This window comes from uncultured Veillonella sp. (genome assembly GCF_963543145.1).
GTDB lineage: Bacteria > Bacillota > Negativicutes > Veillonellales > Veillonellaceae > Veillonella.
The window spans coordinates 1-57,671 of the sequence record NZ_CAUTZP010000004.1 but is presented as its reverse complement, the minus strand read 5'-3'; the positions used below and the strand labels follow the sequence as shown (position 1 = coordinate 57,671).

At 39.3% G+C, this 57,671-nt stretch carries 52 protein-coding genes (1 of these 52 running past the window's edge); 1 reads left to right on the top strand and 51 read right to left on the bottom strand.

Annotation, left to right across the window (positions count from 1 at the left end; all coding sequences use genetic code 11):
* Positions 1 to 132, bottom strand: partial view of an acetate kinase gene (locus RWZ05_RS03130; RefSeq protein WP_314642020.1) — the start only. Its footprint begins 1,074 nt before the window's first position; only the first 132 of its 1,206 coding nucleotides appear in the window; it begins with the start codon at positions 130 to 132; the stop codon falls past the left edge of the window.
* 3 nt (positions 133 to 135) lie between these two features.
* The gene (locus RWZ05_RS03125) at positions 136 to 699 is read right to left on the bottom strand and encodes a hypothetical protein (RefSeq protein WP_314642136.1); all 564 of its coding nucleotides are present in this window, start codon (positions 697 to 699) and stop codon (positions 136 to 138) included.
* Between the two features lie 186 nt (positions 700 to 885).
* On the opposite strand from RWZ05_RS03125, the gene RWZ05_RS03120 reads away from it, so the two are divergent.
* Entirely contained in the window at positions 886 to 2,073 is a 1,188-nt protein-coding gene (locus tag RWZ05_RS03120) for a nucleotidyltransferase family protein (protein WP_314642017.1), read from the top strand.
* A 155-nt stretch (positions 2,074 to 2,228) separates the two neighbouring features.
* On the opposite strand, the gene pyrR is transcribed toward RWZ05_RS03120, so the two are convergent.
* The 49 genes from pyrR to RWZ05_RS02875 all read right to left on the bottom strand — a co-directional run bounded on the left by pyrR (position 2,229) and on the right by RWZ05_RS02875 (position 57,377).
* Entirely contained in the window at positions 2,229 to 2,750 is a 522-nt protein-coding gene (gene pyrR, locus RWZ05_RS03115) for a bifunctional pyr operon transcriptional regulator/uracil phosphoribosyltransferase PyrR (protein WP_314642015.1), read from the bottom strand.
* 83 nt (positions 2,751 to 2,833) lie between these two features.
* On the bottom strand, positions 2,834 to 3,757 hold the full coding sequence (locus RWZ05_RS03110; RefSeq protein ID WP_314642014.1) for an RluA family pseudouridine synthase: 924 nt from the start codon (positions 3,755 to 3,757) through the stop codon (positions 2,834 to 2,836).
* A gap of 101 nt (positions 3,758 to 3,858) precedes the next feature.
* The gene (gene lspA, locus RWZ05_RS03105) at positions 3,859 to 4,299 is read right to left on the bottom strand and encodes a signal peptidase II (RefSeq protein WP_314642012.1); all 441 of its coding nucleotides are present in this window, start codon (positions 4,297 to 4,299) and stop codon (positions 3,859 to 3,861) included.
* A gap of 108 nt (positions 4,300 to 4,407) precedes the next feature.
* Positions 4,408 to 4,572, bottom strand: a complete 165-nt coding sequence (locus tag RWZ05_RS03100; RefSeq protein WP_004696472.1) for a DUF362 domain-containing protein — start codon at positions 4,570 to 4,572, stop codon at positions 4,408 to 4,410.
* Between the two features lie 380 nt (positions 4,573 to 4,952).
* Positions 4,953 to 6,254, bottom strand: a complete 1,302-nt coding sequence (locus tag RWZ05_RS03095) for an SLC13 family permease (RefSeq protein ID WP_314642010.1) — start codon at positions 6,252 to 6,254, stop codon at positions 4,953 to 4,955.
* A gap of 38 nt (positions 6,255 to 6,292) precedes the next feature.
* On the bottom strand, positions 6,293 to 6,550 hold the full coding sequence (locus RWZ05_RS03090) for a hypothetical protein (RefSeq protein ID WP_314642009.1): 258 nt from the start codon (positions 6,548 to 6,550) through the stop codon (positions 6,293 to 6,295).
* Positions 6,551 to 6,743: 193 nt separating this feature from the next.
* Positions 6,744 to 7,865, bottom strand: a complete 1,122-nt coding sequence (locus RWZ05_RS03085) for a sodium ion-translocating decarboxylase subunit beta (RefSeq protein WP_314642007.1) — start codon at positions 7,863 to 7,865, stop codon at positions 6,744 to 6,746.
* Between the two features lie 70 nt (positions 7,866 to 7,935).
* Positions 7,936 to 8,319: a biotin/lipoyl-containing protein gene (locus RWZ05_RS03080; protein WP_314642005.1), complete on the bottom strand. Its 384-nt coding sequence runs from the start codon at positions 8,317 to 8,319 to the stop codon at positions 7,936 to 7,938.
* A 100-nt stretch (positions 8,320 to 8,419) separates the two neighbouring features.
* A complete protein-coding gene (locus tag RWZ05_RS03075) occupies positions 8,420 to 8,587 on the bottom strand; it encodes a hypothetical protein (RefSeq protein WP_314642003.1) in 168 nt (55 codons plus the stop codon).
* Between the two features lie 22 nt (positions 8,588 to 8,609).
* Complete coding sequence (locus RWZ05_RS03070; protein WP_314642002.1) at positions 8,610 to 8,954, bottom strand: OadG family protein; 345 nt, start codon at positions 8,952 to 8,954, stop codon at positions 8,610 to 8,612.
* A 73-nt stretch (positions 8,955 to 9,027) separates the two neighbouring features.
* Complete coding sequence (locus RWZ05_RS03065) at positions 9,028 to 10,557, bottom strand: carboxyl transferase domain-containing protein (RefSeq protein ID WP_314641999.1); 1,530 nt, start codon at positions 10,555 to 10,557, stop codon at positions 9,028 to 9,030.
* 151 nt (positions 10,558 to 10,708) lie between these two features.
* On the bottom strand, positions 10,709 to 11,131 hold the full coding sequence (gene mce / locus RWZ05_RS03060; RefSeq protein WP_005386012.1) for a methylmalonyl-CoA epimerase: 423 nt from the start codon (positions 11,129 to 11,131) through the stop codon (positions 10,709 to 10,711).
* Positions 11,132 to 11,182: 51 nt separating this feature from the next.
* A complete protein-coding gene (meaB, locus tag RWZ05_RS03055) occupies positions 11,183 to 12,121 on the bottom strand; it encodes a methylmalonyl Co-A mutase-associated GTPase MeaB (protein WP_060923998.1) in 939 nt (312 codons plus the stop codon).
* 78 nt (positions 12,122 to 12,199) lie between these two features.
* A complete protein-coding gene (locus RWZ05_RS03050) occupies positions 12,200 to 12,595 on the bottom strand; it encodes a cobalamin B12-binding domain-containing protein (RefSeq protein WP_060923999.1) in 396 nt (131 codons plus the stop codon).
* Positions 12,596 to 12,623: 28 nt separating this feature from the next.
* Positions 12,624 to 14,270: a methylmalonyl-CoA mutase gene (locus RWZ05_RS03045; RefSeq protein ID WP_005386006.1), complete on the bottom strand. Its 1,647-nt coding sequence runs from the start codon at positions 14,268 to 14,270 to the stop codon at positions 12,624 to 12,626.
* Between the two features lie 28 nt (positions 14,271 to 14,298).
* Entirely contained in the window at positions 14,299 to 15,804 is a 1,506-nt protein-coding gene (locus tag RWZ05_RS03040; RefSeq protein ID WP_314641996.1) for an acetyl-CoA hydrolase/transferase family protein, read from the bottom strand.
* A 522-nt stretch (positions 15,805 to 16,326) separates the two neighbouring features.
* Positions 16,327 to 17,565, bottom strand: a complete 1,239-nt coding sequence (locus RWZ05_RS03035) for an O-antigen ligase family protein (protein ID WP_314641993.1) — start codon at positions 17,563 to 17,565, stop codon at positions 16,327 to 16,329.
* Between the two features lie 9 nt (positions 17,566 to 17,574).
* Positions 17,575 to 18,882, bottom strand: a complete 1,308-nt coding sequence (locus RWZ05_RS03030) for a folylpolyglutamate synthase/dihydrofolate synthase family protein (RefSeq protein WP_314641990.1) — start codon at positions 18,880 to 18,882, stop codon at positions 17,575 to 17,577.
* A gap of 12 nt (positions 18,883 to 18,894) precedes the next feature.
* Positions 18,895 to 21,552 (bottom strand): valine--tRNA ligase, encoded by a 2,658-nt coding sequence (locus RWZ05_RS03025; RefSeq protein ID WP_314641988.1) that lies wholly within the window; start codon positions 21,550 to 21,552, stop codon positions 18,895 to 18,897.
* A gap of 21 nt (positions 21,553 to 21,573) precedes the next feature.
* Entirely contained in the window at positions 21,574 to 22,464 is an 891-nt protein-coding gene (tatC, locus tag RWZ05_RS03020) for a twin-arginine translocase subunit TatC (RefSeq protein ID WP_314641987.1), read from the bottom strand.
* Between the two features lies 1 nt (position 22,465).
* Positions 22,466 to 23,437: a polyprenyl synthetase family protein gene (locus RWZ05_RS03015; RefSeq protein WP_314641986.1), complete on the bottom strand. Its 972-nt coding sequence runs from the start codon at positions 23,435 to 23,437 to the stop codon at positions 22,466 to 22,468.
* Complete coding sequence (yihA, locus tag RWZ05_RS03010; RefSeq protein WP_314641983.1) at positions 23,434 to 24,132, bottom strand: ribosome biogenesis GTP-binding protein YihA/YsxC; 699 nt, start codon at positions 24,130 to 24,132, stop codon at positions 23,434 to 23,436. Before yihA ends, RWZ05_RS03015 begins: the two co-directional genes overlap by 4 nt.
* Positions 24,132 to 26,441: an endopeptidase La gene (gene lon / locus RWZ05_RS03005; protein WP_314641980.1), complete on the bottom strand. Its 2,310-nt coding sequence runs from the start codon at positions 26,439 to 26,441 to the stop codon at positions 24,132 to 24,134. Before lon ends, yihA begins: the two co-directional genes overlap by 1 nt.
* Positions 26,442 to 26,506: 65 nt before the next feature.
* Positions 26,507 to 27,760: an ATP-dependent protease ATP-binding subunit ClpX gene (clpX, locus tag RWZ05_RS03000; RefSeq protein WP_295814422.1), complete on the bottom strand. Its 1,254-nt coding sequence runs from the start codon at positions 27,758 to 27,760 to the stop codon at positions 26,507 to 26,509.
* Positions 27,761 to 27,772: 12 nt separating this feature from the next.
* Positions 27,773 to 28,366, bottom strand: coding sequence for an ATP-dependent Clp endopeptidase proteolytic subunit ClpP (gene clpP, locus RWZ05_RS02995; protein ID WP_009351033.1), 594 nt, complete (start codon positions 28,364 to 28,366; stop codon positions 27,773 to 27,775).
* A 36-nt stretch (positions 28,367 to 28,402) separates the two neighbouring features.
* Entirely contained in the window at positions 28,403 to 29,707 is a 1,305-nt protein-coding gene (gene tig / locus RWZ05_RS02990) for a trigger factor (protein WP_314641975.1), read from the bottom strand.
* 163 nt (positions 29,708 to 29,870) lie between these two features.
* Positions 29,871 to 30,326 carry a CBS domain-containing protein gene (locus RWZ05_RS02985; protein WP_314641973.1) on the bottom strand — a complete coding sequence of 152 codons (456 nt, stop codon included), beginning with the start codon at positions 30,324 to 30,326 and terminating at the stop codon, positions 29,871 to 29,873.
* Positions 30,327 to 30,502: 176 nt separating this feature from the next.
* A complete protein-coding gene (gene rlmH, locus RWZ05_RS02980) occupies positions 30,503 to 30,982 on the bottom strand; it encodes a 23S rRNA (pseudouridine(1915)-N(3))-methyltransferase RlmH (RefSeq protein ID WP_314641972.1) in 480 nt (159 codons plus the stop codon).
* Between the two features lie 3 nt (positions 30,983 to 30,985).
* Positions 30,986 to 31,792, bottom strand: coding sequence for an MBL fold metallo-hydrolase (locus RWZ05_RS02975; protein ID WP_314641970.1), 807 nt, complete (start codon positions 31,790 to 31,792; stop codon positions 30,986 to 30,988).
* Between the two features lie 106 nt (positions 31,793 to 31,898).
* Positions 31,899 to 33,086: a RuBisCO large subunit C-terminal-like domain-containing protein gene (locus RWZ05_RS02970; protein ID WP_314641968.1), complete on the bottom strand. Its 1,188-nt coding sequence runs from the start codon at positions 33,084 to 33,086 to the stop codon at positions 31,899 to 31,901.
* 206 nt (positions 33,087 to 33,292) lie between these two features.
* A complete protein-coding gene (locus tag RWZ05_RS02965; protein WP_314641966.1) occupies positions 33,293 to 34,678 on the bottom strand; it encodes a nucleobase:cation symporter-2 family protein in 1,386 nt (461 codons plus the stop codon).
* 148 nt (positions 34,679 to 34,826) lie between these two features.
* Positions 34,827 to 37,376, bottom strand: a complete 2,550-nt coding sequence (xdh, locus tag RWZ05_RS02960; protein ID WP_314641965.1) for a selenium-dependent xanthine dehydrogenase — start codon at positions 37,374 to 37,376, stop codon at positions 34,827 to 34,829.
* A 17-nt stretch (positions 37,377 to 37,393) separates the two neighbouring features.
* Positions 37,394 to 38,743: a dihydropyrimidinase gene (hydA, locus tag RWZ05_RS02955; protein WP_314641964.1), complete on the bottom strand. Its 1,350-nt coding sequence runs from the start codon at positions 38,741 to 38,743 to the stop codon at positions 37,394 to 37,396.
* Positions 38,740 to 40,431, bottom strand: coding sequence for a selenate reductase (locus RWZ05_RS02950; protein ID WP_314641962.1), 1,692 nt, complete (start codon positions 40,429 to 40,431; stop codon positions 38,740 to 38,742). The genes hydA and RWZ05_RS02950 overlap by 4 nt, the downstream gene beginning before the upstream one ends.
* A gap of 28 nt (positions 40,432 to 40,459) precedes the next feature.
* Positions 40,460 to 41,788, bottom strand: a complete 1,329-nt coding sequence (gene ssnA / locus RWZ05_RS02945; protein WP_314641960.1) for a putative aminohydrolase SsnA — start codon at positions 41,786 to 41,788, stop codon at positions 40,460 to 40,462.
* 54 nt (positions 41,789 to 41,842) lie between these two features.
* Complete coding sequence (gene arcC / locus RWZ05_RS02940) at positions 41,843 to 42,778, bottom strand: carbamate kinase (protein WP_314641958.1); 936 nt, start codon at positions 42,776 to 42,778, stop codon at positions 41,843 to 41,845.
* A gap of 76 nt (positions 42,779 to 42,854) precedes the next feature.
* Positions 42,855 to 44,048 (bottom strand): knotted carbamoyltransferase YgeW, encoded by a 1,194-nt coding sequence (gene ygeW / locus RWZ05_RS02935; protein WP_314641956.1) that lies wholly within the window; start codon positions 44,046 to 44,048, stop codon positions 42,855 to 42,857.
* 157 nt (positions 44,049 to 44,205) lie between these two features.
* Positions 44,206 to 45,516 (bottom strand): YgeY family selenium metabolism-linked hydrolase, encoded by a 1,311-nt coding sequence (locus RWZ05_RS02930; protein ID WP_314641954.1) that lies wholly within the window; start codon positions 45,514 to 45,516, stop codon positions 44,206 to 44,208.
* Positions 45,517 to 45,528: 12 nt separating this feature from the next.
* A complete protein-coding gene (dpaL, locus tag RWZ05_RS02925; protein ID WP_005385973.1) occupies positions 45,529 to 46,740 on the bottom strand; it encodes a diaminopropionate ammonia-lyase in 1,212 nt (403 codons plus the stop codon).
* Between the two features lie 9 nt (positions 46,741 to 46,749).
* Complete coding sequence (locus RWZ05_RS02920; RefSeq protein WP_314641951.1) at positions 46,750 to 47,382, bottom strand: helix-turn-helix transcriptional regulator; 633 nt, start codon at positions 47,380 to 47,382, stop codon at positions 46,750 to 46,752.
* Between the two features lie 513 nt (positions 47,383 to 47,895).
* The gene (locus RWZ05_RS02915) at positions 47,896 to 48,315 is read right to left on the bottom strand and encodes a flavodoxin (protein WP_024065522.1); all 420 of its coding nucleotides are present in this window, start codon (positions 48,313 to 48,315) and stop codon (positions 47,896 to 47,898) included.
* A 10-nt stretch (positions 48,316 to 48,325) separates the two neighbouring features.
* A complete protein-coding gene (locus RWZ05_RS02910) occupies positions 48,326 to 48,913 on the bottom strand; it encodes a DUF3793 family protein (RefSeq protein ID WP_314641947.1) in 588 nt (195 codons plus the stop codon).
* A 101-nt stretch (positions 48,914 to 49,014) separates the two neighbouring features.
* Positions 49,015 to 49,650, bottom strand: a complete 636-nt coding sequence (locus tag RWZ05_RS02905) for a hypothetical protein (protein ID WP_314641945.1) — start codon at positions 49,648 to 49,650, stop codon at positions 49,015 to 49,017.
* A gap of 214 nt (positions 49,651 to 49,864) precedes the next feature.
* Entirely contained in the window at positions 49,865 to 51,553 is a 1,689-nt protein-coding gene (locus RWZ05_RS02900) for a glutamine--tRNA ligase/YqeY domain fusion protein (protein WP_314641944.1), read from the bottom strand.
* 82 nt (positions 51,554 to 51,635) lie between these two features.
* Positions 51,636 to 52,685, bottom strand: coding sequence for a D-glycerate dehydrogenase (locus RWZ05_RS02895; protein WP_314641942.1), 1,050 nt, complete (start codon positions 52,683 to 52,685; stop codon positions 51,636 to 51,638).
* Positions 52,686 to 52,807: 122 nt separating this feature from the next.
* Complete coding sequence (mscL, locus tag RWZ05_RS02890; protein WP_314641941.1) at positions 52,808 to 53,275, bottom strand: large conductance mechanosensitive channel protein MscL; 468 nt, start codon at positions 53,273 to 53,275, stop codon at positions 52,808 to 52,810.
* Between the two features lie 401 nt (positions 53,276 to 53,676).
* Positions 53,677 to 54,564 (bottom strand): DMT family transporter, encoded by an 888-nt coding sequence (locus RWZ05_RS02885; RefSeq protein WP_314641939.1) that lies wholly within the window; start codon positions 54,562 to 54,564, stop codon positions 53,677 to 53,679.
* 175 nt (positions 54,565 to 54,739) lie between these two features.
* Entirely contained in the window at positions 54,740 to 56,239 is a 1,500-nt protein-coding gene (thrC, locus tag RWZ05_RS02880) for a threonine synthase (RefSeq protein WP_314641937.1), read from the bottom strand.
* Positions 56,240 to 56,435: 196 nt separating this feature from the next.
* The gene (locus RWZ05_RS02875; RefSeq protein ID WP_314641936.1) at positions 56,436 to 57,377 is read right to left on the bottom strand and encodes a Dyp-type peroxidase; all 942 of its coding nucleotides are present in this window, start codon (positions 57,375 to 57,377) and stop codon (positions 56,436 to 56,438) included.
* Positions 57,378 to 57,671 lie beyond the last annotated feature (294 nt).

Below are 57,671 nucleotides of genomic sequence, written 5' to 3'. Positions count from 1 at the left end.
TTTGTGAGTAAAGATAGCGTCTTGATCACCAATCTTTTCAAAAAGACCTTTTGCCAATTCTGTTTCAGTTGTCATATCAAGTAATTGATATTTCAAGGAAGAACTACCGCAGTTAACTACTAATACGTTCATCGATTAACCCTCTTTCTGTTGTGTAACTTGAATCTTGTTTTGAATTTCTTTGCTGATATCAGCGCCTACCTGATCCTTTTCAGGATATTGGTAGATTATATTCCACAATACGCCTTGATCCAAGAATACGTATTGAGAAAATCTAAATGTTTGTCCTTGCGTTGCATACGTTACATCTAACTTCTTAGCAGATGTCCCACCCAATGATACGGACTCTTCCTTGATGGTTGCCCCTAGTTTAGTAAACTCAGCCTTGCTACGATTTAAAAATTCATCTACCGTAGGCAATGGTTTATTTTCACCAGCACGCATAGCTTCAACTTCAATTACCATATGATCTGTAACGGATCCATAGATATCAATAGGATACCCATCATCAGTCATATTTTTTGTACTTTTACCCATTTCATAAGGCAAAGCGATGGTAATCTCAGATTGACCAGCACGGATAACTTGATGGCCAAAACTATATGTATCCATTACATTATTTGAGCCACATCCCGCCATTGCTAGTAGCGCAGCACCGAGCAGAGCCCCTTGTAATGTACGTTTCCAATTTTGTTTCATCATATACCTCACATCAATTCAGCATTTACAGTTAATTATAGCCTATAGAGCCAAGAAAATCTACAAAAAACTTTATATTAACACACAATTTTATGCGTACAATGGCTCTTTTTATCTTCATATCCTTAAAATTTATTTACAGTATCTATAGGCTTTGTTACACTAACACTAACGAAAGGAGTCACTATGAAAACAATCGGTATTATCTGCGAATACAATCCATTTCACAATGGTCACGCTCATCAACTGCATACCTTAGCACAGCTACACCCAGATGCCCTGCTCATTTGTATCATGAGTGGCTCCTTTGTACAACGTGGGGAACCGGCGATTTTCTCCAAATTTGATCGTGCTCGTTGGGCCATTCTCGGTGGTGCAGATATTGTCATCGAGTTACCTACCCTCTATTCCACAGGTAGCGCACAATTATTTGGGACTGGTGCCATTCGCATGGTGAAAGCACTCGCTATTGATGCTCTCTCCTTTGGTTCTGAAACAGCTGATTTAGACGCTCTCATGGACATAGCCAAACGTATGGATTATGAAAGTACGCAAGTGCAGTTGCGGACATATATTAACGAAGGCATGTCCTATGGTGCTGCTTTCCGCAAAGCTTTACATACGGAAATACTCAATACACCGAATGCATTATTAGGACTTGAATATATTCGAGCAGGCTTGGCGTATAATTCAAAACTTGAATACATACCTATATTACGTACTTCTAATCATCACGAAGAAACGATTACTGACGGATTACCATCTGGTACAGCATTGCGTCAACTTATCACTAGCACTGGTAATCTATCCTCTCAACTTCAATCTACAATTCCTTCCTCAATTACATCAGATATGACTCAAGTAATAGGAAACGGTAATTATGTAAAGTATACCCGTTACCATGACATAGTACACTGCTTAAGTCGGCGTACATCCCCAAACGAGCTAGAAAAATTCGGTGATTTCAGCGAAGGAATTGAACATTTATGGTCAAAAGCAGCTCAACAGTCCTCTTGGACTGCGGCCACAGAAGAAATTAAATCAAAGCGCTATACCTATGCCCGCTTACAACGCATGGGCGCTTATCTCACACTAGGTATAACAAAAGATATATTACAAAATGCCATGGAAGCAGGTCCTCAATATGCTCGACTATTAGCCTTTAACAATCGAGGTCGTCAATGGCTCCGTAACGAATACAAAATACCAATTATTCAAAAATGGGCTAAAGCAACTAATAAACTAAGCGCATTAGGACAAACAATGCATCATATCGATACGTTAGCTACCGATATACAAGCTTTATGCTTCCATAATGAAAGTAATCGTATAGGTCATAAAGACTATACCTATACACCGCAATATATTAAGTAACTATTTTACAAGTGCTTACGTACTCTATTATTTAAAACTATACACCGCATATATTAAGTAACTGATTTACAAGTACTTACGTACTCTATTATGTAGATCTATACAAGTAAAGTATCGTAAAACAGAGGAACTCAAAAAAGGGGTTACAATACAGGTTATTCCTGTATTGTAACCCCTTCTTCACCATCTAATTCAGCGACAGTAACGCGTACGCTTTCAAGATGAGACGTAGGAATATTTTTACCTACATAATCTGCTCGAATAGGTAGTTCTCGATGACCACGATCGACAAGTACCGCTAGTTGAATAGATTTAGGTCTACCTGCTGTCATCAATGCATTTAAGGCAGCACGAATGGTACGACCTGTATATAGCACATCATCCACAAGGATAATCGTCTTCTCTGTTGTATCGATCGTACAAGGCTCCCCTTCTTTAGGACAGGCATCACGATCATCACGGTAAATAGCAACATTTAAAGACTCACAATCAATATGTATACCTTCAATGCGCTCGATTTCAGCTTGTAACCGTTTTGCCAGGATAACACCTCGTCGTTCAATACCGACAATAAGTGCATCAGATAAACCTTTATTGCGTTCTAAAATTTCATGACTTATACGACGAACAGCACGCATAATAGCGTCTTGGTCCATCAATAAGCGTTTCTTTTCCATATATACGCCCTTACAGCATAGATATCTCTATGCCCCTATATACAAATAAGTAGTAAACTAAGTACAAAATGTATTCTATCGGATTATTTTCGTTTATCTTCACGATAAGTCTTAGCGAATTCCAAACACGCCTCAAAATCAGCTGGTACTGGTGCCTCAAAATGCATGTCTTCCCCCGTAATTGGATGTTTAACATCTAAAGAACGAGAATGTAACGCTTGCCCTTCAATAGGAAAATCCATGCGACGATAGCCGTAGAATGGATCGTTAACAACAGGATGCCCAATATGAGCAAAATGAACGCGAATTTGATGCGTTCTACCAGTCTCTAGATTACACTCTACCAAGGTTTGATGACCATAACGCTCCAATACCTTGAAATGAGTAACTGCATCTTTACTATTTTCAAAGACTACCGCCATTTTCATACGATCCTTAGGATGTCTACCAATAGGAGCCTTAATGGTGCCCTTTTCTTCTACGATATTACCTTGTACTAGCGCCCAATATGTACGTTTTGCAGAATGCTCCTTTACTTGTTCCGCCAGTCCAAGATGGGCCGCATCATTCTTAGCAGCCATCATAACACCAGACGTATCTTTATCTAAACGATGAACGATGCCAGGTCTAATTTCACCATTGATACCAGATAAATCTTTACAATGGAATAATAAGGCATTTACAAGTGTACCCGAATAGTTACCTACTGCGGGGTGCACCACCATACCACGTGGTTTATTTACAATGATAATATCATGGTCTTCGTACAATACATCTAATGGAATATCTTCAGGCTTTACCTCTACGGATTCAGGTTCAGGAATCTCTACTTGAATGACCATATTAGGGGTAAGACGAAGATTGGCCTTTCCTATTTTGCCACCAACGGTAACGTGCCCACCTTTAATTAAGCTTTGAATATAGCTACGAGAACCTTCCATCTGCTCTGTTAAAAACACGTCTAGTCTCATGCCTTCTTGTTCAGCACTAACAATATATTCGTTCATCCTCTACCTCTCTATAATTACGTATTATATATAATATATGTCCCCGGTTTCCAAGATATGTCTACAGTTTCAAAAATCTTACAGAATATTGAAAGTATCAATTATTTATTGTCTTCTTTCACAGTGAATAAATGATAAACCACAAGAGCTACCCCTACACAAATACCGATATCTGCAATATTAAAAATAGGCCATATGCGGAAATCAAAGAAATCCACAACACCGTGAATCATATATCGGTCAATACCATTGCCAATGGCGCCAGCAACTAATAAAGCAGATCCAATTTGCAATGTCCAGGGCCCTTTAGACAAGCGCTTCCAATAGTAAGCACATGCACCAAGCAGAATGACTGCTACAAGCAAAAAGAACCAACGTTGATTTGCTAGCATCCCAAAAGCAGCACCGCGATTAATAATATAGGTTAAATGGAATACATTAGGAATAACTGGTATTGATTCACCTAACAAAAAATGATTCATTACATAATATTTAGATAATTGGTCTAATAAAAGCCAAATAATTAGTACAGTATAAAACAAGATTAACTCCCTTACTAAAATATATATCTTAATAGTCCTATTATACTAAGTTACACAATTTTAGGCAAAATAAAAAGCCCCTCAATGAGGGGCATGTTTTATTTGTGATTACTCAGCGGAAATTACAGATACTGGGCAAACGGATTCGCAAGAACCGCAATCGATGCAAGCATCGCCAATTTCGTATTTAGTTTCGCCTTCAGTAATGCAGGAAACTGGGCAAACAGATGCGCAAGAACCACATTTAATGCAACCATCAGCAATAACTCTCATAATTAGGACCTCCGTCAAAAATATAGATTAGAACTTTTATTATCATTTAGAAAGGCACTTGCCTCAACTTATGTTCTCATTATCACACAGTTCTAATTGAAAGTCAAATGAAAATGATAAAAAAATGTATATTTTTTTGCATAACAATTGTTCCTTTTTGTCATAAAAAACCTATATTTTTCTTTATTTTGATATTATTTTTCATTTAATTAAATGAGTATTATACTCAATAAATGAGAATGTACTAATTATCATTTTAATTAAAATACTTAGTATTATACTAGGAATTTAATTATCAATATTCATTATCATAAAAAACGAGGTCGAATCTTACGATTCGACCTCGTCAGTGCTCTTATAGTAGAGTAACCTATCCCCTATTATTTACCAGGGAAGAATGGCCATACCATTGGAATAATAATTAAGCTTACTACGAAGCAAACTAAGATCAATGGAACGCCCGCTTTTACATAGTCTGTAAATTTGTATTGACCAGGACCAAGTACTAAAGTATTTGGAGGTGTACCTACAGGTGTACCGAATGCACAAGATGCAGCAACGCCGATAGCCATCAATACAGCATGAGGGTCTGCGCCCATACCTTGAGCAATAGAGATACCGATAGGAGCCAACAATGCACAAGATGCAGTGTTAGACATGAATTGAGTCATGATACAAGACAATGCAAATAATACTGCTGTTGCAAAGTAAGGGCTAGGATCGGAACCCATAATGCCGATTACTGCATTAGCAATCATTTTACCTGCACCAGATTGATCAAGTGCAGTTGCTACAGGCATCATACCAGCGAATAAGAAAATTGTTACCCAGTCAATGGATGTGTAAGCTTGTTTTTCATTCAAGCAACCAGTCAAAACACAAAGCATTGCACCAATAACTGCAACAATGCTCAATGGTAGATTAATACCAAAATGTGTTTTTAAAGGATCCCCTAAAATCATAACAATAATAACACCTAATAGAATAAGACCAGAGTATACTTGTTTCTTTGGATCATTAGAAATATCTTCTGCTGCTACTTCTTGTTCAACATCGCCAGCATCAGTAATTTCATGTTTAGGTAAGAAATGTTTACCAACGAGCATCATGAAAACGATAGTAGCAACAGTTAAAGGAATACCGATCCAAGCAAATTCGAAGAAACCAAATGGTGTAAAACCAAATTTAGATAATGTACCACTTACGATAATGTTTGGAGGTGTACCAACCATTGTAATGATACCACCAATACCTGCAGCAAATGCTAAAGGCATCAATTGGCGAGACGCAGGAATTTTTGCAACAGCACAGATACCAACAACTACTGGAAGTAAAGCAGCAGTTGTACCAGTGTTGGACAAGAATGCAGACATAGTTGCTGTAACAACCATAATAGCAAGCATTAAGCTATTTTCGCTAGTACCTGCATGAGATACTACTGTTTCACCAATTTTTTGGGCTAAACCAGTGTAGAATAATGCAGCACCAACAACGAACATGCCAGCGAACAACACAACTGTACTATCAGATAAACCAGAGAATACAACCTTAGGAGTAATAATCCCCATAAGGCCAAACGTAATAGCACCGCCTAAAGAAGTAATAGCTAAAGGAATAATTTCCGTAACAAATAAAACAGCCATGACTGCGAGGACGATTAAGGTTTGTTCTGCAGTACCCATACATCATCATCTCCCTTCAGAGAAATGCACTGATTGTATTAGATAAGATATAAGACATAGCCTACTATAGCAATAGCAGCAGCCATTAAAAAGGTAATCCCATACCCCTCTTTCGTTTTAGGATAGCCAAAAAGTAACGATTCTCCTAAAAATCCTCGGCGATTAAACCACGTATATTTAGTTCTTCGTTGAAACCATTTGGCTTTTCCTTCATTACCGATAATCAGTGCAGTAATAAAAAATACAATAAATGCCCAAATAAAACAAATCAGTATTTTTAATTCAATTGATAACAAGCGACCACCTCTACTATATTAAAAGCACTAGAAGGTTATTCTGTGAAATCTTGCTAATCACCTAATGACCGATCTGAAAGCATTTATTGCAAATATTCCCTTTTTATGTATGATTACATAATTCATAAGGGCTTTTTTATTCACCAATAGGTGTACCTATTTAGGTACACCTTGGTGAATAATTATTTAATTATTAGCGGCTAGACAACATAGCAAGCATTGTACCTGCTGCTACTGCTGTACCGATAACGCCAGCCACGTTAGGACCCATGGCATGCATGAGCAAGAAGTTAGCTGGGTTAGCTTTCGCACCTACTACTTGAGATACACGAGCTGCCATTGGAACCGCGGATACACCTGCAGAGCCAATAAGTGGATTAGTTTTACCACCATCAACAAAGCTCATCAATTTACCGAATAATACGCCACCAGCAGTACCACCGATAAATGCAACCAAACCTAAACCAATAATAAGAATTGTTTGTAAGCTTAAGAAATGTTCCGCACTCATTGTTAAACCAGTACCAGTTGCTAAGAAGATAGTAACAGTATTGATCAACGCATTTTGAGAAGTATCAGACAAACGCTCAGTTACGCCAGATTCACGGAACAAGTTACCTAACATCAACATACCTAAAAGAGATGTAATGGAAGGAAGCAATAAGGAAATGAAGATCGTTGCAACGATTGGGAACACGATTTTTTCAAAACGTGTAACTTCACGCAATTGTTCCATAACAATTTCACGTTCTTTTTGCGTAGTGAATAATTTCATTACAGGTGGTTGAATCAACGGTACCAAGGACATATAGGAATATGCGGCAACCGCAATAGCACCTAATAAATGAGGAGCTAGCTTAGTAGCTAAGTAAATAGATGTAGGACCGTCAGCACCACCGATGATACCGATTGCAGCTGCTTCTTGAGCTGTAAAGCCAAGCATCATTGCACCGCCAAGAGCAACGAATACACCGATTTGAGCAGCAGCACCTAAAAGCAATGTTTTAGGATTCGCAATGAGTGGACCAAAGTCAGTCATTGCACCTACGCCAAGGAAAATTAAAGGTGGGAAGATTTCTTGAGAGATACCTGCGCTAATAAGTGACATAACGCCTTCTTCGAAGCCATTACGAGGAATATTAGCAAGAATACACCCAAACGCAATCGGACCCAACAATAATGGTTCAAACTCTTTAGCAAATGCCAAGTACAATAGGATCAAACCTACAAGAATCATAATAGCATTGCCTGTTGTAAATGCGAGGAATCCGCTATCGTTAATAACGGATTGAATCGCAACAGCAAAAGCCTCCATATGCGTTCCCCTTTCACAAATATAAAATTGTTATACGACGCGGCACCGCCGCGCCATACAAAACTTGGTATTAGCCAAGTACAACCATGTCATCGCCAGTGGATACAGTTTGGTTAGCAGCTACGCGAACTTCTGCAACTACAGCATCATGTGGAGCTGCGATTTCGTTTTGCATTTTCATAGCTTCAAGAATCAACAAAGTTTCGCCTTTTTTAACTGCTTGGCCAGCAGATACTGCTACAGATAAGATTTTACCAGGCATTGGAGCTTTTACAGTTTCAGCACCTGCTGGAACTGGAGCTGCTGCTGCAGCTGGAGCTGGAGCTGGTGCAGGAGCTGCTTTAGGAGCTGCTGCTGGAGCTGCTGTAGGAGCTGCTGCAGGAGCTGCAGCTTTTACTTCATTAACTTCTACATCATATGCTGTGCCATTTACTGTAACGTTGAATTTTTTCATCTTTAAATTCCTCCAAAATGTGTATGTCTACACAATACTTATAAATTTTTTACACATATAAATTGGATAATCTCAGTGATTATCTAATTAGCCAATAATCTTATCGATTACCGCGCAAACGACCTTCCATTTTCCAGTTATAACTTACGATTGGACGGATATGCGCGATTTGATCTGCGGAATAACCCATTGCCGCTAATGCACCAACGATTACTGCTACTACATCTTTAGATGGAGCATTACCGTTAGTTGCTGTAGCATTACTCATTAAAATGCCTCCTAAATTCTTATTAACCTCTACCGCTTAAACGACCTTCCAAGCGCCATTTAGCACTTGTTGCTGTAGGTCGGATAGATGCAATTTGTTCAGATGAGTACCCCATCGCCACAATGGCACCTACGATAGCTGCTACTACTTCATCCTCATTTTGAGCGGATGCACTTGGTGCAACAGGAGCTACTGCTGGAGCTGCAACAGTTGTTTCAGTTTTAGGTGCTTCTTTTTTCTTCTTAGTTGGATCGATTAAATGTACGATTTGCATAAGAACGCCAAGAAGAATCAACACAACAAACACAACTGTCATATTAATCGCCATAATTAGCCAAGGATTGGTAGTAACTGCTTGTCCTTCCATAATCATTCCCCTTTCTAAAAAAGTAGTAAAGAAAGGTATCTCCCAAATTCGATGATCTGTTTACCGAATCGAATTATAATGGAATATTACCATGTTTCTTTGGAGCACGGTTTTCACGTTTGCTTGCAAGCATTGCCAAAGCGTTGATAACTGCTGGACGAGTTTGTTTTGGTTCGATAACTATATCTACGAAGCCACGTTCAGCAGCTTTGTATGGAGTTGCGAACTCTTCTACGTATTGAGCTGTTTTAGCGTCTTTGTCTTCATCTTTCTTGAAGATAATATTAGCTGCACCAGCAGGACCCATTACAGCGATTTCGGATGTAGGCCAAGCGTATACTTGATCAGCACCCAAATCTTGGGAACACATAGCGAGGTAGGAACCGCCGTATGCTTTACGAGTGATAACAGTAATTTTTGGTACTGTTGCTTCAGAGTAAGCATACAACATTTTAGCACCATGACGAATGATACCGCCCCATTCTTGATTTGTGCCAGGCAAGAAACCAGGAACGTCAACGAAGTTAACGATTGGAATATTGAAAGCATCACAGAAACGGATGAAACGGGAAGATTTGTCAGATGCATTGATGTCCAAACAACCAGCCATTACTTTTGGTTGGTTAGCAATGATACCAACGGATTGACCATCAAAACGTGCGAAGCAAGTGATGATGTTTGTAGCATAGAATGGTTGTACTTCATAGAATTCACCATTATCTACAGTAGCTGCGATAACATCTTTCATGTCGTAAGGCATGTTACTGTTATCAGGCAACAAGCTGTTTAAGCCTTCGTCTTCACGAGTTGGATCATCACCAGTGTCTACTAATGGAGCATCTTCCATGTTGTTGGATGGCAAGAAGCTCAATAAGTAGCGAATTTGAGCGATGCAATCATCTTCATTTTCAGCTGCAAAGTGAGCAACGCCGGAAACGGAGTTATGAGCCATTGCACCACCAAGATCTTCAGCTGTTACTTCTTCACCAGTTACAGATTTGATAACTGCAGGACCAGTGATGAACATTTGAGATGTGTGTTTAACCATGTAGATGAAGTCAGTCAATGCTGGAGAATATACAGCACCGCCTGCACATGGACCCATGATTACGGAAATTTGTGGAATAACGCCAGATGCATTTGTATTTTCAAAGAAAATTTTACCGTAACCTGCAAGCGCATCTACTGCTTCTTGAATACGAGCACCACCGGAATCATTGATACCAATGATAGGTGCACCCATTTTCATTGCTAAATGTTGTACTCTAACGATTTTAGCAGCATGCATTTCACCAAGAGAACCACCTTCTACAGTGAAGTCTTGTGCGAATGCATATACTAAACGACCGTCGATAGTACCATAACCAGTTACTACACCTTCGCCTGGTATTTCTTTCTTTTCTTGACCAAAGTTAACACCACGATGTTTAACAAATTGCTCAAGTTCAACGAAAGAGTTATCATCGAACAACTTAGCCAAACGTTCGCGAGCAGTCATTTTGCCTTGAGCATGTTGTTTCTCAATGCGTTTTTCACCGCCACCAGCTTTAACTTTAGCTAGTTTCTCGTGCAATAACTCGATTTTTTCCTGCACTGTTGCCATTATAGCACCTCCAAATAAAACTTGTTACAGTATCATTTTATTTCATTAATAATTAAAGTTCAAGCATGCATACATATTTAATATATAACCAATAATTATATAAATATGTATATCTATAACTCATACATAATGATGTGAATTGGATACTGTATTATTTCATACGTTGACATAATTCAAGCAATACGCCGCCTGTTGCTTTTGGATGTAAGAAAGCAATGGAAGAACCGCCTGCACCGTAACGAGGTTTTTCGTCAATCATACGAACGCCTTTAGCCATCAAATCAGCAATAGCATTTTCAATATTATCAACGCGCAATGCAACGTGTTGGATACCATCACGGCCACCATTTTTTTCGATAAATTTACCGATAGGGCCATCTGGAGTTGTAGTTTCTAAGAATTCAAGTTCAGCATCGCCACATGGGAAGAAGGATACTTTTACTTTTTGTTCTTCAACCACTTCATCTTCAGGAAGATGTTCAATTCCCAATGCATTTTTATAGAATTCTTTAGTAGCTGCTAAATCATTAACACCAATACCGATGTGATCCACTTGTAATACTTTAAAAGCCATTTCGATTATCTCCTTTTCAAGGCTAAATCTCTAATGCTATGTAGTCGCCGTCTACTTTAGCACGCTTGTCATTACGCCGTTAACAACTGTATATGGATCGCTTTCGCGCTCATTAACAGCTGCCACTTGGCTATTAAATTCGTCGCTAGTAACGATTTTATCAGCTACATAACGACCAATTTGTTCATTAATCATTGCGATGATTTCATCACGAGTACGTTCTGCCCGACGAGATTCCAATTCACCAGAATCTTCAAGATACTCAAAATGTTCATCTAAAGCGTCGATGAGTTCATCTACGCCTTGATCTTTACTAGCAATTGTACGCTTAATCGGTGGGCGCCATTTTACTTCACGAGAATCTAGGTCGAGCATCATTTCAATTTCTACATTCAAACGATCGCAACCATCTCGGTCAGCTTTATTGATAGCAAATACATCGCCAATTTCAAGAATACCCGCCTTAATAGCTTGGATATCATCACCGAGACCTGGAACAAGTACAACCAATGTAGTGTCTGCATTTTTTACAATATCTACTTCAGATTGACCTACACCAACAGTTTCAATGATTACTAAATCCATGCCAAAGGCATCCATAAGTTTTACAACGTCCGCAGTCTTTTTAGACAAACCGCCTAGACTACCACGTGTGCCCATGCTTCGAATAAATACATTCTCATTTAATGTCAAATCATTCATTCGAATACGGTCCCCCAAGATAGCACCACCAGAGAATGGGCTAGTTGGGTCGATGGCAACGATACCGATTTTCTTACCTTGATCTAGATAATGTTTAACAACTTTATCAGTCAAAGTACTTTTACCAGCACCAGGGGCCCCAGTAATACCGAGAATACGTGCATTCCCTGTTTTAGGGTAAATGGCCTTCATAATATCGATAGCATTTTCATACTCGTTTTCTACAGCTGTTATGGACCGTGCTAAGGCTAGTCGAGAACCTTCGAAAAGTTCTTTAACTAAATCCACTCGCCTCACCACCTATCTTAAAATATGGGAATAGAGGGGAGCCAACTATTCAGTTGTGCTCCTCTCTTGCCCAATTAATTATTTAACGTTTTCGTTGATGAATTTAACGATATCGCCAGTTGGTGTACCAGGTGTGAATACTGCTGCTACGCCAGCTTTTTTCAAACCAGGGATATCAGCGTCAGGAATAACGCCACCACCAATTACAAGTACATCGCCCATACCTTTTTCTTTCAAAAGTTCAACAATTTTAGGGAACAATGTGTTATGAGCACCAGAAAGAAGTGATAATGCAACTACATTAACGTCTTCAGAAAGAGCTGCTTCAACGATTTGTTCTGGAGTTTGACGAAGACCTGTGTAGATTACTTCGAAACCAGCATCGCGAAGTGCGCGTGCTACTACTTTTGCGCCACGGTCATGACCATCAAGACCTGGTTTTGCTACAATTACTCTAATACGTTTTTCTGCCATGATTAATTACCTCCGAAATTAGCCGATATTATAATGTGGAATGAGCTTCGTATTCACCGAATACTTCGCGCAATACATTACAAATTTCACCCAAAGTAGCATATGTTTTAACTGCATCAAGAATTAATGGCATCAAGTTAACGTTTTCATCAGCTGCACCAGCTTTAAGAGCTGCTAATGCTTTATCAACTGCTGCTTGATCGCGGTTAGCGCGAACTGCTTGAGTTTTCTTAGATTGGTTAACACCAACGGAAGCATCTACGCGAAGTAAGTCTTTTGGAGCTTCTTCTTCAACTTGGAATTTGTTTACGCCAACGATTGTGCGCAAGCCAGATTCAACTTCCATTTGCCATTTGTAAGCGGATTCTTGAATTTCTTTTTGGATGTAGCCTTTTTCGATTGCTACTACAGCGCCGCCCATTTCATCTATTTTCTTAATGTATGCCATAGCTTCGTCATAGATAGCGTTAGTCATAGCTTCTACATAGTAGGAACCACCCAATGGGTCAACTACGTCAGCCAAACCAGATTCGTAAGCCACGATTTGTTGAGTACGAAGAGCTACTTGTACAGATGCTTCTGTAGGAAGTGCCAAAGCTTCGTCACGAGAGTTTGTATGTAAGGATTGAGTACCGCCCATTACAGCAGCTGCAGTTTGAAGAGCAACACGAACAATGTTGTTATCAACTTGTTGTGCAGTCAACATGGAACCAGCTGTTTGAGTATGTACACGAAGCATCATGGATTTTGGTTTTTTAGCACCAAAACGTTCTTTCATGATTGTTGCCCATAAACGGCGGGATGCACGGAATTTAGCAACTTCTTCAAGTACGTTGTTATGAGCATTCCAGAAGAAGGAAAGACGACCAGCAAATGTATCAACATCAAGACCAGCTTTCAAAGCTGCTTCTACGTATGCGATACCATCAGCAATTGTGAATGCGATTTCTTGTGCTGCTGTGGAACCTGCTTCACGGATGTGGTAACCGGAGATAGAAATTGTGTTCCATTTTGGAACATTTTGAGAACAATATTCGAAGATATTAGTGATCAAACGCATGGATGGTTTTGGTGGGAAAATGTAAGTGCCACGAGCTGCGTATTCTTTCAAAATATCATTTTGAATTGTACCTTTCAATTCTGTGGAAGGTACACCTTGTTTTTCAGCTACTGCAATGTACATTGCCAACAAAACGGATGCTGGAGCGTTGATTGTCATGGAAGTGGATACTTTGCCAAGGTCGATGCCGTCGAACAAGATTTCCATATCTGCCAAGGAGTCAATCGCTACACCTACTTTACCAACTTCGCCTTCTGCAACTGCATCGTCAGAGTCATAACCGATTTGAGTAGGTAAGTCAAATGCACAAGAAAGACCAGTCGCACCAGACTCGATTAGGTAGCGGTAACGTTTGTTGGATTCTTCAGCTGTTGCGAAGCCTGCATACATACGCATTGTCCAGAAACGACCACGGTACATAGTAGGTTGTACACCACGAGTGTAAGGGAATTCGCCAGGCATACCCAAATCACGTTCATAATCAAAACCTTCAATATCAACTGGTGTGTATACACGGTTATATTTTAAATTTTGACGTTCTGGAGTTTTTGCACTTTTTTCGTCACAAAGTTTGTTATACTCAGCAATTTGGGCTTTTAAGTTTTCGTAAGCCATGTTTTCATCATCCTCCTAAAAAAACAGGTTATTTTTTCATGCTTCCAGTTTCTGTGAAGCGTTTATGCCAAGAAAGAGCTTCGTCAAGCAACATAGGTGTATGGGCATTCTTAGTTGCAGCGAGTGCTTTTTCGAGGTATTCAGTTAACATAGGTTTGTAGTCTGGGTGAGCACATTTTTCAATAATCAAACGAGCTCTTTCCACTGGGCTCAAACCACGGCAGTCAGCAACACCTTGTTCTGTACAGAAAATCATAGTGTCATGTTCTGGATGATCCACATGAGATACATATGGAACGATAGAACTGATGTCGCCACCTTTAGCAACGGAGTTAGTACAGAAGATTGTGAGATATGCACTACGTGCAAAGTCACCAGAACCGCCAACGCCGTTCATCATTTTGCTACCCATGATATGAGTAGAGTTTACATTGCCAAAAATATCAAATTCGATAGCGGTATTCATGGCAATGACACCAATACGACGAGCAATACCAGGGTTATTGGAAATTTCTTGCGGACGAAGAATAATTTTTTTGCGGTATTCATCGATATTTGCATAGAAACGTTTCAACCCGTCTGGAGAAGGACTTAATGCAGTACCAGAACATACAGTTACTTTACCTGCATCAATCAAGTCGAACATACCATCTTGGATTACTTCTGTATAGATAGACAAATCTGTGAATGGTCCTTTAGCAAGGCCACTAATTACAGCATTTGCTACGGAACCTACACCAGATTGCAATGGAAGCAAGTTCTTAGGTAAACGACCTTCTGCAATTTCTTGTTCAAAGAACTTGATAAGGTGTTGACTCATTGCTTTTGCATCATCATCGATAGGTGCCAAAGGTCTTGTAGTATCAGGAACATCACAAGGTACTACTGCAACAATTTTACTTGGATCACAAGGAATGGCATCAGTACCGATATGATCACCAGGTGTTTCCAATGGAATTGGTTTACGATGTGGTGGATCAAGAGGTTCATAGATGTCATGCATACCAACCAAAGATAATGGTTGAGAAACGTTAACTTCTACGATAACCTTTTTAGCTTGGCTAACAAATGTTGGGGAGTTACCAACAGATGTAGTAGGTACTAAAGAGCCATCTTCATTAATTTGACAAACTTCTACGATAGCTACGTCTAAATCACCAAAGAAACCATAGCGAACATTTTGTGCCATTGTACTTAAATGCATATCGATGTATTTAACATCGCCGCTATTTAAGGCTTTACGTGTATCCTTATTAGTTTGATAAGGGAAGCGACGATTAATGCCATTTGCACGTGTCAATGCACCATCGGCTTCATCACCTACAGAAGCACCTGTCCACAAATCAATTTTGAATGGTTCTTTTTCCATTCTTTCTGCCAAAGCCAATGGCACTGCTTTTGCATAACCAGATGGAGTAAAGCCGGAAATACCAACTTTATCGTTAGGGTTAATCAAAAGAGCTGCATCATAAGCAGTGACAATTTTACCTTGGAGGGCCGCACATTTAACGCGGTCTTTGATGTCTATCACCATTACCATCTCCTTTAAGAGTAACATTGTATAAACGACAGTTTGATCTCTTGGTCGTTCCTTAAACCGACTTCATCGTAGTCCACATCCAATGTATTGTCAACTTATATGACTAAAATGTATTTTTCGTCACACTTTATGGGTGCATTATGACTAAAACGCATAGATTTTCATATTTTCACATAAGTTTTATTCACATCGTTATAACTCACAGGAATTATCGATTTGATGGTATATATTGATGTTTTTAGGTTAAATCGAACTATCTCTATACAATATATAGAACCTTCTCAATATAAAAACAACATCCTATACACAAGAAATGAACCGTACACCTCCCTATAAAGATACAATGATATGCAAAAAACCGGTTTTCAAATGCAAGCAATAATGTTCAATTATCTCTAACATTAGAAAACCGGTTAATCATACTTAAACTTACCTTACCAAGGTATGTATTAATTATATCATATTATGAAATTATATAGCTACCATAAAACATCCTAATTATACAAGCTATAACTATTAAGTATGGTCATTCGCTGAAAGTTGTACTTTTACAAAGGCCCCCACCCATCCTAGCAATTGCCAAAATACTATAGTCACTTGATGGCTATAGAGCTCAAAGTCAGATAAACCACTAACGAGAACAGCCACCGCTAAGGCGCCTACGCCTATTTGTGCTGCTTGTCGGAATAGATCCCCTTTTAATCGTATAGATGTAATTACATGACCTACGATAACTGCGAGGAATGATAGCAAACCAGGAATACCTATTTCGGCTAAAATGTTCAAATATAAATTGTGAGCATGATACATTAATACATTAGGGCCTTGAATATAATAGTTATACTCAGGATAGACTAAGTAGAATGTATTCCAACCAATACCAAAGATAGGATTTTCTCGTATGATATATGTCGTGCTATCCCACAATGCCCAACGAAGATCTGCCGATGTATCGTGACCTTGGAAGATGGACCAAAGTCGTGACGCTATTTCACCATCATAGAAGTACAGAATTATCGGTACAGCTAACAAGGATAGGAAAAGACGACGTTCTACAAAGATAGCCCAATAGAGAGTCATAGCGGCAAAGCTAATCCAAATACCACGAGAATAGGTTAAGAGCATCGTTAAAAATAAAATAATACCTATGATGAACATCGTCACCACGTCACGGGTACGATTTTCTTTCATATAGACGAGAATATAACTGATGCATACGCTTAATACCATCAACAAATAAGCCCCTAACAAATTAGGATTTTGTAATGTTGATGCCATGCGTCGCATCAATTTTGGAAACTGAGCAGCATCTACCCATTCTTTTATATGTATGTTAGGAATAAATAGATACTGATAGGCACCAATAACACAGACGAGAACTGCGGTACCTAAAAAAGCACGAAGAAAATAGTTCCATTGTTTAGGCGTTTGAATATAGGTACGCACTAAATAGTACATCCCCCCACCTGCTACAATTTGAGAGAACCAACTTTGAATGGACCAATCCCAGTTCTGTGACAGGAGCGATGATATACCAGTCCATATAACAAAGATCATCACCGACCAAGACAAGTATCCTGTAGGTAAACTCAATGATTTAGTAGAAATTAAATCATATAGTGCAAGCCCTATAGCCAGCCAGAGGAGTACATCCCCCACCATCGGTTGTAATGGCATAGCAACCACAACACCATAGATTAATCGTTCAATATAAAAGGTAAGGCGTTTCTGATTAGGAATAAGCGAGAGTTCCATGATTGCACCTTAGTGACTCATCTCATGGTTAAACCATTGACGAGCATTCCCTAAAATATATAACGAACCACATACGGCGATAATATCACCAGTCTGGGTATGCTTATAAGCCAATGCTAAAGCGCCCTCAACAGAATCAGCAGTTTGAGCCGTCGCCTTTGGAACAGTGCGTCGAATCACTTCAACCAAAGTTTCGGGTACTTCCGTTCTATCTGTTGGCGCCGGTACAACAAGTACTGTATCCCCAGCCTTAACGACTTCACGAATAATCGCCTCTTGGTTCTTATCTTTAAGAATAGCCATAACGATTGTTTTTGGAGCATCTTTAAACAATTCAGCATACGCCATAGCAAAAGACTCAGCCCCTGCCGCATTATGAGCACCATCAAAGATAAAGGTACGATTTAGACCGCGTTTAACTTCAAAACGACCAGCCCACGTAGTGCAAGCAAAACCTTCGCGCATCGTTTCTTCACTGATACTCTTATCGTCTTTCATCAATAAACGTACAACCACTAAGGCACAAGCGAGATTTACAGATTGGTGAATGCCAACCATCGTCGTAAAGAGCATAGCAGGCGCTGCATCATTGGTACTGACCGTAATCATTTGACCACCTGTTACAGCACTGCGACTATCGATGCCAAAATCTTTATTGAAAGCATATAACTTAGCATTCTTTTCTTTAGCTACGTCCGCAATAATACTGAGAGGCGTACCTTGCGCAGCTGTCACTACAGGTACTTTAGATTTAATGATGCCCGCTTTATGACGTGCAATCTCCTCAACAGTATCACCACAGTAAGCTTGATGATCCACAGTTACATTAGTAATAACAGACACTTTAGGAGTAACGATATTAGTAGAGTCTAGCAGTCCACCTAAACCAACTTCTACTACAGCATAGTCTACACCTTGTTCTTTAAAGAACAAGAATGCGGCTGCCGTCAACATTTCAAATTGCGTCGGCGCCTCTACCCCATTACTAATGATAGTATCTACTGCCGCTTTTACACGATTGATTAATTCACCGAAGGCTTCCTCCGTAATATTTCCATCATTGATTTGAATTCGCTCCGTATAGGATTGAAGGTGAGGCGATGTAAATCGCCCCACCCGTAATCCACTTGTAAACAGTGCGTAGGAAATATATGAGGTAACCGAGCCCTTACCATTCGTACCTGTGACATGAACAATTCTGTAATCCTCTTGCGGATTCCCAAGGGCCTCCATAAGAGCTGTAATTCGTTCAAGGCCAGGCTTAATACCGAATGAGGATGCCTGTTCTAAATAGGCTAAGGCCTCTTGATATGTCATATAAACCTCCTATTATAAGGTTTCAAGGAACGCTTCACGTTCCAATAACGCTTGTTGTTTTTGTTTATATTCTTCTAACTTTTCTTTTTCTTTCGCTACTACAGCTTCAGGAGCTTTTGCAAGGAAGCCTTGGTTGGACAATTTGCCTTCCAAACGGGAAATTTCTTTTTCCAATTGAATTTTTTCCTTCCCGATACGCTCTTTTTCTTTTTCGCCATCAATCAAGTCTTTAAGCAAGAGGTATACTTCCATACCATTTACAACTGTTACAGTCGCATTTTCTGGTTTAGCATCGTTGGCGCCGAGGATTGTTACCTTTTCAGCCCAAGCCAATGTTACGAAGTAGTCGCTGTGGTCTGCTACAGTTTGAGCTAATGTTGGATCTGTAGGTGCCACGATAACCTCTGCTTTTTTACCTAATGGCACATTCATTTCAGCACGCATGTTACGAATGCCTTTAATGGCATCCATCATCACTTCCATTTGACGTGCTGCGCTGTCAAGATTGTCGAAGCTCAATGCTTCTGGCCATTTAGTAACTACGATGCTGTCCCCTTCATGAGGCAAGTGTTGCCAAATATGTTCCGTTACGAACGGCATGAACGGATGTAACAATTCAAGCATGTGACGCAAGATTGTTACGAGCAAGTATTGAACTGTACGACGATCGCGTTCGTTGCTTTCACTATACAAACGAGGTTTCGCCAATTCAATATACCAGTCACAGTACGTATTCCAAATGAAGTCATATACGGAACTTGCTGCTTCACCTAATTCGAATTTATCGAGGTTAGATGTTACGCTTTGTACTGTTTCATTGTATTTTTGAATAATCCATTGGTCAGCTAATGTTAAATCATCGTCAGTTGGAACGAAGCTTTCATCATAATTGGTAAGATTCATCAATACAAATTTAGAGGCATTCCAAATTTTGTTAGCAAAGTTGCGGTTCGCTTCCACACGCTCCATGTAGAAACGCATGTCGTTACCAGGTGTATTGCCTGTTACAAGAGTGAAACGCAATGCATCGGCACCAAATTGATCGATAACATCGAGTGGATTAATACCATTGCCTAAGGATTTACTCATCTTACGACCTTGGCTATCGCGAACAAGACCATGGATGAATACGTGTTTGAACGGAATTTCATGTTTGAACTCAAGAGCCATGAAGATCATACGCGCTACCCAGAAGAAGATGATATCGTAACCAGTTACAAGAACACTTGTTGGGTACCATTGTTTAAGCTCTGGTGTTTGCTTAGGCCAGCCCATGGTAGCAAATGGCCATAAACCAGAGCTAAACCACGTATCAAGAACATCTGGGTCTTGTGTAACATGACCATGGCAATGAGGACATTCTGTAATGTCTTCACGACTTACAATAGTTTCGCCGCAGTCATCACAGTACCATGCAGGAATACGATGGCCCCACCATAATTGACGAGAAATCGTCCAGTCCCGGATGTTTTCAAGCCAGTTTACATATGTTTTAGTAAAGCGTTCAGGAACAAATTCTACTTCATGTTCTTTAACGACTTTAAGAGCTGGCTCTGCCAATGGTTTCATATCTACGAACCATTGTTTAGATACCATTGGCTCGATAATTGTATTACAACGGGAGCAATGACCTACCGCATGATCATGGTCATCGATTTTTTCAAGCAAGCCTAACTCTTGAAGTTCAGCTACTACTTGTTTACGCGCTTCTTCACGAGGCAAACCATTGAACTTACCAGCGCCTTCATTCATTGTGGCATCATTGTTCATAACAACGATAGACTCTAAATCGTGGCGTTGGCCCATTTCAAAGTCGTTAGGGTCATGAGCAGGCGTAATTTTTACACAACCTGTACCGAAGCTAGCATCTACATAGTCATCGGCAATTACAGGAATCTCACGGTTAACGAATGGTAATATCAAAGTTTTACCGATTAGATCTTTATAACGATCGTCTTCAGGGTTTACCGCTACTGCCACGTCACCGAACATTGTTTCTGGACGTGTCGTCGCTACCACTACGAAGCGATTATCTTCACCTTTTACAGGATATTTAATATGCCATAAATGGCCATGTTCATCTTCATGTTCAACTTCTACATCAGATAAAGCCGTCGCGCAACGAGGGCACCAGTTGATGATGCGCTCACCACGATAGATCAACCCTTTTTCATAAAGGCTTACGAATACTTCACGCACTGCATGGTAGTACCCATCATCCAATGTAAAGCGTTCGCGAGTCCAGTCACAAGATGCGCCAAGGCTACGAATTTGTTTTACGATAGTATCACCGTATTCTTTTTTCCATTCCCATACGCGTTCTACGAATTTCTCACGACCTAAATCATAGCGAGATTTGCCTTCTTCTTTAGCAAGCATCTCTTCTACTTTGATTTGAGTAGCAATACCAGCATGGTCAGTACCAGGCATCCACAATACATTATAGCCTTGCATTCGTTTAAAACGGATGAGGATATCTTGCAACGTATTATCTAGTGCATGCCCCATGTGAAGCATACCAGTTACATTAGGAGGCGGTAATACGATACTGAAAGGCTCTTTATTAGTGTCTACTTCTTCGTGAAAGTATCCTTGATTTTCCCAATAAGAATACCATTTCCCTTCTATTTCACCGGGGTTATATGTGGTTAAATTTTCGTAGGTTTTCATCGTTCCTCCTAAAAATACTCCTTAGCGCTTCATAATCTTAGCCAATACAAACAGGCTCGTTTCATATAGCAATATCATAGGTAATGCAATCATCGTTTGAGAGAACATATCCGGTGTGGGTGAAATGACAGCACCTATGATAAAGGATATAAGAATAAATATCTTTCGTTTCGTTTTTAAAAAACGTGATGTAATTAAGTTGAAATATCCCAAGATGATTAAAATCAATGGCAATTCAAAGATAAATCCAAAAGGTAGTACAAAGGACAACACAAAGTCCATATACTGACCAATGGAAAACATCGGTTGTAATTCGTCAGTAGCAAAGCCCATAAAGAACTTCACGGCAGCAGGCAATACAAGAGAATAAGAAAATACAATGCCAACACCAAATAAACCAATCGCTACTGGTAAGATCCAGTTAGACAACTGTTTTTCTCGCACCGTCAATGCAGGCTTAACAAATAACCAAATCTGATGCAATATAATGGGCGCCGCTATAATAAGACCACCTACTACAGACACCTTCATATAGGTAAAGAAAGCCTCCGTAGGTTTCATATAATAAAGCTTACCAGCTGGCTTTAAGAGTATTTCCAATAATAAGTCTATATAATAATATGAAATACAAGTTCCTATGACAATTGCAACAGCCATTATAATAAGACGTTTTCGCAATTCAGATAAATGGCCCACAAGAGAAATTTCTCGTGCTTCATCCATCATTTTCTGTTCCATCTCAGTATAAATAGGTTCATCGTCCGGTTCTTCAGGAACTCGTTGATTTGCCACCTTATACTGTTCTTGCTCAGCCTTTAATTCTGCTTCGCGACGCTTTTGACGAACAACACTATCAAAAGAAGGTTTTTTTATGGGATATTCGAAATCCGGTTTTGGTTCGAACGGTTCCATATTATACCTTTCTATTAGCTAGATTTTCTACAGTCATTACAAGGAATTCCTTCCCTGGGAAATCACGTATTGCAGTAAGCGCGACTAACGCATCTTTGCAATATTTGTCAGCTACAGCTAATGTATTGTCAATACCACCTTGAGCGATAACGTAATCAATGATATCTTGCTCGTTACCACCATTGCTTAAAGCCTTAATATTTGCAAGCAGTGTATCTTTATTATCATCATTAACAATACTTAATAAAGGATAGGTCAATAACCCCTCTCGAAGGTCATTGCCTACAGGTTTCCCTGTAGTTTCTGTTGTTTCACAATAGTCCATAATATCATCAGTAATTTGGAATGCCATTCCTAATGCATGACCATATTTCTTCAACTCGACGATTTCAGACTCCTGCCAGCCCCCCAATAGTCCGCCAAGTCCCATACAGCCTTCCATGAAGTCCGCTGTTTTCTTTTGAGTCTTAGTCAAATAGCGCTCAATCCCTTGATCGATACGATATACGTCTTCCATTTGCATGAACTCGCCTTCTACGAGACATGTAATGATATGGGAAAAGATTTGTAAGTACTTTATATTAGGCATTTCAGATACGATTTGGAAAGCCTTTGCAAATAAGTAATCACCACTAAGAATAGCGACTTTATTGCCTTTGTGCATATGAATCGTATCTTCACCACGACGAATCTCAGCTTGATCTAATACATCATCGTGAATCAGTGTTGCTAAATGAAGCATTTCTACAGCTTCTGCAATTCTAATACGCTCACGTTCTACAGATGTACCTGCGTTAGCAATCAACAAACATAATTGAGCGCGTAAACGCTTACCACCAGCCGCTGATAATGGTCGAATCAGTGCATTAAAGTCTTCTGCACCTGTATTAAAAGATGATGCAAGAGACTCTTCAACGCCCTCTAAATCTAGAGCAATACGTTCCATAATCTCTAACTCATTGGTTTGACTCATGCTTCATCTCCTACTAGAACTTTATTAATCCGTTGTTGTAAAAGCTCACGACCTGTATGTTTCAAGGAGCTATATAAAATAGGCGGTGTATCCGTTGGATACATGTCCTTAATTTTAGCCAAGTTCGCGGACTTTTCTTTAGCTGTTAGCTTATCAGCTTTAGTGACTACAATTTGTAGTGGCACACCAGCCTCAACAAGCCAGTCGTAGGCCACCTTATCAATAGGCATCTCTGGATGACGACCATCGATAAGCAAGCACAACAACATCAATCGTTCAGAATGTAAAATATAATCAGCAATAAAGGAAGACCACAAATTGCGGTTTCCTTTATTTGTCTTTGCAAAACCATACCCAGGAAGGTCTACGAGGAACCAATGATAACGGCGTTCCTCTGTTTCAGAAATATCCTCTTTTGACTCAATATCAAAATAGTTTATCGTCTTAGTCTTACCTGGTTGACCACTAACGAGTGCTAACCCACGATAATTACACAACGAGTTAATCAGCGAAGATTTGCCCACATTAGAGCGTCCTAGGAAAGCGATTTCCACAGTATCCCCTTCAGGATATTGGTCCGCCTTCACACAGGAGGTATTATATTTTGCTGCTATAATACGAGGCCCCTTCGGTTCTTTTCGTGTATATTGTGGTTTTGGCCCCATTTGTTTAGTGGATTTTTTCTTTTTTTGCATTACACAAGTGCCTTTGCTAATACTTCATCCATTGTCTTAACTGGCGTAATAATGAGTCCTTCTTTTACAATATCAGGTAATTCTGCAATATCCTTTTCATTGCCTTTTGGAATCAATACCTCTTTAATGCCATTTGACAAGGCTGCTAATAATTTTTCTTTTAAACCGCCTATTGGCAATACGCGGCCACGCAATGTAATTTCACCAGTCATGGCAATATCAGAACGAACCTTGCGGTTTGTCAAAATAGATACCATAGCCAATGTCATTGTAATACCTGCAGAAGGACCATCTTTAGGCGTTGCCCCTTCTGGCAAGTGAACGTGAATATCGAGTTTCTTATAGAAATCTTCTTCAATTTTTAATGCTTTTGCATTGTGGCGAATATAACTCATAGCCGCTTGGCCAGACTCTTGCATAACCTTGCCTAAGCTACCAGTTAATGCCAATTTACCTGTACCATTCATAGTCGTAGCTTCACAAGGTAATACTACGCCACCAACAGAAGTCCAAGCCAAGCCATTTACATAGCCAACTTGCGGTTTCTTTTCCCGTTCTTGGTCAATAAAAATCGGAGCACCTAAGAACTCATGAAGATTCTTAGTAGTTACTTTTGGTGCATCGCCACCTTCTTCAACTACTTTGAATGCGATCTTACGGCAAATCTTAGCTATTGTTTTTTCTAAGGTACGAACACCAGCTTCGCGAGTATATTCGGAGATTACTTTTCTCAACACAGCATCAGATAATTTAACCTTATAGTCTTCAAGGCCATTTTTCTTAATTTGCTTAGGAGTTAAGTACCGCTTAGCGATTTCTAGTTTCTCTTCCTCCATATAACTGGATAATTCAATAATTTCCATACGGTCTAACAACGGACCAGGAATATTAGATGCTACGTTAGCCGTAGTAATCCAGAATACTTCGGAGAAATCGAACGGTACCTCGATGAAGTGATCGCTAAATGTACTATTTTGTTCAGGGTCCAACACCTCTAACAAGGCAGAGGATGGATCACCTTTATAATCAGATGCGAGTTTATCAATTTCATCCAATAAGAATACAGGGTTCTTGGTCCCTACATTCTTAAGACCTTGAATCATACGACCAGGTAATGCACCAATATACGTACGACGATGACCACGGATTTCAGCTTCATCCCGAACACCGCCTAAAGATGCACGGATAAACTTACGGTTCATCGCTTTAGCAATAGATGTGGCCAAGGATGTTTTACCAACCCCTGGTGGACCAACTAAACAGAGGATAGAACCACTATTTTTACCAGTTAACTTACGAACAGCTAAAAATTCAAGGATGCGTTTTTTTACCTTTTCAAGGCCATAATGGTCAGCCTCAAGCATTGCATGAGCTTCCTTAATGTCTAAGCGGTCCTCAGTCAATTCATTCCACGGTAAAGCCAATACCCAGTCTAGGTAGTTGCGCAGAATTGTTGCTTCAGGCATCAATTGCGGCATGCGGCTATAACGAGAAATTTCTTTATCAATACGCGTATGTACATCTTCACTTAAGTTCAGTGCTTTCAATTTGACGCGTAATTCTTCTGCCTCTTCCTCTGGATCACCTTTGTCACCTAACTCATCGTGGATAACGCGGATTTTTTCGCGCAAGAAGTATTCTTTTTGCGCTTTTTCCATGGATTGACGCACTTGATTATTAATGGAATTTTCCAGATCAGAGATTTGTAACTCCATATTTAAAATGCCTACAATCATGTTGAGACGACGAGCTACGGATAATTCCTCTAATAACTCTTGGCGTTTCAAATTATTGATTGGCAACAAGAATGCAACTTGGTCAGCTAATTCACATGGGTCACGCAATTCCATAACGCGCGTTACACCTTCATCTGTAACAGATTTAGCTTCCTCTGCCCATTCACCGAATTTAGACTGCACGAGACGACGGTAAGCCTCTAACTCCACATCATCTTCAAACTCAGAGGCTACGCGTTCGTAGTCCCCTACATAGTACGGATCCATACTTGTAATATTCATTACGCGAATACGTGTAATGCCCTCTACAAGAACACGTACAATACCACCTGGTAAGCGTAACATTTGCTTGATTTTTACTAATGTACCCATTTGGGCTAAATCATGAACGGTCGGAGCATCAACAGCGTCATCCTTTTGGGTCACAACTGCTAAAATGCGATCCTCGTTCATCGCGGCCTCTACCGCTTTAATGGATTTGTCTCGACCGATATCGAGGTGAATCACGATATTTGGGTATACAACCATGCCTCTAAGAGGTACGGTAGGGATCCCAATTTCGAGTAAATTCATACTTCCTCCAGGTATTTATATTATGAAAAGAAACTCATTCCTACACAGAAATGAGTTTCTTCGAATTACGATTTCAACTGGATGTCTTGGTCTGCCTCATTTTTGAGTATAGGTTCACCTGTGCTCAGCACGGATTCACGATTCACGATGCACTTAGTTACTTCCGGCATGGAAGGAACTTCGAACATAACGCGTTTCATCACCTTTTCAATGATAGCACGTAAACCACGAGCACCTGTTTTTCGCTGTAATGCTTCATCAGCGATTTCTTCTAATGCATCTTCAGTGAAAGTTAACTCTACACCATCAAGGGATAGAATTTTTTCATATTGTTTTGTTAATGCATTTTTAGGCTTTGTCAAAATTTGGATTAATGCATCTCTGTCCAATTGATCTAATGTTACCATAACAGGCAAACGACCAATGAACTCAGGAATCAAACCAAACTTCAATAAATCTTCAGGTACAACATCTTTTAAGATAGCAGATACATTACGTTCTTCTTTACGTTGCACGTCTGCACCAAAACCAAGGGTCTTCTTAGCGGTACGTTTAGTAATAACCTTATCCATACCATCAAATGCACCACCACAAATAAAGAGAATATTTGTCGTATCGATTTGAAGCATTTCTTGATTTGGATGCTTTCTACCACCTTGAGGTGGAACAGAAGCAACAGTACCTTCTAAGATTTTAAGCAATGCTTGTTGTACACCTTCACCAGACACGTCACGTGTAATGGAAGGATTCTCAGACTTACGCGCAATCTTATCGATTTCATCGATATAGATAATGCCGCGCTCTGCCCGAGCTATATCATAATCTGCAGCTTGGATAATTTTGAGCAAGATATTTTCTACATCTTCCCCTACATAACCAGCTTCAGTTAAGCTTGTAGCATCTGCAATAGCAAATGGCACTTCTAGCATTTTCGCTAAGGTTTGAGCCAATAGTGTTTTACCACTACCAGTAGGACCAATGAACAATACATTAGCCTTTTGTAATTCTACATCATCTACTACATTATCTGTTTGTAAGCGTTTGTAGTGATTATATACAGCCACAGCTAAAGAGATTTTAGCATCATCTTGACCAATAACATATTCGTCAAGATGAGCTTTAATATCTCTCGGCGTTGGCAATTCTTTTAAGTTGAAGTCGTCCGTTTCAACAGCACCTAACTCATCAGCGATGATACGTTCACATACTTCAACGCATTCATCACAAATGTAAACATTAGGACCCGCCACTAATTTGCGGACTTCTTCGCTTGTGCGTCCACAAAAACTGCAGCGCATAGTGTCTTTATCTTTTGCCAAGGGGCGCCTCCATTACTTGCTTTCTACAGGTTCTCTAGTGAGCACCTCATCGATTAAACCGTATTCAACGGCATCCTGAGCACTCATGAAGTTATCGCGATCTGTATCGCGAGCGACTACTTCAATATCTTGTCCACTGCGAGAAGCTAAGATACCATTTAACTCTTCACGCATGCGAAGAATCTCACGGGCATGGATTTCAATTTCAGATGCTTGCCCTTGTACACCACCTAATGGTTGGTGAATCATAACGCGTGCATGAGGTAACGCATAGCGTTTGCCTTTTGTACCTGCTGTTAAAAGCACAGCACCCATGCTCGCTGCAGAGCCTACACAAATGGTAGACACATCTGGTTTGATATATTGCATCGTATCATAAATAGCCATACCGGCAGTTACAACACCACCGGGGCTATTAATGTACAAATGGATATCCTTATCAGGATCCTCTGCTTCTAGGAATAGCATTTGCGCAATAACTGCATTTGCCACATTATCATCGATGGGACCACCGAGGAAGATAATGCGATCCTTTAATAAGCGAGAGTAAATATCATAGGAACGCTCGCCGCGTTCACTTTGTTCAACTACGATTGGTACATACATGTAATCACCTTTTCATGTACCTAGTTGAGCAAACTATTATTCAGCCGCTTCAGCGCCTTTTGCATTATCAATAATGAATCGAGCTGCTTTTTTGCGAGCTACAGAGCCTGCCAACATAGCTACACGACCTTCTTTTGCAATAATATCCCAAACCTCTTTAGGATCTGCCCCAAAGTTTTGAGCCATAATGAAGATTTCACGGTTCATGTCGTCTGGAGTTACTTCGATACCTTCAGCAGTTGCGATAGCGTCTAATACTAAATCAGCGCGTACGTTTTCAGCTGCGGAATCTTTGTATTCAGAGCGTAAATCTTCGATAGTTTTGTTGGAGAATTTCAAGTAGTCATCAAGTTTCAAGCCACGACCTTCCATGTTCATAGCTAATTCTTGAATCATTTGTTCTACACGATCTTCGATCATTACTTCTGGGATTTCAACAGTTGCATTTTTAACAGCTGTTTGAATCAAGTCAGCATTGTAAGTATCGATTGCGCGACGGGAAGCTTCTTCTTCCATTTTAGCGCGAAGATCTTTTTTCAATTCTTCAATAGTTTCGTAAGAGCTTGCTTCTTTTGCGAACTCGTCGTTCAATTCAGGCAATTCTTTACGTTTAATGTCATGGATGTGAGTTTTGAATTCTGCTTCTTTACCAGCAAGTTCTGCTACAAAGTAGTCTTCAGGGAATGTTACTTTTACAGTTACATCATCACCCGCTTTAGCACCGATCAATTGTTCTTCGAAGCCAGGAATGAAGCTACCAGAACCGATTTGTAATGGGTAGGATTTACCTTCACCACCATCGAATGGTTTACCGTCAACGGAACCTGCGAAGTCGATTACTGCAAAGTCGTCTTTTTGAATTGTAGCGCCTTCTTCAGCAACAACCATTTTCGCTTGTTGTTCACGAATGTTGTTCAATTGTTCTTCGATTTGCTCATCAGATACTGTAGCATCTTGTTTTTCAGCTTCTAAGCCTTTGTAATCGCCAAGTTTAACTTCAGGGCGTTTAGTTACAGTAGCTTTGAAGATCAAATCTTTACCTTCTTCGAACTGTTCGCGTTCGATTTCTGGTTCAGATACAGGAACAATGTCATTTTCACGAAGAGCAGCAGTGTAGTTTTGGCTAGCCAATACTTCAAATGCTTCTTCTAAGATAGCTTCTTTACCGAAATTCATTTCCAAAATACGGCGAGGCGCATGGCCTTTACGGAAACCAGGGATGTTTACTTGACCTGCAATGCGTTTTACAGCTTGTTTAATGCCTTTGTCTACTTCAGCTGCAGGTACTTCGATAGTTAACGTTACTACGTGTTGATCAACAGGATTTACAGTTGCTTTCATTTAAAATATGTCCTCCTCGAAGGGCAATACGCCCAAATTTCTGTAGTATATTATGCACTCCTAATAATAACATAAATGCAAGGTCAATGCAATTCTTCTCAATTTACACTAAAAGACCACCCCAAAACGGGTGGTCTTTATACGTTTTACATAATTATGCCAATTAGTTATCTTTAGCGATCAATTTGATGATGTCGCGGCGAGACAAGATACCGATTAAATGGTAATCCTTATCTACCACTGGTACATTTTTCAAATGTTGGTCTAACATAACAGATACAATTTCTTCTACATCTTTATCTGGTGTAGTCGTAATTACTTCATCAGTCATCAACTCATGAACATGAGATGCCAACAATTTTTTGAACTTTGCATTGTATTCGCCAATGCCATTGTAATAGATGCTAGCGCCTAAAACATTTACATAGTGAGGTACATGAGGGCGCACTTTTTTATAAAGCAAATCACCTTCAGAAATAATGCCTACCAATTTATTATTGTCATCCACTACGGATATAGCAGTTAAATTGTATTTAACTAATAAATCAGCTACATCAGAAATTGGTGCATCTTTACCAACAGTAACAGGGTATTTATTCATTACTTCTTGAATTTTCATAGCGAATTCCTCCTTACAAATACATCTGGGTTTATTATACTATTCGACACGGTATAATAAAACTCCTTTTTTTATAAAAGCCTTATATAAATTATTTATAAGTATATTCCTAGGGTATAAGTTATATTAACTACACCTACTTAAAGGACTAGAATAAAATTTATAAACTATGGAACTCACCAATGATATGGTTCATTCCGATTAATTTTTGAAGCCCGATATATTTGTTCCACCAATAGTAATCGCACCATTTGGTGAGTAAAGGTCATGGGGCTAAAGGATAATTTATAATTTACAGACTCACGTAGAGTTTGACTAACACCAAAGGCTCCGCCAATAATAAAAGCCATATCGCTAACCCCATCTACCTCTAGCTTTGCTATGGTTTTCGCTAGATCTTCGGAAGACATCGTTTTACCGTACACATCAAGTAAAACAGTATAGGAATTCTTTGGAACAGCTTTTAATAATCGTTCCCCTTCTTCATCTACTACTTGCTTACGATCTGCATCACTTGGTTTATCTCCAATTTTACTTTCATTCAGTTCTGTTATCGCAATTCCCCCGTATGATCGCATCCGTTTTACAAACTCCGCAACGCCATCACGTAAGTAAGCATCTTTTAGCTTACCAATACAAACTACATAAAATCTCATATTTTACCTCTTTACAGATTTCATAGACACAATTTCATTAGGTTGCCCATGTTGTAGTTTCATTTCTTGTCCAATGCGAACACCCCCATCAACGAGCATTTTGCCAATCGTTTGTGTTACAAGGACCGCGTTATTATTATTTTCAGACCGGTGAGCCAAAATAACTTGCATAAAGTCAGGTCGTTTCATCATAAGCAACGCTTGCGCGGCCATTTCATTACTTAGATGACCTTCATCACTAGCCACCCGTTGTTTCAAAAACGGTTGATATGGACCAAAACGCAACATATGTGGGTCATAGTTAGCTTCTAACACTAACAAGGTCGTGTCATCCATACGGTGTAAGATACTATCGGAAATCACACCTGTATCGGTAACGACAGTAGCCTTATCTTTGCCTGTAAAGACATTAATACCGATTGGATCAGCCGCATCATGGCTCACACTAAAAGGTTCCACCACAAGATTACCGAGTGTTAGACTTCCCTTAGTCAGTTCTATCAACTGATTCTTTGGCACGATGAGCTTGTCCTGTATCTCACGCCATGTCCCTTGTTTCGTATACACAGGAATATCAAAACGTTTCAACAGTTGCTGTAGCCCTGCAATATGGTCGCTATGTTCATGACTGATAAAAATCCCCTCTACCTGTGCCATATCGATATGTAATTCTTTCAATCCATTGACGATGCGACGACAACTAATGCCTACATCGTGCAATATGACGGAGTTCCCTTTTTTTATTACTGTACAATTGCCCTTGCTACCACTAGCAATGACATGGACCTCTAACGGTGAGGATTCACTCATCAAAACACTCCATATACTTAATCATAAACCTATTATTTCTATGAAAGTTGATAACTTAGTCATTTACTTTAACTATTAAATTAAGCTATGTAAATACAAACTATCATTATCTTCTTTCACTTAAGCAAGTCAAACGCTCTACAAAGTATGCCATATTTAATTCGATGTCTGGACCTCGACGGAACATATCACCGCCAACAAGGAACATTGTATCGTTCCCATACAAATCTACTAGTTCATTAAGGCGTGCATCTGTAACTCCACCGCCCGGTGCAGGACATGCTGCTTTCATCAAACCCATCGGCTGTTTAATATACGATGAGATTCTTTTACATTGTTCTTCTGTAAAAGTAAAACGTCCACCGTAAGAAACAAAGATTGGCATATCGGCCCCAAAGATACGAGGCAACAAGCCTAGTTGTAAATAGTCTGCCACACCAGATGTACCAGGGCTTATAAAACCACCGGAGTAAGCTGGATGATGAATAATAGGCAATCGTAATTTCTCATCAGTAGCTAATTTATGGAGCCACCCAAAACCTACAAGACCTGACGCCACCATGAGAGCCGTGGCACCAGCCTCTTTAGCAAAATAAGCACGTTCAATTACGTCTGTACCATCGCCAGACACATTAGCTGCATATAAGGTATGTGCACTATGTTTAGCATTCATTTCCTGCACTATAGCAGCACATCGTTTTACTCGATCTTTATATTGAGAAAAAGACTGATTGGAGATGCCGTGGTCATCCTTAATCACATCTGCCCCACCGCGTGTATACGCACCACACATGCGAGCCAATTCTTCATTCGGTGTTCCCATCGGCTTTATAACAGCTTGGATCATTGGACGTGTCGGCGTTTCCACTAATCGACGAATACCATGCAAACCAAATCGTGGTCCCTTAAACACATCGTAAAGCCTTGGACACAACTCAATATCTACCACCCAAATATGCGGCTGTAACGAAGAATTGCCAAAGACAACATTTAAAAATTGTGTCGCTTCTAAAGCCGTAGTATCTACGAGGTATGAAATACGAGCCACATAATAACGAGATACATCGATTACAGTATTTGGCATGATACCAACATTTACATACGCAGAATCTTGTTCCATAGGTTCAAGACTATCTAACCGACCAGTGATATTTTCTTTAATATATGGATCATTGACAAACTCATAAGGAAACTCTATGGTTTGTTCTACTTGAACGGCCCAAGCAATTGCTTTTGCTTCTTCATATGAACTTGCTTCTATTCGATACGTGACTATAAATCGCTCGTCTTTCATAATGCTTCTCCTTTGCAATAATATTATTTAATTATATACCAAAGTAGTATACGATTCCATATTAAAAAAGGCCTCACCCTAGAACTAGAGTGAGACCTTTAAAATAGCGAAAACATGTATATAGATGTTTTACCTATACTAACAAGATTTCTACTGTGAGAGACAATACATGTAATCGTATGAGAATAAACTCGTCTAACTATATATTATTGATAGAAATGTTTAGGATAACCTTTGAATCGTGTGAAGTGACGGTATTTACGTGTTGCACGATTAGGTTCGTTAACAGTTTTGTAACCGAAGCCGTTGAATACAACATTTAGAAGAACGGCAACGATACTACCTGCTGTGATACCGGAGTTCAAAAGAATTTGAACCCATTCTGGGAAATGTGCATAGAAGTTAGGCGCCGCAAGAGGAATCATAGATACACCAATACTGATCGCTACTAACATCAAGTTGTAGTTACCATCAAAGCTAACTTTACCAAGGGAACGGATACCGCTGGCAATGATCATACCAAACATTGCGATACCAGCACCGCCTAAAACAGCATTTGGAATACAAGCTACGATAGCTGCTAGTTTAGGGAAAAGACCTAATACAATAAGAATAACACCAGATGCTGCTACAACGAAGCGGCTCTTAACGCGTGTTACAGCGATTAGACCTACGTTTTGAGCGAACGCTGTGTAAGGGAAGCTGTTAAGAATACCGCCGATAAAAGTAGATAAGCCATCAGCACGAAGTACTGCGGCCAACTCTTTTTGACCGATAGGTTTATCAACGATTTCGCCTACAGCAATACTATCACCAGTTGTTTCAACCATAACTACGAGCATTACAATAATCATAGAAATGATAGAAGCAAAATCAAAGGTTGGAATCCCAAAGTAGAACGGTGTTACAATGGATATCCACTGAGAACGACCTACTTCGGAGAAGTCAGTAATACCACAAATCATAGCAAGGGCTGTACCAAAAATAAGCCCTACTAAGATTGCTAGATTACCAATGAATCCTTTACCAAATCGATAGGTTAGAATAACAAGAACAAATGTAGCTACACCAAGAGCAATATATATAGGAGCACCAAAGTTTGGATTACCTGCACCGCCGCCCATCCATTTAACTGCTACTGGCATTAAGTTGATACCAATAATAGTAATGATAGTGCCTGTTACTACAGGTGGGAATAGACGAATCAATCGACTAAAGAATGGAGCCACAAAGAATGTAAAGAGACCAGCTATGATAATCGCACCGTAGATAGCTGTCATACCATGCTGCTGACCAATCATAATCATTGGACTTACAGAAGCAAATGTTACGCCTTGAATAAGAGGAATACGACCACCGATAGGACCAATGCCTAATGTTTGAATCAATGTAGCAATACCACATGTGAACAAGTCGGCCGTAATCAAACGAATTAAGTCTTCAATAGGTAAGTTCATCGCTTGTGCGATGATGATTGGTACTGCTACTGCACCAGCGTACATAGCTAGTACGTGCTGTAAGCCATAAGCAAATAATTGCGGTATTGGCAGCATACCATCTACATGGTCGACACCAGATATAGCTTTACTCATAAGAATCACCTCATATCTTACGTTTTAGTTACTAGTTAAATAATATAGTCATACTATCGTACATGATAGAGTTTAGAAATCTCATCGACTTCACGTGGGAACCTTGATGGCTAGGGGCCTATGGCCCCCTACCCATTAAGCAAATATTCTATTTTTTATAACCTGTATGTTGAATCGGCAAGGATCTACGTGGTTCTCCGTCGATACGACGATACGCATTTGCAATAGCTGGTGCAATTGGAATACTGGAAATTTCACCAATACCTTTAGCGCCGTATGCATATTGTTCTGGTGTCCCCTTTTCAATCAAACTTACATGAATTGGTGGACATTGTGTTGCTCTAAGAAGACCTAGAGTACCATATTTAGCTGTTACATAGCCATCTTTATAAGGGAAGTCTTCTGTTACAGCATACCCCATCCCCATAATTGCGCCACCTTCAGCCTGACCAGTACAAGATTGTGGGTTAACTACACGACCTACGTCGTATGCTACATGTAAATCAGCAATTTTATTATCTTCACCGATTGTTGCTACACAAGCACCATAACCATAGGCAACGTGATTTTTTGGATGTGGTTTATCAGAGTTGAATGGATCAGTTTCGCCAAGGAACTCTTCATAGATTTCTACTCCATTCAATTCTTCTAATGTTTTAGTTTCTAACAGTTCTTTCAAGCGAAGACTTGCTCTACGTGTTGCTTCACCAGTGAATACAGTTTGACGAGATGCAGTAGTTGTACCAGAGTCTGGCGTACGTACTGTATCAGGACGTTCTACAAATACTTTGTCAGCAGCCAATCCAGTTGTTTCACATAGTACTTGAGTCGCCATAGTTGCCATACCTTGACCGATACAAGCAGCGCCAGTACGAATACGAACTTTACCGTCACGTACTTCTAAGATAACGCGGCCAGTATCAGGTAAACCTACACCGATACCACTGTTTTTCAAACATACTGCAAGGCCTGTGCGGTCAGATGCGTAGTATGCATCTTTTACTGCTTCCAAACATTCTGCTAATGCAGTTTCGTCGGAGCAAATCTGGCCGTTTGGTAAGGAGTCACCAGGACGAACAACGTTTTTATAACGGAATTCCCAAGGATCCATACCTACTAAGGCAGCCAATTCATCAATATTTTGTTCTTGACCAAAGATAGTTTGTGTTACACCGAACCCACGGAATGCACCGCCAGGAACAGTATTTGTATAAACGCAAACACCATCAAAGGCAAAATTATCAAATTTGTAAGGACCACAAGAGTGTGTACCTGCACGTTGAAGTACTGGACCACCTAAGGATGCATAAGCACCACAGTTAGATACGATATTTACCTTACTAGCTACTAAGTTACCTTCTGCGTCACAAGCCGTAGTAATATCCATTTCCATCGCATGACGTTTAGGATGAATATTAAGACTTTCTTGACGGGAGAAGAGAACCTTAGTTGGTTTACCTGTAAGCCAAGCCACAAGAGACGCATGATGCTGTACACTCATATCCTCTTTACCACCAAAGCCGCCACCTACGAGCATGCTATGAACTTTTACAGACTCCTCAGGAATACCAAGCATACGAGATACCTCATGGCGATCATCGTAAACGTTTTGGCTGCCGGAATATAAATGTATTACATCGCCTTCACGATATGCTACAGCACATTCAGGTTCCATGAATGCATGGTCTGTTTGAGGTGTGGAATAATGATTTGTTACTACAAATGCAGCCTCTGCAATAGCTTTATCTACATCGCCGCGAGATAATGTTTGACGAGTCAATACATTTCCACTTGGATGTAATTGAGGAGCATCTGGTTTCAATGCTTCTAATGGATCTACTACAGGCTCTAACTCTGTATAATCAACTTCAATGAGAGCAAGAACTTCGTCCAAGTATTTCTTCTCAGTTGTTGCTACCAACGCAATAGCATCACCTACATAACGAGTGATATCGCCTTCTGCGATGAATACATCCCAATCCGGCACTAAGTGACCAGTCTTATTGAATGGTACATCTTTAGCAGTTAAAGCTGTTACACAAGCAGGATGTTCGAGTGCTTTGGAAACATCCACGCGATCGACTCTAGCACGAGGGTATTTAGAACGCAATGCTTTAGCGTAAATCATACCTTCCATATGAATATCATCAGCATATTGACCAGTGCCTAATGCTTTTTCCTCTACGTCAACACGGTGTAAAGGAGCACCTACAGCTGCATTAGTATCTTTTTCTGGAACTGGTAAGTTCTCACGAATCATTTTTGCGGCTAGCATAATGCCTTCTTCGATTTTCACATAGCCTGTACAACGACAAATATTACCTAAAATAGCTTTTTTAACATCATCAGCTGTAGGATTATTATTTTCGTCAATCAACGCTTTTGCACTAATAATCATACCAGGGATACAGAAGCCACATTGTACTGCTCCGCATTTACCAAAAGCATAGGTGTATACTGCTTTTTCCCTCTCAGTTAGGCCCTCAATTGTTACAACTGATTTACCATCTAATTGGGATAATTTGCTTACACAAGCCTTAGCTTTCTTTCCGTCTATAATTACTGTACACGTACCACAAGCACCCGCACTACAACCTTCTTTAGTGCCCGTCAATTTCAAATCAGCTCGCAAGAAATCAATTAAACGCTGATCCTCTTGAACCTCATGTTGGGTGCCATTCACTTGAAAGCGGTACATATATAGCCCTCCTTTCATTAAGGAATACATTCACCAAGATATGATTCTGTTAAGGATCCATCTTGTACCACATGGTGACCTCTAAGGATAACATCGCGAACCTTACCGGTTACGGATATCCCCTCATAAGGTATATAGTCAGCCTTTGTATGGGCAGACTCTTTTGAAAGAACGTGCTCTACGCTCTTATCAACAATTGTAATATCCCCATCACTACCTATGGCTAATGTTCCCTTCTTAGGATACATGCCATATAGTTTCGCTGGGTTTTCACTAACTAGTTTCATAAAATCTACGGCACTCATATTGCATTGGTTTACCAATACATCATAAGCGACGATCCCCCGCTCTTCAGCACCTGGAATACCGCCTGGAATACGGGTAAAGTCATGACGACTTTTTAATTTTTGACCCTCAAAATTGAAGCTACAGTGATCGGAGCCAATAGTTTGGAATGTACCATTTAATAGGGCTTCCTTCAATGTCATTTGATCTACTTTAGTTCTAAGAGGTGGACTCATCACATATTTAGCGCCTTCATAATTAGGCAAGCTATATCGTGATTCATCAAGCACCAAATACTGTGGACATGTTTCACAAGTCACTGCATGACCTAATGCGCGTTCTCGAAGGATTTCTTCTACACCTTCTTTAGAACTTACATGCACAATATGTACTGGATACTCTAAAGAAGCGCCAATTGTACTAAATCGTTTAATCGATTCCGATTCAATCATAGCTGGTCTCGTAAGTGGATGATTACGTATATCTAATTCATCACGCTTACGCTTATCAGCAACGAGTGCATCGATGAGATCACCATTTTCACAATGAGCTCCTACAAGTGCGCCTGTTGGTTTTATAGCTTCAATGGCGTCATAAATCTCACGGTCCGTTAAACGAAAGCCATAAGCTAAGTATACCTTAAAGGATGATACACCACCCTCAACCACTTTTGGGATTTCACTGGCCACAGTATCATTCATTTCTACAAGCTCCATATGGAATTTGTAGTCACAGGAGCAATGCCCTTCGGCACGCTCCTTATGAACCTCTAAACCTTTACAAAGGGAGCCTTCCTCAGGAGAAGCAAAATTGATAATTGAAGTAGTCCCACCAAGGATAGCAGCCTTTGTGCCACTATCAAAATCATCCGCAGTGGATGCTAAAGCATTAGTCATTTGGAAGTGTGTATGAGGATCTATAAATCCTGGGAATACATAACAACCTTTTGCATCAATTACTTTAGCTCCTTCTGGAACAGGAACGTGTTCATCGATGGCGACAATTTTGTCGCCATCGATTAATAAATCTCCGGTAAGGATTCGATCAGTTAAGACCAATTCCCCTTGTTGTATGATAATCATGATACATAGTACACATGCTCTTTGCAGAAGGCATGTACAACTCCTTTCAATTCTTCAGGTAATGCATCAATGTCACATACGGCTTCTTCACCTTTGAAGCGGTAACCACAGCTAGTGCCTGTGATGTAGAAACCATCATTTGTACTATCTGCTAAAGCTTCAGCATTGTGGAAGAATGTAATGCGATCCTTGTATGGTTGACAAGGTTCTACGCAATGACATGCACAGTTACCACACTCATTACAGCTTTGATCTACATGGACGATCAATTTAGCATCATTTACAGTAACGACTTCATTACATCTGTTAGGACATACGCGAACGCAAGCACCACACACTACGCGGCAGTGGTAGTCAGAGCTACGTGTACCAGGGAAGGAAGGCATTGCTTCACGTTTTTTCTTCATTGCATCGCTCTTCTTGAATACTTTATTTTCAGCGATGTCTTTAGCAAGTTCTGCGATAAGTTCTTTATGAACTTTTAATGCAGCATTGTAATCAGTAGATTCAACTTCATCTGCCAAAGCTTTGAAAGTATTGTAACCTTCGCCTTGTAGAAGAATTGTACATACTGTTACAGGCCAGATACCACAATCAAAGATGGCTTTGATATTTTGTTTTACAGCACCACCACTATAAGAAATTGGTAAACGTTCACCAAACTGAGCACTTAGAAGCTCGGCTACACCAATTGTTACAGGTAACAAGGATTTACCAGACATGTACATTTGCTCGCCTGGCAATTCATTGTTATTAATTTGTACAGGGAATGTATTTGTTAATTTAACGCCAAAGATTTTGTTATGTTTTTCACCAAGAGCGATAAGACGTTCTAACATTGGAACAGCTTTATCAAATTGAAGGTCAACTTCGAATTGATGGTCTTCAAATTTAATGTATTCAAAGCCAGCATTATCTAACAACTCTCTAATGCGTTTTGGACCTAACAATGTAGGGTTGCACTTCAAGTATAAATGAAGGCCTTTTTCACTGATAAGGTAAGAACAAATGGATTCGATTTCTTCAGCTGGACAACCGTGCATTGTGGACAATGTGATTGCTTGGCAAAGTTCATCGCTAATGGAGTTGATGAAATCAGCATCGATATGTTCAAATTCATCTACATGGTCAAGACACCATTGTTTGCATGTATCCCACATAGGAGATTGGGATGCACTGCGCATTGTGTTGATAAATTTATCAACCATTGGGCTCTTAATACCAGCCAAGTTGTAACCAACACTCATGATGAACAAGAATCCATCTGGATCGCCTAATCCTAATTCTTTAGAGATTAATTTTAATGCGAACCAAGCTTTGATGTATTCATCAGCAGCTTCATCACAGCTATATTCAGAAGACCATTCTACGTTGTATGCTTCGTCTACAGAGTAGATACAAGGTCTAGGAATACCTAATTCTTCACCGTACATGATTTGTACAGTTTTTAATTCAATGCAACGTGCACCAGCTACATAGGAAGCCACAATGTTTTGTGCCAACTGTGTATTAGGGCCAGCTGCAGGACCTACAGGGTTTTCAATGGATTTACCAAAGATAGATAAGCGTTGATCATGATTCGTACGATGAATTTTATTTACATTGTAAATACGATTGTACATCTTGTACTCAGTCATAATGTGGTTCATCAAATTTCCGAAACTTACCGGATACATAATGTCACTCATAATGTCACACTCCTTTAAAGCGCTTGCGTTATGGGTTTAGTCGTTTCCATAAACCTTTAGATGTTGCTAAAACTTCGTTCATTACTTCAGCTTTGTCGATGCTTTGTAATTTACGATCAATCATACGTGGTACACCATCACTAATAGTTGTTACCACATACATACCATTAGCACCGAATAATAAGTGACCATTGATGTTATTTTCATCAAGTGGCGTTGGTGCTGCGTAATCAAGAACGATTACGTCAGCCGCGGCACCTTTTTTAAGGATACCTACTGTAGTATCGAAGAATTCATTCGCCATTTTACGGTTGTTTTCAAATAGCATATGAGGAACTTCGCCCCAACCTACATATGGTTTATGTTGCTCATGTTTTACAAGGCAGTTTGCTACTTTGTAAGATTCGAGCATATCATTAGTGTAACCATCTGTACCTAGACCAACTGTGATACCTGCACCTAATAGTTTCAAGATATCTGTTGTGCCTACTGCATTACCCATGTTACTTTCTGGGTTATGTACAACCTTAGCTTGAGAATCTTTCAATAATTCTACATCTTGGTCTGTTACGTGTACGCAGTGACCTGCTATACTCTTAGGACCTAAAATGCCAGACTCTACAAGACGTCTAACAGGTGTCATGCCATATTTTTCTTTACTATCTGCCACATCTTCAGGGCCTTCTGCAACATGAACATGGTAACCTAGTTTATCTTCATTGTGAGCTTTAACATAATCTAATGTTTCAGGGCTTAGTGTAAAGGATGCGTGTAAGCCCATCATAGCAGCAAGTCTAGATGGATCTTGTTTTGCTTCTTTACCAAAGCGTACGTTTTCTGCAACAGCAGCTTTCATTTGATCTATGCCGTTGCGGTCAGACACTTCATAGCATAAACAAGAACGAACGCCGAACTGTTTAGCTACATCAGCAATAATAGATAAGCTATTATGAACTTCACCATAAGAAGCATGGTGGTCAAAAATAGTGGTTACACCATTTTCGATACAGCCTAAATATGTTAGTAATGCGCTTGCTTTTACATCAGGAGCCGTCAATTTATTATCTAAGTAGAACCAAAGTCCTTCCAAGATTTCACCGAAGTTAGTCGGTGCTGGACCTGGCAGCGATAAGCCTCGTGCAAGAGCGGAGTAAATATGATGATGTGCATTGATGAAACCTGGCATAATCAATCCGCCGTGAGCATCGATGATTTCTGCGTTTTCATAAGTTTTACATAACTCATCATATGTACCAATATCAACAATTTGAGTCCCGTCGATAGCAACAGCACCATCATAAATGATAGGTCTATCAGCGTCGCGAGTAATAACAGTACCTTTTCCTAATATAATCATGTGGGCACCTCCTCAACGAAACGTTAAAATGCATACTTATAAATCTATATATTATTATAATACGATACGTGTACCTGTTTTTCCTGCTATACCATCTTTAGATTTCTCTAATAATGTAATAATGGAAACACGGCCTTCTTTAGATTCAGCAAAAGCTACTGCAGCTTCTACTTTAGGTTTCATAGAGCCTTCACCAAACTCGCCTGCTTCGATGTATTCTTTAGCTTTTTCAACAGAGATTTCGTCTAACCATTGTTCGTTTTCTTTACCAAAGTTAATAGCAACTTTTTCAACAGCTGTTAAAATAACGAGTACATCAGCATCAATTTGTTGTGCCAATAAGCTACTAGTCCAGTCTTTGTCGATAACGGCTGCTGCACCATGAAGTTCATTACCTTCTCTTGTTACAGGGATACCACCGCCACCACAAGCAACGATCAGTTGTTTACCAACTAAACCCTTAATAGCTTCTAACTCGATGATTTCTTTAGGTGCAGGAGATGCTACCACACGGCGATAGCCACGGCCAGAATCTTCTTTTACTACATAATCATAATTTTTTTCTGCGTATTCAGCTTCTTCCTTAGTCATAAAGTGACCAATTGGTTTTGTAGGATTTTTGAAAGCTGGGTCATTTTGATCAACAAGTACTTGCGTAACCATTGTCATAGTTGGCAAATGTTCAATACCACGATTTAATAATTCTTCGTGAAGAGCATTTTGCAAGTCATAACCGATATAAGCTTGGCTCATTGCCACGCATACGGATAATGGAGTATTTGGTTGACCTTCTTTTTCACGAGTCAATGCTGCCATCGCATTGTTGATCATACCAATTTGAGGCCCATTGCCATGAGTTACCACTACATCGCAATCAGCTTCAACTAAATCAATAATTGTTTTTGCAGTACTTTTTACAGCAATTTTTTGTTCTGGCAAGGAATTACCCAATGCATTCCCACCTAATGCTACTACAACTCTTTTTCTCATGTTATTCCTCGTAACAAATAACAAATAATTAAGAATAAAAAGGAGCCATCAACACGGATGGCCCCTAAACTTTACTTTACGGTTGAACGCGGTCAGTTCCCTTCCGTTCTAATTCTTTTAAAGTTTCTACAGGATTTTTGAATTTACTTAAGAAGATCATAGCTGCAATAACATATGGTTTGTAGCTTGCTTCTTTGTAAAGAGGTATGCGGTAGCGATCGAATACTGTTGCGTCTACTTCGCCTTCTTCACAACTTACACCTGTAATATCTGCTGGCAAGCAATGTAAGTAAAGAGCTTTGCCGTCTTTAGTGAGACTCATCATCTCTTCAGTACATGCCCAATCTTTATGTTTACCATTCTCTTCAAGAAGAACTTTTTCTAATGCTTTAATACCTTCATGGTCGTTTTCACCGTACAATTTAGTACGTTTTTCCATTGCGCCGAATGGTGCCCAGCTCTTAGGATATACGATGTCAGCATCTTTGAAAGCGTCTTTCATGTCGTTAGTTTTACGGAAGGAGCCGCCACAAGCCTCAGCTTGTTTTTTAGCGATTTCTTCAACTTCTGGCATTACTTCATAGCCTTCTGGATGTGCTAATACAACCTCCATGCCAAGACGAGTGAACAAACCAATAGCACCTTGAGGTACGGATAAAGGTTTACCATAAGATGGGGAGTATGCCCAAGTCATAGCAAGTTTTTTACCTTTAAGGTTTTCAATACCGCCGAATTCTTTAATGATATGAGCTGCGTCAGCCATAATTTGTGTAGGATGGTCGATATCACATTGTAAGTTTACAAGTGTAGGTCGTTGTTCTAATACGCCATCTTCATGACCTTCTTTAACTGCATTGGATACTTCACGCATGTAAGCATTGCCTTTACCGATGTACATGTCATCGCGAATACCGATAACGTCAGCCATGAAGGAGATCATGTTAGCTGTTTCACGAACTGTTTCGCCGTGAGCGATTTGGGATTTACCTTCATCCAAGTCTTGAACTTCTAAACCTAACAGGTTACAAGCGGAAGCAAAGGAGAAGCGAGTTCTTGTGGAGTTATCACGGAATAAAGAAATGCCAAGTCCGCTGTCAAATACTTTAGTGGAGATATTGCGTTCTCTAAGAGCACGTAATGCATCAGCTACTGCCCAAACACCTTGTAATTCGTCATCAGATTTTTCCCAAGTTAAGAAGAAATCTTCGCCATACATTTTGCTAACGTCTAATTTTTGTAAAGTTTCAATACTTTTATTGAAGTCTGTCATCTGTAAGTCCTCTCTTTCAATTCCCTAAAGGGCTACTTAGAATCTAACTTTATATGGTACCTCATCAAATGGTGAGGTACCATATTAAATCCTTAATAATTAACTATTTTGTAGTTATATCCGTTTAAAATAGATCTAATTCAATTTATGGGTGATATTAGTCTTTGCAGTATACGGATGGTAATAATGCATATACAGCTGCACATGTAACAAGGTCTTGTTTCCATGTGATTTCGTTAGGAGCATGTGCTTGAGCTTCTGCGCCAGGACCGAAGCCGATGCAAGGGATGCCGTTACGACCCATGATGGATACGCCGTTAGTGGAGAATGTCCATTTGTCAGTCAATGGGCGAGCTTTACGCATTTCAACTGTGTCTTCTGCACCGATACGTTCGTTGCCATACAAGCTAGTGTAAGCTTCTTCCAAAGCTTCTGTTACTTTGTGATCTTTTGGAATCACCCAAGTTGGGAAGTAACATTCGATTGGATAAATTAAACCAGTCCAGGATGGACGAGCATATTCGTACATGGATACTTTCGCACCATATTTTTGAACATGTGGTAATGCTTCGATTTCTGCCAAGCAGGATTGCCATGTTTCACCAGAAGTCATACGACGGTCCAAGGAAATAGCGCAAGAGTCAGCAACTGCACAACGGCTTGGGGAAGTGTAGAAGATTTGGGAAGCAGTTACAGTACCGCGACCTAAGAAGCGAGCTTCTTCATAGTGGTCAGGGTTGAATTTAGGATCAAGCATTTTTACAAGACCTTTGATTTTTGTGCTTTCATCAGCAGAGTTAGCATTCAATTCACGGATATCTTGAAGAATGTCTGCCATTTTGTAGATAGCGTTGTCACCGCGTTCTGGAGCAGAACCGTGGCAAGATACGCCTTGTACGTCTACGCGGATTTCCATACGACCACGTTGACCACGGTAGATACCGCCGTCAGTTGGCTCAGTGGATACTACGAATTCAGGACGAATATTTCGTTCTTTAATCATGTATTCCCAGCAAAGACCATCGCAGTCTTCTTCTTGAACTGTACCTACAACAAGTACGCGATATTTATCGTTTAGAAGGCCTAAATCTTTCATGATTTTAGCGCCGTATACAGCGGATACGATACCACCTAATTGGTCAGATACACCACGACCACCGATTTTAGTTTCATCTTCGAAACCTTCATAAGGATCGAAGTTCCAGTTATCGCGATTACCAATACCTACAGTATCGATATGAGCGTCGAAGGCAATTAGGGTTTTACCAGTACCCATGTAACCAAGAATGTTACCCATTGGGTCTATTTCAACTTCGTCGAAGCCAAGGTCTTTCATTTCTTTTTCAATGCGTAGAACGTGCTCTTTTTCTTCAGCACTTTCACCAGGGAAAGCTACGATTTCACGTAAGAACTTGGTCATCGCTGGTCCATAAGTTGCTGCTGCTTGTTTAATTGCTTGTAAATCCATAATTAATGCCTCCTAACGATCTTCACCGTACCACATAATGTTTTTATATCTTTCAGGGTCTGTATCACCTTCAGTGGAGAAGCAGAGCACCTTTGAAGACGCATCTAATTCTAATTCCTTGCGTAAGTCTTCATATTCTGGCATTGTCATAATTGCCGTTACAAGACCTAGTGGAACTGCACCAGATTCACCGGTCGTAATTGGTGTATCACCTTTAATTGGTGCCCCACCAACGCGCATCCCAAGTCTTGCTACCCAATCAGGAGCAGATACGAACACATCCGCATGGTTTCTTAAAATATCCCAAGAAACTGTATTTGGTTCGCCACATGCAAGCCCTGCCATGATTGTATCTAAATCACCCTCAACGATACGAGGATTACCATCATCAGCTACAGCCCCTTTGTATAAGCACGCTGCTGCTTGAGCTTCTACAACTACCAATTTAGGCTTCTTAGCTGCATTGCTATATAAATTAGTGAAGTAGCCCACTACAGAACCTGCTAAAGAACCTACACCAGCTTGTACAACTACGTGAGTTGGTACCTTGCAGTTTGCAGCTTCTAACTGTTCTGCTGTTTCCATAGCCATTGTGCCATAACCTTGCATGATCCAGTTTGGAATTTCTTCGTAACCTTCCCAAGCTGTATCTTGAACTACAACACCATTTGGAACCTCTTTAGATTTTTTAGTTGCTAACCGTACACATTCATCGTAGTTAAATTCTTCGATTGTTACGGTAGCACCTTCATTTTCAATTTGTTTTCTACGATATTCTGTAGAGCCTTTAGGCATGAATACTACAGCTTTTTGACCTAATTTATTAGCAGCCCATGCTACGCCACGACCGTGGTTACCATCAGTAGCAGTAAAGAATGTAGCTTGACCAAATTCTTCTTTTAATTGCGGAGATGTTAACACATCGTATGGTACATCTTCAACATTTTTACCGGTTTGTTGTGCTACATATTTTGCCATCGCATAGGAGCCACCTAATACCTTAAAAGCATTAAGGCCAAAGCGGTAAGACTCATCTTTCACAAAGAGAGAATCAACTCCGATATGAGATGCTAATTTTTCTAGTGATACTAGTGGAGTTACACTATATTGTGGAAAACTTTCATGAAACGCTTTAGCTTTCTTGATTTCTCTAACATCCATAACGGACAAGAACTTGTCACTAGATGGTGCCATCGTATTACGTTTCCACTGAATTCGGTCCATATTTGCCTCCTAGGATTCTTCCTTTACAGTATTTAAATCACTATAAAGAGTAAACTTAGAAATATTGAAATACTCCGCAATCTTTTCTGAAGATTTCGAGATAAGAAAAGCCCCTTTTTCATTTAAGTAGCTAATAGCCTTTAGCCGTTCTACTTTATTCATAAGTGGTCCAGGTTTACCAACCAACCGTTCTGCTTCTAGTAGTAAATCATCTAATAGTTCCGATACACTTGTAGTAATTTTTTCAACAGTGCCAGCCTCAGCTTGGCCTATGCCTATAAGACTTTCGAGTGATCGATGCATCATAACAAACTCTGTTATATCCTGATTGATTCCTAACAAGTATGCAATATTGCCATCATCATCACGGATATACATGGTAGAGGATTTTAATATCCGTCCATCCTTAGTTTTTGTTAGATACCCAAATCTACCTTCACTACCATCATCATAGTTGAGTACATCTAAAACTACATGTGATGGACCATCGCCAACATGGCGATTCGTTATTGTACCATTTTCTATATATACAAGTGATGTATCAAGATCACCTTGTAAGTCATGTATCAGTACTTCACAAGATGGTCCAAATTGAATGGCCAACCCATGAGCTATCACCTGTAATCGTTCTAGTGTACTCATAAAATAACCTCCCTCTCATCGGTAATGGTTACTATTTAGTCGACTGAAAGCTTCAGCCTGCAAATTAATTAGTATGCTGAGATACATTCTAACTAATTTTGTAGCAACCTAATTTTTTGTTAGGTTTCTTAACTTGATTATAGTTCTATATACACAAAAATGCAACAATAACATGCATTAAAGTTATTTATAATTATGCAAGCATATTTACCAATAGCAAAAAACATATATAAACATTGTGTTTTTCATCACATTATTTTTTAATTATCATTTTTTTTGATAACTAAAAATCAAGTTTTTAAAAAACTAAAAATTGTGTAATTCTATAGAAATAATGCGTATTCTTCATATCTATATCGAGATTTTTATATCTGCTTTATAAATATTCTTTGTATTCATGGGAAAGAAAATTTTCGTTCTGATTGAAACATCGATGTTATATATAATAAATGTAAAAAAGGCTGTAATAACGAATTTATCGTTATTACAGCCTTTGCATATTGTTGAAATTAATTAAGCGTTCGCTAAAGTTTTACCTAATTCTTGGCATTGAGCTTTACCATCATCATCAGGTTCACCTAGAAGTGCTACGCCATCAGCTACTAATTCGCCACCAGCATCTTTAATACGAGTGCCCCAGTCTTCTAACCAAGTACCACCCCAACCATAGGAGCCAAAGATTGCTACTTTTTTGCCACCCAATTTAGCTTCTAATTCTGTATAGAATGGTTCAAATTCGCCTTCTTCTAATTGTTCCGCACCCATATCAGCGCAGCCAAGAGCTAGTTTTTCGTAAGCTGCTGCGTCATCTACGGATACTTCAGAAACAGATTTTACTTCAACTTCTTGACCTGCAGCCTTAATACCTTCAGCTACTTCATAAGCCATTTTTTCTGTATTGCCTGTACCGGACCAAAAAATTACACCAATCATCTTGTACCTCCTAGGCCGTTCTTGCGACCAATGAACTAAATGTTTTTCCCAACATCAATTGAGTTTGACAAAAATCACGACATGCTTTGTAACATAAGAAAGAGCGCTGTGCGTCTACCACATCATGGTATACTTTCCACTCTCCACACATACGGTATCCGTTGCCACGACGTGAAATGAAACATTTTACATCTTTTAATGGATAACCTAGAAATACTCCGATTTCATGCGGAAAATCAATGCTTGCCTCCATACGATATCTAAGATGCTCAAGCATCTCCATAATGCTCATGCGATCATGATAACCGTAGGCTTTCAAAAATGTCATAACTGCAGGTTGCCGTACATAGTCTCGTAATTGTTTCTCACGGAATACCAATAATAGTCTACGCGCTTTACAGCGACATAATTCAAAGAAGAACAGTCCTTTTTCATTGAACTCTTTATTATATTCTGTCAATACAAATTGGATTTGTTCATTCATGTCCCGCGGAATAGAAACCAAATTCGAAAGCTTGATGCCTCGAATTGCCGGTGCACAATGATATCCAATGATATGGTCAATTGAATTCATCATAATAGTACCTGCCTGTTGCACATCGTCAGAATCCCCTCTAATGAGAATAATTCCTATATGCTCATAGTACTCTTGATGAGAAGAATTGTCAAGAATAATTGATATATATTTTCAATAATTATTTATTTTTTGGCATTAAGCAAACCTTTCACTTTAGGGAAAACTACAGCATCATTAGCTTCATCAATAGCGATAAATCGTGCATTCGGGCCCGTATATTTATCTTCAGAAAGGTTAATATGTAAGATTTCATTATAAGAATTATTATTAGCTATACTTTTATATTTTAATGTACCCTCATAGGCATTACCTTGTTTTACTAATGGTTTTACTACTGTAAAAGTACCAAGTACTGGGCTATCCCCCTTGTTAATAGCAGCAGCTAATGCACCAAGGGCAGATGAATCAGCATTTACATGTTTTGTTTCACTCATGCGACTGGATAACTGTTTACCTAATACTACATTACCATACACTGCATAATGCATTTCATTTTCGTTTTTAATATTTAATGTATATACATCTGCAGAAGTTGCACCGGCTTCAATAAGAACAGACTTTACATCCTTTTTAGCATCACCAGCAAATAAAGCTTTAGGATTATTTTTATACATGGTAACACCTTCAGGCAAGTTAACACCTTGGTATGTTACCGTTTGATTTCTATTTAAAATAGACTTAATATTTGCTGCAGAACCAACAGCTGGTACAGATACTAATACAGCCGCTGCCGTAGCAAGTAATACTAATTTTTTCATAGTTCTCCTCAATAAAACATATTCATAATAAATTATCAATACAACAACTAGAGTAGCTCTAACAATCGGTTAAAATTTCTAACAACAACTATAGGTTAAAGTACTCTAATACCCTATTTGGAAGAAATTATTTCTTATAACAACACAGTATTAAAGAACCGCCCACCGAGGGCGGTTCTTTAATAGCATCTTAGCAATTTGCATACATGCAATATTATTTCTTTTGTTCTTTAGCCCAGCTATCGCGCAAACCAACAATGCGGTTCATGACGATATGATCTGGTGTACTATCTTTATCAGTTACAAAGTAACCTTGACGTAAGAATTGGAAATGATCGCCAGGTACAGTTGTAGCAAGACAAGCTTCACCTTTACTATTGAATACTTGTAAGGACTCATGATTGAAGTCACCTAAGAAGTCTTTACCGTCAGAGTCTTCTTTGAGCAAGTAATCATACAAGCGGGATTCGATATCTACTGCTGTAGATGCTTCAACCCAGTGCAATGTACCTTTTACTTTACGTGTGCAACCACTACCGCTCTTAGTTTCAGGATCATATGTACAGTGAATTTCTGTAATATTACCATTTTCATCTTTAATAACATCAGTGCATGTAATGAAATAAGCGCCTTTCAAGCGTACTTCTTTACCTGGTGCCAAACGGAAGAATTTCTTAACAGGCTCTTCCATAAAATCATTGCGTTCAATATAGATTTTACGACCAAATACAACTTCACGGTTGCCAAGTTCTTCGTTTTCAGGGTTATTTTCAACTGTTACAAGTTCTGTTTGACCTTCTGGATAGTTTGTGATGACAACTTTCACAGGATCAACAACAACCATTGGACGCATAGCTTTAAGTTTTAAATCCTCTCGGATACAGAACTCAAGTAATGCAATGTCTACTACACTGTCAGCCTTAGCTACACCAATGCGGTCACAGAAATCACGAATGGCTTCAGGAGTATAACCACGACGGCGCAAGCCAGAAATAGTAGGCATACGAGGATCATCCCAACCAGCTACTAGGCCAGCCTCAACAAGTGCACGCAATTTACGTTTAGACATAACCATTTTAGTTACATTCAATCGAGCAAACTCAATTTGTTGTGGAATTTCAGTATCGTCCCAGTCCTCTAATACCCAATCATATAATGGGCGGTGAACTTCGAACTCCAATGTACAAATAGAATGAGTAATACGTTCAATAGCATCTTCGATAGGATGAGCATAATCGTACATAGGGTAGATTACCCATTCATTACCTGTATTGTGATGTTCAGCTTTTACAATACGATAAATAACAGGGTCACGCATAACGATATTAGGATGTGCCATATCGATCTTTGCACGCAATACCTTTTCACCATCAGCGTATTTACCGTCTTTCATCTCTTCAAAGAGTTTCAAATTTTCTTCTATGCTACGATCACGGTAAGGGCTATTGATACCAGGTGTAGAGAAATCACCACGAGTTTGTTTGATTTCCTCTGCAGTTTGGTCATCTACATAGGCTTTGCCAAGAGAAATCAATTTCTTAGCATATTCGTACATTTTACCAAAGTAGTCAGATGCATAGCGAACCTCGCCATTCCATTCAAAGCCGAGCCATTTTACATCTTCCATAATGGAGTTTACGTATTCAATATCTTCTTTTGCTGGGTTTGTATCATCAAAACGAAGATTTGTTAAGCCGTTGTACTGTTTGCCAATACCAAAGTTAAGGCAGATAGACTTAGCATGGCCAATATGCAAATAGCCATTTGGTTCTGGCGGGAAGCGTGTTAATACACGACCACCGTATTTACCAGTTTCGTTATCTTTGTTGATGATAGCTTCGATAAAGTTGACAGAAACAACTTCTTCAGGCGCTACAGTTTTTTCAATATCTTTATGTTCCAACGTTCTAACCTCCATAGGATAAATATTCTTTTATTTTACCATATTTTGTATAAAACCGCATATCTTTTAGGGTCTTGTGATTTTAATCAAAGTCAGTTAAATCAACGCCAGCTTTTTTTAACTCTTCTAATGCAGCTTCTACATCAAGTTGTGGCTTTTTATAATTTACTTCTTCGTTGACACAAGTCTTTAACGGTTTCTTATGAACACCAGCAATAATATTATCAGCTGTCAAAATAGACATATCATAACGAGTTCTATCTGTGTAAGAACCAATATGTGGTACGATGAGGCAGTTGTCTACCTCTAACAATGGATGATCAGCAGGTAGTGGTTCTGGATCTGTTACGTCTAGCGCTGCATAATCGATTTCACCTGTTTTAAGTGCATTAATAAGCGCATCCGTATCTACGATAGGACCTCGACCCACGTTGACAAATAGTGCTGTATTCTTCATTTTCTTGAAAAACGCTTCATCGCACATGTGATACGTTTCATCTGTTAATGGTGCCATCACGCATACTACATCGCTAGTAGCCAATAAATCATCAAGCTCCATATACGTAGTTTTATGAATCTTGTCATCTAAACGTTGATTGCGATTATGATATACCACAGTCATACCAAAAGCACGAGCACGGCGAGAAATAGATACACCTATAGCACCCATGCCAATGATGCCGAGGGTACGACGACTCAAATCAAACCCTTTAATATTAGATGGACGTTGCGCCCAACGACCTTCTTTTACAAAATTAGCATTTTCCAAAATACGACGACTTGCAGTTGCAATCAAGGTAAAAGCAAGCTCTGCTACTGTTTCATTTAAAACGCCTGGCGTATTACCATACGGAATACCTGCAGCTGTCAATTCATCAATATTTACATTGTCATAACCAACAGCAGCCTGAGCAATAACCTTTAAATTAGGTGCATTTTTTACAAGATCACCATCTACATCTAAAGGACGAACACACCACAATCCATCCGCATCAACGAGCCATTCTTTTAATGTCTCCCGGGGCATCACTGTCTTTTCAGTCCATTGGCGCACTTCTACGTGCTCTTTTAAATATGCAATCGCATCCTTGCGAACGAGTCCATTTACTACTACTAGAGGTTTTTGTTCCATATGCAGCCCTCCCATAAGAATTCTATTATTATACTTATATTTTATACTAGAAAGCTAGCGTAATACAACAAAAAGGAGTAAGGCCCAAGCCTTACTCCTTTAATTTAGCATTTTAGTTTGAATTAGTTCAAATCTGCTGTACAGTTAGGACATTTAACTGCATCAACATGAATTTCTGTTTTACAGAATTGACATTCTTTAGTTGCTGGTGCTTCAGCAGCTTCTTCTTCTTTTGTGCTTTTCATTAATTTAGCTAATGCGCGAACCATCAAGAATACAACGAACGCCAAGATTAAGAATTGAATCAAATCAGTAATGAATGTACCATATGGCAATACAGAACCAGCTGCACGAGCTGTAGCAATATCAGCACCAGCCATATATGCATCTCTAGATGCAGCACTTAATGGCAAGTACAAGTTACTGAAATCAATACCACCTGTGAACAAGCTGATAATAGGCATGAACAAGTTGCTTACAACGGAATTAACCAACGCTGTGAATGCAGCACCGATAATCATACCAATAGCTAGGTCCATCATGTTACCTTTGAATGCAAAAGTTTTAAAATCGTTCAAAAATTCTTTCATTTCACTACTCCTAGATACGTTTAATTGAGAATGCGTTAATAACTGTACTAATCATAAAAGAAAGATGAAGAGATGTCAAGAATTTTCGATGTAGTTTTTCGAATTTATTTAATATAGTTTTTCATAACTCTATCTATTATTGTAATAAACCAGCAATCATGCGTACTTTTCGCACCATATCATTGTATATTTCCGTAAAAATTGTATTGGGAATACGTAAAAAATAGAGTCTAATCCTACATCGGTTAGACTCTATTAATTAGAAATAATAATTTATAGTCCTATATACTATTATAGGTTTATACCTACTGAAAGGACTTTAGCCCGTTCTATAACAGCAATAAATGCAGGCGGTATCATTTCGACTTCTAAGAATCGACTATATTGTATATATTCGACATTTATTTAATTTTATCCTCTATAACCTTGCCTTCCTTTAAGGGTCCACTTTGTTCTTTAAGGCGTGCTAACATAACAGAGGACACAAACATAGCAATACCAGCCCCAACGGTTTCGATGGATAAGCTTTCACCAAAGAACAAGAATCCATAAAAGGAACTAATGAATACGCCAACGTATTGTAAGAATTGAGCCACTACGGCATTTGTGGTAACAAAGGCACCTGTTAAGAAGAACTGAGCCACCACACTGATACCACCAATAGCTAATATGATCAGCCAATCCGTACCTTGTGGCATAACCAGTGTATCAGTTGTCACTAAACCTGCAATCATACCAGTAATCATGAAATAAGCCATAATTTCAAAATTACTATGTTGACCACGCTTAGAAATCAATCGGATCGTCGTATAAGCCCCTGCAGACAAGGCGGCACCTAATATCGCCACCAAGGCATACCAAGTAAAACCAGTAAAGCTAAATGGATTTACCATTACCATTACAGCTATAAAGATTAAAAGAAGCCACTTGCCTGCCCCTTTAGGCACACGTTCCTTAAGGAATACAGAACTAAATATGAGGACAAATATACCAGATGTTTGAAATAGAATCGTTGCATCGGACAACTTTAAATGCACCAATGCAATAAAGTTACATACCATGCCAAAGCCCCCGTAAAGACCGCGCATGATAAGATAACCTCTATTCTTTTTGGAGAAGCGAATGCCTTGCGTATACATAACTATAAGAACTGCTATAGTACCAAATAAGCCGCGGAAGAAAGCAATTTCCCCAGACGGAATATTAGAGCCTAGCATTTTTACAAACAAATTCATCGTACTCAACAAGAGAGCCGACAGCAGTGCATACATTAGGCCTTTTTTAGCCATACTACCTCCCTATATACTCCCATGTAGTATTTTATAGAAAAATCCAGTAATAATACTACTATATTAACTTAACCACACAAGTTAAAATAATACGCCCCTAAATCATACTATCCACTAAATCATACGGACCCTTAACAAAATATATGCCGCCCTTCGAACGAAAGGCGGCATTGTATTATTTAGAGAATGTATTTACAAAATCTAAGATTTCTTGCTTCATATTCTCTTTATCGATTGCTTTTGTAAAACGCAATGGTTTAGAGCGTAATGCTTCTAATTGTTTAGGGAATGCAACACCTGTTACAGCAGAGATATTATCTAAGCTTTCATAAGGAGTCTCACCCACCTTAATGTCCAACGCCTCACAGATTGGTGTAGGGAATTTGAACGGATGTGCAGTAGATGCAATTACAGTATGACGAGCACCATCTTCAGGATGTTTTTCCAATTCCTTCATGTACGCACCCATAGCAACCGCCGTATGAGGGTCCATTACATAACCATAAGAATTGTATACTTGTTGAATGATTGCTTTTGTTTCTTCATCACTAACATAAGCCCCAGCAAAATTAGCTTTAACACGTTTAAACTCTTCTTCGTTAACAGTCAATTTACCAGTAGACTTAAGATCTTTCATCCACCCTGCTGTACGTTCACTATCTTCACCAGAAATATAGTACAAGAATCGTTCAAAGTTAGAGGATTCAAGAATATCCATGGACGGAGAAATCGTCGTATAGAACGGACGATTCATATCGTATGTACCATTTTCAAAGAAATCAGTAAGTACGTTATTTTGATTAGATGCACAAATCAATTTGCCAATAGGAATACCCATTTTCTTAGCATAATAAGCAGCCAAGATATTACCGAAGTTACCTGTTGGAACAACTACGTTAAAAGCTTCGTCTTCATGGATGGCACCTTGTGCTACGAGCTCAGCATAGGCATTTACATAGTACACAACTTGCGGTGCCAAACGGCCGATGTTAATGGAGTTCGCACTAGAGAACATAACACCTTTTTCAGCTACAGCTTCTGCCGTTTCTTTATCTACAAATAAACGTTTCAAGAATTGTTGAGCATCGTCAAAGTTGCCATGAATAGCAGTTACATTAACGTTCTCTCCTTCTTGCTTTTGCATTTGCTCAGCTTGCATTGGGCTTACGCCATCTGTTGGGTAGAATACTTGGATATGTGTACCAGGCACATCTTTAAAGCCTTCAAGTGCAGCTTTACCGGTATCACCAGATGTAGCAGTTAAGATAAGAACCTCTTTTTTCTCACCCTCTGCTTCTTTAGCGGCTACTAAAAGGTATGGAAATAAAGATAATGCCATATCTTTGAAAGCTTGTGTGCGGCCGTGGAATAGTTCCAATACAGACACTTTCTCCAATAAGGAATGCATTGGCGCAATATCGCGTGTGCTAAAGTTAGCATCACAATAAGCAGAGTTGATCATTTCATTTAAATGAGCCTCAGAGAAGCATGGGAACAACTTAGCTAATACAACAGCTGCTACCTCTTGATAGTTTTTATCTTTCACATCATTGTAAGTTAAGCAGTTTGTAGGGAATAGAGATGGTACGTATAGACCACCATCCTCTGCTAAGCCGTGCAACAATGCATATGTTTCATTTACCGCAACGGTACCGCGGGTGCTAGTATAATTCATGGAATACCTCATTCATAACTACAATGTATTTTTACGAGTCTAATAGATTTATTATAGCATAAAAGCGCCCTAAAGGGGGCGCTTCTATAGAATAATATATTATTTTTATTATATAAAGATTTAACGAATGTAATTAACCTGTTATTTGACCTATTTTAGGAATATTAAAGTTGGCAATCCTATACGTTCAAATCGATTATAGTTCACCTTCTGCTATCGCATCTAATGTATCAAGGGATGGAATGAAGAATAACATGCCTGTAATCGGTTTAGAGTAGTCTAACAACTTATCGTTTTGAGTAAACATATTAGTAAGCATTGTTTTCGTTACATCCCAGTAACGAGCATACCCGATAAAGTATGTACCACGTACACCTTGGCCAGGTTGTGCAAATGGCACATTCATACGAACGATTTTATGCTCTTCATCATTGCGATTATCTTGAGCTACTACATTGTGAGCTGCCGGATCTTTCTCATCATCTTCAAGCTCAATATCACTGAATTTACGTCGACCAATAAACTTCTCTTGCATCTCTGTAGGAAGTGCACGCCACGCATCAAGGTCATGTTCATATTTTTGAGCAAATGCGTAGGAACCATTGGTGAATTCAGGATCTTCGTCACCAATAACGCCCCACTCTACCGACTCTTCACCTACAGGATTTTCCGTACCATCAACGAAGTCAATAATGGCACGACCTTGTTCATAGTGGAAGCCGTGAGTTTCATCTACCACAGTTGTAATAGGACGTAGGAATTCCATAATTTGATCGACTACTGTGTACGTAACAGATTCATCATTAGAACGAACATGAAGGAACAGATCAGCCGGTACAGCAGGTACGTCTTGTTTATCCCCTTTAATGCCCGTAAAATCTTCTAATTCTTTTGGTACTAGTGCATTAGGGAATAAATAATCCCATGCTTTACGGCTAAAACCAAAAGCAATTGCTAAACCAGAATTGTTAGCACGAATACTAACAGACCGTTTAATCGCTTGAATTCTATCAGCCATATCTTGAATTACTTCAAGCTCTGCAGCATGATTCTCGCGTTTTAATAACAACGTTGTAAAGTTGACACTTTTGCCAGCATCTTTATACACATCTTGTGTTCTAGAAACATCTACTGCCATGGGAACCTCCTAATGAGAAAAACTACTATATAGCAATCATAAGCTATTAAGCCCGTATTGTCTATAAAATATAAGATATTCCATACCCAATAAACTTATCACAGCTGTTACAAATCCTTCAGAAAAGGTGATAGCTAAAAGCTTAAAATATCAATTGGTCATATATTTTTTTGGTATTCTTAAATTGCAATATGAAATTGAACAGTACTTAAATCCACTATTTTATTAACTTCTTCTAAAAAGACCTCTTGTGGTGTTTTGTAATGTAATAGTTTTCGTGGTAAATTATTACAC

Bases quoted from the DNA above. Each gene is read 5' to 3' on its own strand.
- RWZ05_RS02950 (WP_314641962.1), bottom strand. From the start codon at position 40,431: ATGAGTGACATTATGTATCCGGTAAGTTTCGGAAATTTGATGAACCAC.
- tatC (WP_314641987.1), bottom strand. From the start codon at position 22,464: ATGGAACCGTTCGAACCAAAACCGGATTTCGAATATCCCATAAAAAAA.
- RWZ05_RS03070 (WP_314642002.1), bottom strand. From the start codon at position 8,954: ATGGAAGGACAAGCAGTTACTACCAATCCTTGGCTAATTATGGCGATT.
- dpaL (WP_005385973.1), bottom strand. From the start codon at position 46,740: ATGGACCGAATTCAGTGGAAACGTAATACGATGGCACCATCTAGTGAC.
- tig (WP_314641975.1), bottom strand. From the start codon at position 29,707: ATGAAAGCAACTGTAAATCCTGTTGATCAACACGTAGTAACGTTAACT.
- RWZ05_RS03080 (WP_314642005.1), bottom strand. From the start codon at position 8,319: ATGAAAAAATTCAACGTTACAGTAAATGGCACAGCATATGATGTAGAA.
- RWZ05_RS03110 (WP_314642014.1), bottom strand. From the start codon at position 3,757: ATGAACGAATATATTGTTAGTGCTGAACAAGAAGGCATGAGACTAGAC.
- RWZ05_RS02885 (WP_314641939.1), bottom strand. From the start codon at position 54,564: ATGGCTAAAAAAGGCCTAATGTATGCACTGCTGTCGGCTCTCTTGTTG.
- RWZ05_RS02970 (WP_314641968.1), bottom strand. From the start codon at position 33,086: ATGAAAGACGAGCGATTTATAGTCACGTATCGAATAGAAGCAAGTTCA.
- RWZ05_RS03045 (WP_005386006.1), bottom strand. From the start codon at position 14,270: ATGGCTTACGAAAACTTAAAAGCCCAAATTGCTGAGTATAACAAACTT.
- ygeW (WP_314641956.1), bottom strand. From the start codon at position 44,048: ATGACAGACTTCAATAAAAGTATTGAAACTTTACAAAAATTAGACGTT.
- RWZ05_RS03120 (WP_314642017.1), top strand. From the start codon at position 886: ATGAAAACAATCGGTATTATCTGCGAATACAATCCATTTCACAATGGT.
- RWZ05_RS02905 (WP_314641945.1), bottom strand. From the start codon at position 49,650: ATGAAAAAATTAGTATTACTTGCTACGGCAGCGGCTGTATTAGTATCT.
- RWZ05_RS03075 (WP_314642003.1), bottom strand. From the start codon at position 8,587: ATGAGTAATGCTACAGCAACTAACGGTAATGCTCCATCTAAAGATGTA.
- clpP (WP_009351033.1), bottom strand. From the start codon at position 28,366: ATGTATGTACCAATCGTAGTTGAACAAAGTGAACGCGGCGAGCGTTCC.
- rlmH (WP_314641972.1), bottom strand. From the start codon at position 30,982: ATGAGATTTTATGTAGTTTGTATTGGTAAGCTAAAAGATGCTTACTTA.
- mce (WP_005386012.1), bottom strand. From the start codon at position 11,131: ATGGCTTTTAAAGTATTACAAGTGGATCACATCGGTATTGGTGTTAAT.
- yihA (WP_314641983.1), bottom strand. From the start codon at position 24,132: ATGCAAAAAAAGAAAAAATCCACTAAACAAATGGGGCCAAAACCACAA.
- hydA (WP_314641964.1), bottom strand. From the start codon at position 38,743: ATGATTATCATACAACAAGGGGAATTGGTCTTAACTGATCGAATCCTT.
- RWZ05_RS02965 (WP_314641966.1), bottom strand. From the start codon at position 34,678: ATGAGTAAAGCTATATCTGGTGTCGACCATGTAGATGGTATGCTGCCA.
- RWZ05_RS03125 (WP_314642136.1), bottom strand. From the start codon at position 699: ATGAAACAAAATTGGAAACGTACATTACAAGGGGCTCTGCTCGGTGCT.
- RWZ05_RS03095 (WP_314642010.1), bottom strand. From the start codon at position 6,254: ATGGGTACTGCAGAACAAACCTTAATCGTCCTCGCAGTCATGGCTGTT.
- RWZ05_RS03015 (WP_314641986.1), bottom strand. From the start codon at position 23,437: ATGAGTCAAACCAATGAGTTAGAGATTATGGAACGTATTGCTCTAGAT.
- pyrR (WP_314642015.1), bottom strand. From the start codon at position 2,750: ATGGAAAAGAAACGCTTATTGATGGACCAAGACGCTATTATGCGTGCT.
- RWZ05_RS02975 (WP_314641970.1), bottom strand. From the start codon at position 31,792: ATGAGTGAATCCTCACCGTTAGAGGTCCATGTCATTGCTAGTGGTAGC.
- RWZ05_RS03030 (WP_314641990.1), bottom strand. From the start codon at position 18,882: ATGACATATCAAGAGGCCTTAGCCTATTTAGAACAGGCATCCTCATTC.
- RWZ05_RS03025 (WP_314641988.1), bottom strand. From the start codon at position 21,552: ATGAAAACCTACGAAAATTTAACCACATATAACCCCGGTGAAATAGAA.
- thrC (WP_314641937.1), bottom strand. From the start codon at position 56,239: ATGAATTATACTAGCACCCGCGGTACCGTTGCGGTAAATGAAACATAT.
- RWZ05_RS02930 (WP_314641954.1), bottom strand. From the start codon at position 45,516: ATGGATTTACAAGCAATTAAACAAGCAGCAGCAACTTATGGACCAGCG.
- RWZ05_RS03065 (WP_314641999.1), bottom strand. From the start codon at position 10,557: ATGGCAACAGTGCAGGAAAAAATCGAGTTATTGCACGAGAAACTAGCT.
- RWZ05_RS03050 (WP_060923999.1), bottom strand. From the start codon at position 12,595: ATGGCAGAAAAACGTATTAGAGTAATTGTAGCAAAACCAGGTCTTGAT.
- RWZ05_RS02915 (WP_024065522.1), bottom strand. From the start codon at position 48,315: ATGATTGGTGTAATTTTTTGGTCCGGTACAGGCAATACAGAAAAAATG.
- mscL (WP_314641941.1), bottom strand. From the start codon at position 53,275: ATGAAAGAATTTTTGAACGATTTTAAAACTTTTGCATTCAAAGGTAAC.
- RWZ05_RS03035 (WP_314641993.1), bottom strand. From the start codon at position 17,565: ATGGAACTCTCGCTTATTCCTAATCAGAAACGCCTTACCTTTTATATT.
- xdh (WP_314641965.1), bottom strand. From the start codon at position 37,376: ATGTACCGCTTTCAAGTGAATGGCACCCAACATGAGGTTCAAGAGGAT.
- RWZ05_RS02985 (WP_314641973.1), bottom strand. From the start codon at position 30,326: ATGAAAATTCAAGAAGTAATGAATAAATACCCTGTTACTGTTGGTAAA.
- lon (WP_314641980.1), bottom strand. From the start codon at position 26,441: ATGAATTTACTCGAAATTGGGATCCCTACCGTACCTCTTAGAGGCATG.
- RWZ05_RS03085 (WP_314642007.1), bottom strand. From the start codon at position 7,865: ATGGAGGCTTTTGCTGTTGCGATTCAATCCGTTATTAACGATAGCGGA.
- RWZ05_RS03100 (WP_004696472.1), bottom strand. From the start codon at position 4,572: ATGAGAGTTATTGCTGATGGTTGCATTAAATGTGGTTCTTGCGCATCT.
- arcC (WP_314641958.1), bottom strand. From the start codon at position 42,778: ATGAGAAAAAGAGTTGTAGTAGCATTAGGTGGGAATGCATTGGGTAAT.
- RWZ05_RS02920 (WP_314641951.1), bottom strand. From the start codon at position 47,382: ATGAGTACACTAGAACGATTACAGGTGATAGCTCATGGGTTGGCCATT.
- ssnA (WP_314641960.1), bottom strand. From the start codon at position 41,788: ATGATTATATTAGGAAAAGGTACTGTTATTACTCGCGACGCTGATAGA.
- RWZ05_RS02895 (WP_314641942.1), bottom strand. From the start codon at position 52,685: ATGGAACAAAAACCTCTAGTAGTAGTAAATGGACTCGTTCGCAAGGAT.
- RWZ05_RS02875 (WP_314641936.1), bottom strand. From the start codon at position 57,377: ATGGCAGTAGATGTTTCTAGAACACAAGATGTGTATAAAGATGCTGGC.
- RWZ05_RS03040 (WP_314641996.1), bottom strand. From the start codon at position 15,804: ATGGTGATAGACATCAAAGACCGCGTTAAATGTGCGGCCCTCCAAGGT.